45 protein-coding genes and 1 pseudogene (1 of these 46 cut by a window edge) are annotated in these 44,549 nt (G+C 68.8%); 29 read left to right on the top strand and 17 right to left on the bottom strand.

Annotated elements, in window-relative coordinates:
- Nucleotides 1-79: 79 nt before the first annotated feature.
- Nucleotides 80-829 carry an enoyl-CoA hydratase gene (locus tag AWC17_RS23120; protein WP_046186780.1) on the top strand — a complete coding sequence of 250 codons (750 nt, stop codon included), beginning with the start codon at nt 80-82 and terminating at the stop codon, nt 827-829.
- 47 nt (nt 830-876) lie between these two features.
- Nucleotides 877-1,458, top strand: coding sequence for a hypothetical protein (locus AWC17_RS23115; protein ID WP_047321773.1), 582 nt, complete (start codon nt 877-879; stop codon nt 1,456-1,458).
- 14 nt (nt 1,459-1,472) lie between these two features.
- Here AWC17_RS23115 and AWC17_RS23110 read toward each other — a convergent pair whose 3' ends face one another.
- The 6 genes from AWC17_RS23110 to rimP all read right to left on the bottom strand — a co-directional run bounded on the left by AWC17_RS23110 (nt 1,473) and on the right by rimP (nt 7,809).
- Nucleotides 1,473-2,483, bottom strand: a complete 1,011-nt coding sequence (locus AWC17_RS23110; RefSeq protein WP_046186796.1) for a DHH family phosphoesterase — start codon at nt 2,481-2,483, stop codon at nt 1,473-1,475.
- The gene (rbfA, locus tag AWC17_RS23105; protein ID WP_046186795.1) at nt 2,458-2,925 is read right to left on the bottom strand and encodes a 30S ribosome-binding factor RbfA; all 468 of its coding nucleotides are present in this window, start codon (nt 2,923-2,925) and stop codon (nt 2,458-2,460) included. The genes AWC17_RS23110 and rbfA overlap by 26 nt, the downstream gene beginning before the upstream one ends.
- Nucleotides 2,925-5,696, bottom strand: a complete 2,772-nt coding sequence (infB, locus tag AWC17_RS23100) for a translation initiation factor IF-2 (protein ID WP_047321737.1) — start codon at nt 5,694-5,696, stop codon at nt 2,925-2,927. Before infB ends, rbfA begins: the two co-directional genes overlap by 1 nt.
- 64 nt (nt 5,697-5,760) lie before the next feature.
- Complete coding sequence (locus AWC17_RS23095; protein ID WP_372517405.1) at nt 5,761-6,009, bottom strand: YlxR family protein; 249 nt, start codon at nt 6,007-6,009, stop codon at nt 5,761-5,763.
- 220 nt (nt 6,010-6,229) lie between these two features.
- Complete coding sequence (gene nusA, locus AWC17_RS23090) at nt 6,230-7,285, bottom strand: transcription termination factor NusA (protein WP_046187100.1); 1,056 nt, start codon at nt 7,283-7,285, stop codon at nt 6,230-6,232.
- Nucleotides 7,282-7,809 (bottom strand): ribosome maturation factor RimP, encoded by a 528-nt coding sequence (gene rimP, locus AWC17_RS23085; RefSeq protein WP_046187099.1) that lies wholly within the window; start codon nt 7,807-7,809, stop codon nt 7,282-7,284. The genes nusA and rimP overlap by 4 nt, the downstream gene beginning before the upstream one ends.
- A 204-nt stretch (nt 7,810-8,013) precedes the next feature.
- Between rimP and AWC17_RS23080 the strand changes: the two genes are divergently transcribed.
- Together AWC17_RS23080 and AWC17_RS23075 are read left to right on the top strand one after the other, a co-directional pair.
- Complete coding sequence (locus AWC17_RS23080; RefSeq protein WP_047321772.1) at nt 8,014-8,550, top strand: hypothetical protein; 537 nt, start codon at nt 8,014-8,016, stop codon at nt 8,548-8,550.
- Nucleotides 8,547-8,993, top strand: a complete 447-nt coding sequence (locus tag AWC17_RS23075) for a ferritin-like domain-containing protein (RefSeq protein ID WP_046186431.1) — start codon at nt 8,547-8,549, stop codon at nt 8,991-8,993. The genes AWC17_RS23080 and AWC17_RS23075 overlap by 4 nt, the downstream gene beginning before the upstream one ends.
- Before the next feature lie 20 nt (nt 8,994-9,013).
- Here AWC17_RS23075 and AWC17_RS23070 read toward each other — a convergent pair whose 3' ends face one another.
- From AWC17_RS23070 to mqo, 8 genes are all read right to left on the bottom strand, one after another.
- The gene (locus tag AWC17_RS23070; RefSeq protein WP_046186432.1) at nt 9,014-10,771 is read right to left on the bottom strand and encodes a proline--tRNA ligase; all 1,758 of its coding nucleotides are present in this window, start codon (nt 10,769-10,771) and stop codon (nt 9,014-9,016) included.
- Between the two features lie 141 nt (nt 10,772-10,912).
- On the bottom strand, nt 10,913-12,505 hold the full coding sequence (locus tag AWC17_RS23065) for an MFS transporter (protein ID WP_046186433.1): 1,593 nt from the start codon (nt 12,503-12,505) through the stop codon (nt 10,913-10,915).
- Nucleotides 12,506-12,538: 33 nt separating this feature from the next.
- Nucleotides 12,539-13,744 carry a uroporphyrinogen-III C-methyltransferase gene (cobA, locus tag AWC17_RS23060; protein WP_085165129.1) on the bottom strand — a complete coding sequence of 402 codons (1,206 nt, stop codon included), beginning with the start codon at nt 13,742-13,744 and terminating at the stop codon, nt 12,539-12,541.
- 9 nt (nt 13,745-13,753) lie between these two features.
- A complete protein-coding gene (locus AWC17_RS23055) occupies nt 13,754-15,151 on the bottom strand; it encodes a cobyrinic acid a,c-diamide synthase CobB (RefSeq protein WP_167385621.1) in 1,398 nt (465 codons plus the stop codon).
- Entirely contained in the window at nt 15,148-15,762 is a 615-nt protein-coding gene (cobO, locus tag AWC17_RS23050; protein ID WP_085165127.1) for a cob(I)yrinic acid a,c-diamide adenosyltransferase, read from the bottom strand. The genes AWC17_RS23055 and cobO overlap by 4 nt, the downstream gene beginning before the upstream one ends.
- Nucleotides 15,763-15,777: 15 nt before the next feature.
- A complete protein-coding gene (locus tag AWC17_RS23045) occupies nt 15,778-17,643 on the bottom strand; it encodes a magnesium chelatase subunit D family protein (protein WP_085165126.1) in 1,866 nt (621 codons plus the stop codon).
- Nucleotides 17,640-18,167: a GNAT family N-acetyltransferase gene (locus AWC17_RS23040; RefSeq protein WP_046184184.1), complete on the bottom strand. Its 528-nt coding sequence runs from the start codon at nt 18,165-18,167 to the stop codon at nt 17,640-17,642. The genes AWC17_RS23045 and AWC17_RS23040 overlap by 4 nt, the downstream gene beginning before the upstream one ends.
- Complete coding sequence (gene mqo, locus AWC17_RS23035) at nt 18,164-19,666, bottom strand: malate dehydrogenase (quinone) (protein WP_082123035.1); 1,503 nt, start codon at nt 19,664-19,666, stop codon at nt 18,164-18,166. Before mqo ends, AWC17_RS23040 begins: the two co-directional genes overlap by 4 nt.
- A gap of 109 nt (nt 19,667-19,775) precedes the next feature.
- On the opposite strand from mqo, the gene AWC17_RS23030 reads away from it, so the two are divergent.
- Together AWC17_RS23030 and mtr are read left to right on the top strand one after the other, a co-directional pair.
- Nucleotides 19,776-20,801 carry an alpha/beta hydrolase gene (locus tag AWC17_RS23030; RefSeq protein WP_046184185.1) on the top strand — a complete coding sequence of 342 codons (1,026 nt, stop codon included), beginning with the start codon at nt 19,776-19,778 and terminating at the stop codon, nt 20,799-20,801.
- 4 nt (nt 20,802-20,805) lie between these two features.
- The gene (mtr, locus tag AWC17_RS23025) at nt 20,806-22,185 is read left to right on the top strand and encodes a mycothione reductase (protein WP_085165124.1); all 1,380 of its coding nucleotides are present in this window, start codon (nt 20,806-20,808) and stop codon (nt 22,183-22,185) included.
- A gap of 2 nt (nt 22,186-22,187) precedes the next feature.
- Here mtr and AWC17_RS23020 read toward each other — a convergent pair whose 3' ends face one another.
- Nucleotides 22,188-22,658: a Fur family transcriptional regulator gene (locus tag AWC17_RS23020; RefSeq protein WP_141224734.1), complete on the bottom strand. Its 471-nt coding sequence runs from the start codon at nt 22,656-22,658 to the stop codon at nt 22,188-22,190.
- Between the two features lie 177 nt (nt 22,659-22,835).
- Here AWC17_RS23020 and nicT point away from each other — a divergent pair, with 177 nt between their 5' ends.
- The 23 genes and pseudogenes from nicT (at nt 22,836) to AWC17_RS22910 (ending at nt 43,107) form a co-directional block, all read left to right on the top strand.
- Nucleotides 22,836-23,951 carry a Nickel transporter NicT gene (gene nicT / locus AWC17_RS23015; RefSeq protein WP_085165122.1) on the top strand — a complete coding sequence of 372 codons (1,116 nt, stop codon included), beginning with the start codon at nt 22,836-22,838 and terminating at the stop codon, nt 23,949-23,951.
- Between the two features lie 93 nt (nt 23,952-24,044).
- Nucleotides 24,045-24,380: a hydrogenase maturation nickel metallochaperone HypA gene (locus AWC17_RS23010; protein ID WP_047321731.1), complete on the top strand. Its 336-nt coding sequence runs from the start codon at nt 24,045-24,047 to the stop codon at nt 24,378-24,380.
- A 28-nt stretch (nt 24,381-24,408) separates the two neighbouring features.
- Nucleotides 24,409-25,179: a hydrogenase nickel incorporation protein HypB gene (hypB, locus tag AWC17_RS23005; RefSeq protein WP_047321771.1), complete on the top strand. Its 771-nt coding sequence runs from the start codon at nt 24,409-24,411 to the stop codon at nt 25,177-25,179.
- Nucleotides 25,180-25,404: 225 nt separating this feature from the next.
- Nucleotides 25,405-26,460, top strand: a complete 1,056-nt coding sequence (locus tag AWC17_RS23000; protein ID WP_047321730.1) for an NADH-quinone oxidoreductase subunit B family protein — start codon at nt 25,405-25,407, stop codon at nt 26,458-26,460.
- Nucleotides 26,461-26,541: 81 nt separating this feature from the next.
- Nucleotides 26,542-28,341: a nickel-dependent hydrogenase large subunit gene (locus tag AWC17_RS22995; protein WP_047321729.1), complete on the top strand. Its 1,800-nt coding sequence runs from the start codon at nt 26,542-26,544 to the stop codon at nt 28,339-28,341.
- A 3-nt stretch (nt 28,342-28,344) separates the two neighbouring features.
- Nucleotides 28,345-29,262, top strand: a complete 918-nt coding sequence (locus tag AWC17_RS22990) for a NifU family protein (protein ID WP_046184193.1) — start codon at nt 28,345-28,347, stop codon at nt 29,260-29,262.
- Nucleotides 29,259-29,894: a DUF5947 family protein gene (locus tag AWC17_RS22985; RefSeq protein ID WP_046184194.1), complete on the top strand. Its 636-nt coding sequence runs from the start codon at nt 29,259-29,261 to the stop codon at nt 29,892-29,894. Before AWC17_RS22990 ends, AWC17_RS22985 begins: the two co-directional genes overlap by 4 nt.
- Nucleotides 29,891-30,541, top strand: a complete 651-nt coding sequence (locus tag AWC17_RS22980; RefSeq protein ID WP_085165121.1) for a DUF6084 family protein — start codon at nt 29,891-29,893, stop codon at nt 30,539-30,541. Before AWC17_RS22985 ends, AWC17_RS22980 begins: the two co-directional genes overlap by 4 nt.
- Nucleotides 30,538-31,885, top strand: a pseudogene (locus tag AWC17_RS22975) (hypothetical protein); the annotation flags it as partial. The gene AWC17_RS22980 and the pseudogene AWC17_RS22975, both read left to right, overlap by 4 nt.
- Nucleotides 31,876-31,995 (top strand): DUF6893 family small protein, encoded by a 120-nt coding sequence (locus AWC17_RS34240; RefSeq protein WP_372517404.1) that lies wholly within the window; start codon nt 31,876-31,878, stop codon nt 31,993-31,995. The pseudogene AWC17_RS22975 and the gene AWC17_RS34240, both read left to right, overlap by 10 nt.
- A gap of 18 nt (nt 31,996-32,013) precedes the next feature.
- On the top strand, nt 32,014-32,511 hold the full coding sequence (locus tag AWC17_RS22970) for a hydrogenase maturation protease (protein WP_046184197.1): 498 nt from the start codon (nt 32,014-32,016) through the stop codon (nt 32,509-32,511).
- Nucleotides 32,512-32,514: 3 nt separating this feature from the next.
- Entirely contained in the window at nt 32,515-32,781 is a 267-nt protein-coding gene (locus AWC17_RS22965) for a HypC/HybG/HupF family hydrogenase formation chaperone (protein ID WP_046184198.1), read from the top strand.
- Between the two features lies 1 nt (nt 32,782).
- Entirely contained in the window at nt 32,783-35,128 is a 2,346-nt protein-coding gene (hypF, locus tag AWC17_RS22960) for a carbamoyltransferase HypF (RefSeq protein ID WP_085165118.1), read from the top strand.
- 3 nt (nt 35,129-35,131) lie between these two features.
- Complete coding sequence (locus AWC17_RS22955) at nt 35,132-35,848, top strand: hydrogenase assembly protein HupF (protein ID WP_046183431.1); 717 nt, start codon at nt 35,132-35,134, stop codon at nt 35,846-35,848.
- On the top strand, nt 35,848-36,522 hold the full coding sequence (locus AWC17_RS22950) for a D-sedoheptulose-7-phosphate isomerase (protein WP_085165117.1): 675 nt from the start codon (nt 35,848-35,850) through the stop codon (nt 36,520-36,522). Before AWC17_RS22955 ends, AWC17_RS22950 begins: the two co-directional genes overlap by 1 nt.
- Entirely contained in the window at nt 36,519-37,631 is a 1,113-nt protein-coding gene (gene hypE, locus AWC17_RS22945) for a hydrogenase expression/formation protein HypE (RefSeq protein WP_082122964.1), read from the top strand. Before AWC17_RS22950 ends, hypE begins: the two co-directional genes overlap by 4 nt.
- 16 nt (nt 37,632-37,647) lie before the next feature.
- Nucleotides 37,648-37,920 carry a HypC/HybG/HupF family hydrogenase formation chaperone gene (locus AWC17_RS22940; RefSeq protein WP_046183433.1) on the top strand — a complete coding sequence of 91 codons (273 nt, stop codon included), beginning with the start codon at nt 37,648-37,650 and terminating at the stop codon, nt 37,918-37,920.
- A 69-nt stretch (nt 37,921-37,989) separates the two neighbouring features.
- Complete coding sequence (gene hypD / locus AWC17_RS22935) at nt 37,990-39,120, top strand: hydrogenase formation protein HypD (RefSeq protein ID WP_046183434.1); 1,131 nt, start codon at nt 37,990-37,992, stop codon at nt 39,118-39,120.
- Nucleotides 39,117-39,878, top strand: coding sequence for a DUF6390 family protein (locus AWC17_RS22930; protein WP_264056011.1), 762 nt, complete (start codon nt 39,117-39,119; stop codon nt 39,876-39,878). The genes hypD and AWC17_RS22930 overlap by 4 nt, the downstream gene beginning before the upstream one ends.
- A gap of 20 nt (nt 39,879-39,898) precedes the next feature.
- A complete protein-coding gene (locus AWC17_RS22925; protein WP_046183435.1) occupies nt 39,899-41,041 on the top strand; it encodes an alkaline phosphatase family protein in 1,143 nt (380 codons plus the stop codon).
- A gap of 6 nt (nt 41,042-41,047) precedes the next feature.
- A complete protein-coding gene (locus tag AWC17_RS32175; RefSeq protein ID WP_141224728.1) occupies nt 41,048-41,659 on the top strand; it encodes a hypothetical protein in 612 nt (203 codons plus the stop codon).
- 219 nt (nt 41,660-41,878) lie between these two features.
- A complete protein-coding gene (locus tag AWC17_RS22915; RefSeq protein ID WP_046183437.1) occupies nt 41,879-42,121 on the top strand; it encodes a hypothetical protein in 243 nt (80 codons plus the stop codon).
- A 74-nt stretch (nt 42,122-42,195) separates the two neighbouring features.
- Nucleotides 42,196-43,107, top strand: coding sequence for a PPE family protein (locus tag AWC17_RS22910; protein WP_046183438.1), 912 nt, complete (start codon nt 42,196-42,198; stop codon nt 43,105-43,107).
- Nucleotides 43,108-43,114: 7 nt separating this feature from the next.
- On the opposite strand, the gene AWC17_RS22905 is transcribed toward AWC17_RS22910, so the two are convergent.
- Together AWC17_RS22905 and AWC17_RS22900 are read right to left on the bottom strand one after the other, a co-directional pair.
- The gene (locus tag AWC17_RS22905) at nt 43,115-43,828 is read right to left on the bottom strand and encodes a gamma-glutamyl-gamma-aminobutyrate hydrolase family protein (protein ID WP_046183450.1); all 714 of its coding nucleotides are present in this window, start codon (nt 43,826-43,828) and stop codon (nt 43,115-43,117) included.
- Between the two features lie 223 nt (nt 43,829-44,051).
- Nucleotides 44,052-44,549 carry the 3' portion of an alpha/beta hydrolase gene (locus AWC17_RS22900; RefSeq protein WP_197083387.1) on the bottom strand. It continues 63 nt past the right edge of the window, so 498 of the gene's 561 nt are visible here — the last part of the coding sequence; its start codon lies off the right edge, out of view; it ends in the stop codon at nt 44,052-44,054.

The following is a 44,549-nucleotide window of genomic DNA, read 5'->3' as shown; positions in this document are numbered from 1 at the left end:
TCTTTCATCACCTGCGAACCGACGAACAAAACCGTCAACAGCCTTGCCACCCGGCAGCGGCTTGACATAGGAGAAACTCATGACCGACGACATCCTGCTGATCGAAACCGACGAGCGGGTGCGCACCCTGACCCTCAACCGGCCGCAGTCGCGCAACGCGCTGTCCTCGGCGCTGCGGGACCGGTTCTTCGGGGCGCTGGCCGACGCGGAAACCGATGACGGCGTCGACGTCGTCATCGTCACCGGCACCGACCCGGTGTTCTGCGCGGGGCTGGATCTCAAAGAGCTGGGCGGTCAGTCGGCGCTTCCGGACATCTCCCCGCGGTGGCCACCGCTGAGCAAGCCGGTCATCGGTGCGATCAACGGCGCCGCCGTGACCGGCGGGCTGGAGCTGGCCCTGTATTGCGACATCCTGATCGCCTCGGAGAACGCTCGCTTCGCCGACACCCACGCGCGCGTGGGCCTGCTGCCCACCTGGGGGCTGAGCGTGCGGCTACCGCAGAAGGTCGGCGTCGGCCTGGCCCGGCGCATGAGCATGACCGGGGATTACCTGTCCGCCACCGACGCGTTGCGCGCCGGGCTGGTGACCGAGGTGGTGGCGCACGACCAGCTGTTGGGCACCGCCCGCCAGGTGGCGGCGTCGATCGTCGGCAACAATCAGGACGCGGTGCGCGCGCTGCTGGCGTCCTATCACCGGATCGACGATTCGCAGACCAGCGCCGGGCTGTGGCTCGAAGCGATGGCGGCCCGCCAGTTCCGGACCAGCGGCGACGACATCGCCGCCAATCGCGAGGCGGTGCTGCAGCGCGGGCGGGCCCAGGTCCGTTGATTGGCGGTCGGCCCACCTCGGCCGCGGCCAGCCCATACGATCAGCTGATGCGTGCTGTCGTCGACGTCATCAGAGCGCTCGCGGGCGCGGTGACGCTCGCGGCGGCGGCCACGATCGCGGGTACGGCGCCGCTCGCCGCCGCGCTACCGCCGCCGGGGTTTCCCAACCTGGACGGTTTCGCGCCCGTCCCCGCGGACGGCTACGTCAGCAGCTCCGGCCCGGGCACCGCGCCCCGGATCAGTTTCTCCACTCCCTACACCTTGGTCTGCGACTTCTATGGCGGGCCGGCACCGGCACCGCAGCCGTCACAGGACATCAAGTGCAAGGGCGACATGCCCGGGATCGACGACGTTCCCGTTCTCGGCGGACGCCCGCACCCGGGCGACTGCCTGGTCGGTTCCGCCGAGTTCAAGGGACCCGGCTATCAGTTGAGCCGCATGTCGTACGGCGGGTGCGGCGGCAACCCGGCCGCCCTCCCGCCGGGCGGCAAGTTGCTGGGCGCGGGCCAGAAGTTGACCTATCTGAACGTCACGTGCGCCGTCGGCGCCGACAACCTCGTCGCCTGCCTGGACACCACCAGCGGGGACCACGGGTTCGTGCTGCAACGCTCGGGCAGCTGGGCGTTCTAGCCCGGCGATCGAATTCAGTCGAGGGCGGCGCGCAGCGACGCGACCGCGTCGTCGATCGGGCCGCTCGTCGAATAGCCGGCCGCCAACCGGTGGCCGCCCCCGCCGAACGCGGACGCGACGGCCGCCAGATCCACGTCGGCCTTGGCCCGCATCGACACCGACCACTGCTGCGGACCGACTTCCTTGAACACCGCGGCCACCTCGGCCTGCTGCGTGGTGCGCACGATGTCGACGATGCTTTCCACTTCCTCGGCGCGCGAACTGACCCAATCTTGGTGTCCGACAACGGCATACACCAGGCCGCGGCCGCCGACCGCGTCGGGCAGCAAGTGCGCCGAGCCCAGCACACGCGACAGCAGCGGCAGCCAGGTGAAGGGATGGCTGTCCATCAGCGTTCGGCTGATCGCGGCGTTGTCGACGCCCGTCTCGACCAGCCGGGCCGCCAGCCGTAGGGCGCGGGCGGTGGCCCAGCGGAAGGACCCGGTGTCGGTCGTCAGCCCGGCGTAGATGCAGTGCGCGACATCCGGGTCGATCGGCTTCTCCCACGCGTCGAGGATGTCGGCAACCATCATCGTGGTCGAATCCGCTGACACGTCAACGAAGTTGGCGGTCCCGAACAAATCGTTGGAGGCGTGGTGGTCGATCACCAGTAACTCCCGGCCGGGACCGGCCAGATCACTCAACGCGCCCAGCCGCTTGACGCTGGGAACATCGACGGTGACAACCAAATCGACGTCGCGCCGCATCTCATCCGGGCTGATCAGCAACCCACAACCGGGCAGCGACGCCAGCGACTCCGGCAGCGTCGCCGGCTCGGCGAAACCGACCTCGACGTCTTTACCGCACTTGTCCAGCACCAAAGCCAGCGCCAGGCCAGCGCCGATGGTGTCGGCGTCGGGGTGGACATGGGCGACCACGGCGATAGTCGCAGCGCCGGAAAGCAATTCGACCGCGCCGCGGGCGTCGACGCGCGCCGCGGCTCCCGCGGCGCGGGACAGCTCAGTCTTGGCGTCGGTCGTCGTCACCGGTGTCCTCGTCACTTGACCCCCGGTAGGGATCGGCCTCTCCGGCCGGTTTGGCCCCCGAGCGAACCCGCGCCAGGTCGGCGTCCGCGGCGCGGGCGCGCGCCAGCAACTCGTCCATCCGCTGCACGGTATCCAACGTGGTGTCGCGGGTGAAGGTCAGCGTGGGTGTGAAGCGCACGCCGGTGCCGGCCCCCACCATGGTGCGCAGCGCACCTTTGGCCCGTTCCAGTGCGGCCGCCGCGGCGGCGTAGTCCGGCTCGTCGTCCAGGGTGCGGCCCATCACGGTGTAGAACACCGTCGCATCGTGCAGGTCGGCGGTGACCTTCGTGTCGACGATGGTCACCCCGTCCAGCCCCGGATCCTTGATCTCGAATTCGATCGCCGAGGCGACGATCGTGTTGATGCGTTTGGCCAATCGGCGCGCCCGGGCCGGGTCGGCCATCAGGCGCGCTCCTTCTCGACGAGCTCGTAGGACTCGATGATGTCGCCTTCCTTGATGTCGGAGTAGCCAAGCGTCATACCGCACTCGAAGCCCTCGCGGACCTCGGTCACGTCGTCCTTCTCCCGGCGCAGCGAGGTGATCGAGAGGTTGTCGACGACCACGATGTTGTCCCGCAACAGCCGGGCCTTCGCGTTGCGGCGCACCACACCCGAGCTGATCATGCAGCCGGCGATGACGCCGACCTTGGAGGACCGGAAGATCGCGCGGATCTCGGCCCGGCCCAGCTGGCTCTCCTCGTAGATCGGCTTGAGCATGCCGCGCAAGGCCTTCTCGATGTCGTCGATCGCCTGGTAGATCACCGAGTAGTAGCGGATCTCGACGCCTTCGCGGTTGGCCAGCTCCGTCGCTTTCCCTTCGGCGCGCACGTTGAAGCCGATGATCACCGCGTCCGACGCCGACGCCAGGTTGACGTTGGTTTCGGTGATGCCACCGACGCCGCGGTCGATGACGCGCAGTTCCACCTCGTCGTCGACCTGAATCCCCATCAGGGCCTCTTCCAGCGCCTCGACGGTACCGGCGTTGTCGCCCTTGAGGATCAGGTTCAGTTGGCTGGTTTCCTTCAGCGCCGAGTCCAGGTCCTCGAGGCTGATCCGCTTGCGGGACCGCGCCGCCAGCGCGTTGCGCTTGCGGGCGCTGCGCCGGTCGGCGATCTGGCGGGCGATGCGGTCCTCGTCGACGACAAGGAAGTTGTCACCGGCGCCGGGCACCGACGTGAAGCCGATGACCTGCACCGGCCGCGACGGCAGCGCCTCCTCGACATCGTCGCCGTGCTCGTCGACCATGCGGCGGACACGACCGTAGGCGTCGCCGGCCACCACGGAATCACCGACGCGCAGGGTCCCGCGCTGCACCAGCACGGTGGCCACCGGCCCACGACCGCGGTCCAGGTGCGCCTCGATCGCCACGCCCTGGGCCTCCATGTCGGGGTTGGCCCGCAGATCCAGGGCGGCGTCGGCGGTCAGCAGCACCGCCTCCTCGAGCGCCTTGATGTTGGTGCCTTCCTTGGCGGAGATGTCGACGAACATCGTGTCGCCACCGAAATCCTCTGCCACCAAACCGTATTCGGTGAGCTGGCCGCGAATCTTGGCCGGGTCGGCGCCCTCCTTGTCAATCTTGTTGACCGCCACCACAATCGGCACGTCGGCCGCCTGCGCGTGGTTGATGGCCTCCACCGTCTGCGGCATCACGCCGTCGTCGGCGGCGACCACCAGGATCGCGATGTCGGTGGCCTTCGCGCCGCGGGCACGCATGGCGGTGAACGCCTCGTGACCCGGGGTGTCGATGAAGGTGATCGGCCGCTCGGTGCCGTCGAGGTCGACGGACACCTGGTACGCGCCGATGTGCTGGGTGATGCCACCGGCCTCGGCCTCACGCACGCTGGCGTTGCGGATGGTGTCCAGCAGTCGGGTCTTACCGTGGTCGACGTGACCCATCACGGTCACCACCGGCGGCCGGGTCTGCAGGTCTTCCTCGGTGCCCTCGTCCTCGCCATAGGTCAGGTCGAACGATTCCAGCAGCTCGCGGTCCTCGTCCTCCGGGCTGACCACCTGGACGACGTAGTTCATCTCGCTGCCCAGCAGCTCGAGCGTCTCGTCGCCGACCGACTGGGTGGCCGTCACCATCTCGCCGAGGTTGAACAGCGCCTGCACCAGCGAGGCCGGGTTCGCGTTGATCTTGTCCGCGAAGTCGCTCAGCGATGCGCCGCGGGCCAGCCGGATCGTCTCGCCGTTGCCGTGCGGCAACCGCACGCCGCCGACGACCGGCGCCTGCATGTTCTCGTACTCGGCGCGTTTTGCCCGCTTGGACTTGCGACCGCGCCGCGGCGCACCGCCGGGACGGCCGAACGCGCCGGCCGCGCCGCCGCGCTGACCGGGACGGCCGCCGCCGCCACCACCGCCGCCGGGACGGCCCCGAAAACCTCCCGGAGCGCCGCCACCACCGGGCGGGGCGCCGACTCCGCCGCCAGCGCCGCCGCGGTAGTTGCCGCCGCCGCCGTCACGGCCGCCAGGTCCGCCGGGTCGGCCACCGCCGGGGCGCGGGGCGCCGGGCCGGGCCGGGCGGCCCTGACCAGCGGCACCGCCGGGACGGGGCGGCATGTTGCCGGGCGAAGCGCCGGGACGCGGCCCGCCGGGCCGCGGCGCCCCGGGGCGGGGCACCGGACGCGGGATCGGCCGGTCGACCGGTTGCGCGGAAGAGAACGGGTTGTTGCCGACGCGCGGGGTGCGGACGCCGGGCTTCGGCGCCGGACCGGGGCGCGGACCCGGCGTCATGCCGGGTTGGGGTCCGGGCTGGCCGGTCGGCTGCCCGGGAGCGGGCGGCTGCGGCTGTCCAGGCGCCGGGCGGCTGGGCGCCGGGCCCGGGTGCGCCGGCGCTTCCGCGGGTGCGGCCGGGGACGCTTGCGCGGCGGCGGTCGTCGTTCCGCCGGCGGGCGCGCCAGTGGCTTCGCCATTGCCGATGGCCTTGTCGAGGGCCTGGTCGAGCGATTTGTCCGGCCCCTTGGCGGGGGCCTTGGCGGCCGCCTTGGCCGCGGCCTTTGCGGGAGCCGCCTTGCCGCCTCCGAAGGATTCGCGCAGTCGACGAGCGACCGGCGCCTCCACCGTTGACGATGCGGATTTTACGAATTCGCCCTGATCATTCAGACGGGCGAGAACTTCCTTGCTGGTGACACCGAGTTCCTTAGCCAACTCGTGTACGCGGGCCTTACCTGCCACTACATCTCCTGTCTAAGAGGCGACAGTCGTGGGGCCGCGCCTCGGGTTTAGCTATGACGCATGGTCATCGGGACTTCACGGTGTGCTCATGTTCTTTGCTACCTGTTCTGTTGCCGGGCAAGTCGAGCGCTTCCACGTGCTCGACCAGCGCGGATGTGTCCGGTGGACGTTCGATGCGCAGCGCTCTGGTGAAAGCCCGCCGCCGAATCGCCTGTTGTACGCACCGCGGCACGGGATGCAGCCATGCACCCCGCCCCGGCAGGCTACTCCTGGTGTCAACGATCACGGCATATTCGCCGTTCCCGTCCGACACAGCCACTACGCGAAGCAGTTCGACGGCCAACTCTCGCTTCCGGCACCCGACACACGTCCGGACTGGTCCGTCCACACGTTTGTGCGCCCTTCTGGTATCGGGGGCCGAAGGCTCACGCTGGATCACGGCTCAGTCTAGCGTCACTTACCCGATGGTCAGAACCGCCCGACGGTGCGGGCCGCTCTTCCCCGCGGCCGCGCCGTCCGGCCAGGTCGCCGCGCTAGCGGTCGTGCGCCACCGAATGGGTGGCGCCGTGTTCGGGGTGCCCCTCCGAATGCGCCTCGGATCCACCCGGCGTATCGCCGCGGATGTCGATGCGCCACCCGGTGAGCCGGGCGGCCAACCGCGCGTTCTGGCCCTCCTTGCCGATGGCCAGGGACAGCTGGAAATCGGGCACCACCACGCGGGCGGCCCGGGCGTTCGGGTCGATGATCGACACGGAGACCACCTTGGCCGGCGACAACGCGTTGGCGACGAAGCGGGACGGGTCTTCGTCGTAGTCGATGATGTCGATCTTCTCCCCGGAGAGCTCGCTCATCACGTTGCGGACCCGCTGGCCCATCGGTCCGATGCAGGCCCCTTTCGCGTTCAGGCCGGGGACGTTGGATTTCACCGCGATCTTGGAGCGATGGCCGGCCTCCCGGGCCACCGCCACGATTTCGACCGACCCGTCGGCGATCTCGGGGACTTCCAAGGAGAACAGCTTTCGGACCAGGTTGGGATGCGTACGGGACAGCGTGATCAGCGGCTCCCGGGATCCGCGGGTCACGCCGATCACATAGCACCGCACCCGGTTGCCGTGTTCGTAGCTTTCGCCGGGGACCTGTTCGGCCGCCGGGATCACGCCTTCGGAAGCTTTGGTCTCGGAGCCCATCCGGACCACGACCAGGCCGCGGGCGTTGGCGCGGCTGTCCCGCTGGATGACGCCCGCGACGATCTCGCCCTCGCGGGTGGAGAACTCGCCGTAGGTGCGCTCGTTCTCCGCGTCCCGGAACCGCTGCAGCATGACCTGACGCGCGGTGGTCGCGGCGATGCGGCCGAAACCCTCGGGAGTGTCGTCCCATTCACTGATGACATTGCCGTCGTCGTCGGTCTCGCGGGCGACGACGGCAACGACACCGGTCTTGCGGTCGATCTCGATGCGCGCGTCGTTCTGGTGGCCCTCGGTGTGCCGGTAGGCGGTGAGCAGCGCCGACTTGATGGTCTCGAGCAGCTCGTTGACCGAGATGCCCCGATCCACCTCGATGGCGTGCAGCGCGGCCATGTCGATGTTCATGCTCCGGCCTCCGTCCTGTCGGCCTGGCCAGCCAGGTCCAACTCCGCTTGGGCTGGGGGCGAAAACTCCACCTGGACAACGGCTTTGGCAATATCGGCGAGCGGGATCTCGCGCAGCCGGTAGTCACGGCCTTCGCGGACCACCAGCGCTACGCCGTGATAGTGCGTCTCGCCGACGCGACCGGTCAGCCGCGAACCATCCGCGAGGACGACGTCGACCTTGCGGCCGCGGGCGCGACGGAAATGCTTTTCACTGGTCAGCGGGCGGTCCACACCCGGCGAACTCACCTCGAGCACGTAGCGATCCTGGACGTCGTCGAGGCCGTCCAGCAAAGCCGACGCCGAGCGCGACAGCGTCGCTATGGTGTCCAGGTCGAGGGCCTTGTCACCGTCGGCGATCACCATGATCCGCGGCGGGCGCGTCCGGGAGTCGATGACCACGTCTTCGATTTCATATCCCGCGCGCGCGAACTCACCGCCGAGTAGCTCGATCACCTGCGTCTGCGAAGGTAGCCCGGTGGTCACGGCGAGCTCCTCATCTTGAGTTGTCCGGTCAGCTGGAGGGCGTCGCCGCCCCGTTGGCTTGCGGGCGGCTCCAGTGTCCCGGCGGAACGCGAACGCTTGCCGTTCCGCGAGAGCAGCTATCAACGATACGCCAGGAATCGCGTCTGACGGCGGGATCGAGTCCTGGCTTCCTGTCCACCTTCGAAGCGATGGCAGGATGTGTTTGTGTCTAGCGCAGATCCCGTCGTCAACCGGCGGGGTGTGCTCGCCGGCGGTGCGGCTCTGGCTGCGCTCGGGGTGGTCGCCTCCGCCTGCGGCGAGTCCCCGCCCAAGCCCCCGGCCGTCGAAGAACTGCTGGGTCCGTTGGACCAGGCGCGCAAGGACAGCGCGCTGGCCGGTGCCGCCGCGGCGGCCGTCGGCAATCCCCCGCAGATCGCCGCCGCGCTGACGGTGGTCGCGAGTCAACGCGCCGCGCACGCCCGGGCCCTGTCCACCGAGATCTCGCGGGCCGCCGGCAAGATCACCACTTCGTCGACAAGCGAGACGACAAGCGCTGCCCCAAGCCCGGCCGAACCAGCGGGGCCGCCGCCGCCCCCACCGCCGGTGTCCGATGTCATCAACGCGCTACGCGCTTCGGCGGACAGCGCCAGCCGCCTGGTAGCGGGCGAATCGGGCTACCGGGCGGGGTTGCTCGCCTCGATCATCGCGTCCTGCACGGCCTCCTACACGGTCGCCCTGGTACCCGGGGGGCCGTCGATATGAGCTCCGGCAAGGACGCCGACAACGCGGCGCTGTGCGACGCGCTGGCCATCGAACACTCGACGATCTACGGCTACGGCATGGTCTCGGCGCTGTCGCCGCCCAGCGTGAACGGCCTGGTGGTGGAAGCTTTGGCGCAGCACCGCCAACGCCGCGACGACGTGATCGCAATGCTGACCGCCCGCAAGGTCAACGCGCCGGTCGCGGCCGCCGGCTACCAGTTGCCGATGCTGGTGGGCAGCGCGGCGGATGCGGCGCGCCTGGCGGCGCGGATGGAGAACGACGGCGCCTCGGCCTGGCGCGTGGTGATCGAGCACGCCGAGACGGCCGACGACCGTGCGTTCGCTTCGACGGCCCTGACGCAGAGCGCCGTGATGGCCGCCCGATGGAACCGGGTGCTGGGCGCCTGGCCCATCACGACGAGCTTTCCGGGCGGAAACGACTAACGCCGCAACGCCTTTCGCCGCTACCCGGCCAGGGCGGCCGCGACGTCGGTGGCGAGTGACGCGCCGATGGCCAGCTCGCGCGTCTGTCCGCTGAAGCGGTCGCGCAGCTCGACCACTCCGTTGCCCCAGCCGCGCCCCACCACCAGAATCCATGGCACGCCCAGCAATTCGGCGTCCTTGAACTTGACTCCCGGGGATGCCTGGCGGTCGTCGAGCAGCACCTCGACGCCCAGCCGGTCCAGGTCGGCGGCTAGCGTGGTGGCTCCGGTGCGGGCGTCGGCGTCCTTGTTGGCGATCACCAGGTGGACGTCGAACGGCGCGACCGACGCCGGCCAGCGCAGGCCCAGCTCGTCATGGTGCTGCTCGGCGATCACCGCCACCATCCGCGACACCCCGAGGCCGTAGGACCCCATGGTCAGCCGCACCGGCTTGCCGTCTTCACCGAGCACGTCGGCCGTGAAGGCGTCGGTGTATTTGCGGCCGAGCTGGAAGATGTGCGCGACCTCGATCCCCCGCGCCGCTACCAGCGGGCCGGCGCCGTCGGGGGACGGATCGCCGTCTCGCACCTCGGCGGCCTCGATGGTGCCGTCGGCGGTGAAATCCCGGCCGGCCACCAGGCCGACGACGTGCCGGCCGGGCTGGTCCGCCCCGGTGATCCAGCTGGTCCCGTCCACCACCCGCGGGTCGACGAGGTAGCGAACGCCGTTGTCCTGCAGCGCTTTCGGACCGATATAACCCTTCACCAAGAACGGGTATCTGGCGAAGTCGGCGTCGTCGAGCAGCGCGTAGTCGGCCGGATCCAGCGCCGCGCCGAGCCTCTTGTCGTCGACCTCGCGGTCGCCCGGTAGCCCGACGGCCAGCAGTTCCCACTCCCCACCGGGCTGGCGCACCTTGAGCAACACGTTCTTCAGCGTGTCGGCCGCGGTGACGGTGCGGCCGAGGTCCGCCGTGTTGGCCCAGTCCACCAGGGTGGCGATGGTCGGGGTGTCACCGGTGTCGTGGACCACCGCCTCGGGCAGCCCGGCCACGACCTCCGCGGGCGGCGCCTCCGGACGGGCGGTGACGACGGCCTCGACGTTGGCCGCATACCCGGACTCCAGGCAGCGCACGAAGGTATCTTCGCCGACCGGGCTTTCGGCCAGGAACTCCTCGGAGGCGCTGCCGCCCATCGCTCCCGATACCGCGGACACGATCACGTAGCGCACCTGCAGCCGATTGAAGATGCGCTGGTAGGCCTCCCGATGCGCGTGGTAGGCGGCCTTGAGCCCGGCGTCGTCGATGTCGAAGGAGTAGGAGTCCTTCATCAGGAACTCACGCACCCGTAGGATCCCCGCGCGCGGCCGGGCCTCGTCGCGGTATTTGTTCTGGATCTGGTAGAGCAACACCGGAAAGTCTTTGTAGGAGTTGTATTCACCCTTGACAGTCAGCGTGAACAGCTCTTCGTGCGTTGGCCCCAGTAGGTAGTCGTTGCCGCGGCGGTCCTTGAGCCGGAACACGCCGTCGCCGTATTCGGTCCACCGGTTCGTCGTCTCGTACGGCGCGCGCGGCAGCAGGGCGGGAAACAGAATCTCCTGCCCGCCGATCGCGTTCATCTCCTCGCGGACGATGCGTTCGATCCTGCGCAGCACCCGCAAGCCGAGCGGCAGCCAGCTGTACAGCCCGGGCGCGACGGGCCGGATGTAGCCCGCACGGATCAGAAGTTTGTGGCTGGGCACTTCGGCGTCAGCGGGATCATCACGCAACGTGCGCAAGAACAGCTCGGACATCCGGGTGATCACAGCGGGCCAGCCTAACTGTCGGGGGTGGGCGCGGAGCAGCCGAGGACCCATGCAAGGCTCCGCGGATCTGATATCACCGGCGCTATCGAATCCGGCGCAAAGAGATTGGAACCGGCCGTCAGTCGACGACCCGGCGGCGAGCTACAACTCGCCGGCGTCGATCGCTTCCTTGACCTCTTGCGCATGGGCCACCTGCGCCGGCGTGTAGCCGATCAGCAGCGCCGCGGCGCCGACAAAGACGGCCACTCCGGCCACCCACAGCAGGCCGTAGGTATAGCCCTGGTCGAGCGCGTGCAACTGGAGGTCGTTCATGATCTTCACCGGGCCGGTGATGCCGCCCATGTACAGCGTGCGTGAGGTGATCACGGCCTGGATGACGGCCAGCACCAGCGGGCCGCCGAGGCTCTGCAGCATCAGCGCGATCGCCGACACCGGACCGATCTGATCGAAACCGACACCGGCGATGGCTGCCAGCGTCAGCGGGACGACGCAGATTCCGATGCCGATTCCGCCAACGATGATGGGCAGCATCAGGTTGGGGAAGTAGGGCACGCCGCGGTGCATGAACGCCCAGCCGTAGAGCATCGCCCAGAACAGCAGAATGCCGCCGCCGATCGTCAGCACCCGGGGCGAAAACCGTGACACCAGTTGTGAGGAGACGCCCAGGCCGATGCCCATCGCGATGACGAACGGGATGAAGCCGACGCCCGCGCGCAGCGCGCTGTAGCCGAGGATGTCCTGCACATACAGGCCGATGCACACCGTCAGGCTGAACATGAGTCCGCCGGCGAGGAAGATCGCGGCGAAGGTGACCAGCCGGTTGCGGTCGCGGAACAGATCGAATGGGACGACGGGGTTTTCGGCGCTGCGCTCCACGATGATGAAGGCGAGAGCGGCGCCCATCGCGACCACGCCCGAGCCGATGGTGGTGAGCGAAACCCAGCCCTTTTCCGGCCCCATCGAAAAGGCAAAAACGGCGGCGGTGCACGCCAGCGTGGCCAGCATGGCCCCGGTGGCGTCGAGCTTCATCCGCTCCCGGTTGGTCTCGCGCAGCGCGGTGCGGGCCAGGTAGATCATCACCAGCCCGATCGGCACGTTCACCAGGAAGGCCAGCCGCCACGACACCTCGGTCAGCGCGCCGCCGACCACCAGGCCCATCACCGAACCGATGGCGGTCATCGCGGCGAACACCGCTGTCGCGAAGTTACGCGCGGGCCCCTTCGGGAAGGTGGTCGCGACCAGCGCCAGGCCCGTCGGCGAGGCGATGGCGGACCCCACCCCCTGCGACAGCCGCGCGATGACCATGGTCACCTCGTCCCAGGCCACCGCGCACAGCACCGAGGAGATGGTGAACAGGGCGACGCCGACGATGAAGGTGCGTTTGCGCCCGATGGTGTCGCCGAGCCGGCCGCCCAGCAGCATCAGCCCGCCGAAGGTGAGCACGTATGCGGTGATCACCCAGCTGCGCCCGGCGTCGGACAGGCTCAGCTCGTTCTGGATCCTGGGAAGCGCGACGATGGCGACGGTGCTGTCCATCGTCGCCAGCAACTGCATACCGCCGATGGCGATCACGGCCGCGATGAAGCGACGGGAAGGCAGCCAGGCCGGGTAGTACTTGCTGGTGCGAGTGGAGGCGGTCTCCGCCGGGCGCGTGGAGCGCACCGGGGCCGGACGATCGGGGCGCGCGGACGTGAAATTCCGCACCGCGCGCTCACTGTCGTTGAGAGCCGTCATAAAGGGTTACCTTACAGTAATCTTAAGAACCGTTTAAAGCCCGAAAGCCGCCACCGGTCCGATCACGATGATCGCGGGAGGTCGGATGCCCTCGGCGCGGATTCTTTCGGGCGTGTCGGCAAGTGTGGCCCGCAAAGTTTGCTGAGCCGCCGTTGTCCCATGTTGAACCACCAGCACCGGCGTATCCGCAGGTCGGCCACCGTTTATGAGTGCATTGACGAAAAGCTCGATGCGTTCGACGGCCATCAGCAAAACGATGGTCCCTGACAATGCGGCCAGCGCATTCCAATTCACTAACGATTCGGGGTGTCCGGGCGCCAGATGGCCGCTGACCACCACGAATTCGTGGTTTATGGCGCGATGCGTGACCGGAACGCCGGCCAGGGCAGGCACTCCTATGGCGCTTGTCACACCCGGCACCACGGTGACCGGAATCCCGGCGTCGACGCACGCTTGCACTTCCTCGTAGCCGCGGGCGAAGACGAACGGGTCCCCGCCCTTGAGGCGGACGACGAACTTTCCGGACCGGGCGCGTTCGATCATGACGTCGTTGATCGCGTCCTGTGCCATCGCCCGGCCGTAGGGGATCTTCGCGGCGTCGATGACCTCCACGTGCGGCGGCAGCTCGGCCAGCAGCTCCGGCGGCGCGAGCCGGTCGGCGACCACGACGTCCGCATGGGCCAGCAGCCTGCGACCGCGCACCGTGATCAGTTCGGGGTCGCCGGGTCCGCCGCCGACGAGTGCCACCCCGCCGCGCACGACGTCGGAGCTCACCGCGCTGTCCAGGTTGATGACCCCGGTTTGCAGCGCCTCCCGGATGGCCGAGCGGATCGCCGCGGATCGGCGGTGCTCGCCACCGGCCAGCACCCCGACCGACAACCCCTCGTAGCCGAAGGACGCGGGTGTCACCGCGGTCCCTTCCACGGCGATGTCGGCGCGGACGCAGAAGAGGTGCCGGCGGTCGGCCTCGGCGACCACCGCGGCGTTCACCTCGGGGTCGTCGGTGGCGGCGATCGCGTACCAGGCTCCGTCGAGGTCGCCGTCGCGGTATTCGCGCAGGGACAAGGTGATTCCGCTCATCGCCTCGACCGACCGGGTGGCGCTGCGGGAGATGACGTGGACGTCCGCGCCGCTGGCGATGAGCAAGGGCAGCCGGCGCTGGGCGACCGTGCCGCCGCCGACCACGACGACCTTCTTGCCGGCCAGCCGCAGCCCAGCGAGGTAGGCGTTCTCGGTCACCCGGCAAGCCTAGTGGCTGTGGATGTTGGGGCCGCCGGTGCGCCGGGCGGCGGCGTGCGTGACGAACCGCGCGACCGCGGCCGGCGCCGCGGCCGGATGGGTATGCAGGTACGAGGCATGCACGCCGGCGTGCACGACGCCGTCCCGCACGGTGTCCCCCGCACCGTCGGAGGCACCCCGATACATCCACGCGGGCTGGTATCTGTCGGTGAAAGTGACTGCGGTCCGGTGGAATTCATGCCCCACCGCCCGTTGCCCGGCGGAATACAGCGGTGAATCGGCCACGGCGACGGCGTCGCGGTAGGCCAACGTCAAGTGCGGGGTGAACCGCGCCGACCCGGCCAGCACGCCGCACATCGGGTGACCGTCGAGTTCGGTGGCCAGATAGATGAGACCGGCGCACTCGGCGTGTATCGGCGCGCCCGCGGCGGCCAGCTCGTAGATCTGCCGGCGCACCGCGTCGTTGGCCGAGAGCTCCGCGGTGAACTGTTCGGGAAAGCCGCCGGGCAGCAGCACCGCGTCCGTGCCGTTCGGCAATGGGTCGGCCAGCGGGTCGAATTCGACCACATCGGCGCCGGCGGCCCGAAGCAGCTCGGCATGCTCGGCGTAGGCGAAGCTGAACGCCTTACCCGCCGCCATCGCCACGGTGGCCCGCCCGCCGGGCGTCTCCCCCACCGCCGTCACCGGGTCCCACGCCGGGCCGGTCCGGCTCGCGGCGACCGCCGCGACGGCATCCAGGTCGACGTGACGAGCGACCAGTTCGGTCATCGCCTCGACCGCGAGCCGCGCCCGTCGCCCGTACTCCACCGCGGTGACGAGACCCAAATACCTTGTCGGGAGCTCCAATTCGGCGGTGCGCGGAATGGCGCCCAGCACCGCGACGCCCGCCTGCTCGCAGGCCTGGCGCAGCACGTGTTCGTGCCGGGCCGAACCGACCCGGTTGAGGATCACGCCGCACACCCGCGTCGCGGCATCGAATGTCGAAAAGCCGTGCAGCAGTGCGGCGATGCTGTGGCTCTGGCCGCGCGCGTCGACCACCAGGATCACCGGCGCACTCAACAGGCCGGCCACGTGGGCGGTGGAGCCTTCCGCGGGGCCGGCCGCGGCGGGCCCGATCCGCCCGTCGAAGAGCCCCATCACCCCTTCGATCACCGCGATGTCCGCGCCGGCGGCGCCGTGGGCGTACAGCGGGCCGACGAGGCTCTCGCCGACCAGCACCGGGTCGAGATTGCGACCGGGACGTCCGGCGGCCAGGCCGTGGTAACCGGGGTCGATGAAGTCCGGGCCGACCTTGAACGGCGCCACGGCGTGACGCGCGCGCCGCAGGGCGCCGATCAAACCCGTTGCGACGGTAGTTTTTCCGCTGCCCGACGCCGGCGCGGCGACGACGACCGCGGGGACACTCACCACTCGATGCCCTTCTGCCCCTTGCGACCCGCGTCCATCGGGTGCTTGACCTTGGTCATCTCGGTAACCAGGTCGGCGGCGTCGATCAACCGCTGCGGGGCATCGCGTCCGGTGATGACCACGTGCTGGTGCCCGGGCCGCGCCAGCAGAACGTCCACCACCTCGTCGACGTCCACCCATCCCCATTTCAGCGGGTAGGTGAACTCGTCCAGCACGTAGAAGTCGTGGCGCTGCTCGGCCAGCCGGCGTGAGATCTCCGCCCATCCGTCGGCCGCGGCCGCCGCGTGATCGATTTCGCTGCCCGCCTTGCGCGTCCAGGACCAGCCCGCGCCCATCTTGTGCCACTCGACGGGCCCACCGATGTCGTGTTGTTGGTGCACTTGGCCGAGTTGAGCGAAGGCGGTCTCCTCGCCCACCTTCCATTTGGCGCTCTTGACGAACTGGAACACCGCGACGGAGAGCCCGACATTCCAGGCCCGCAACGCCATTCCGAATGCGGCTGTCGACTTCCCCTTGCCGGGGCCGGTGTGCACCGCGAGCACCGGCGTGTTGCGCCTGGCTTTGGTGCTCAGTCCGTCATCGGGCAGCTGAAGTGGTCGGCCTTGTGGCATGAGCGGTTACCTTTCTCAGGCCGCGTTGCGCACGGCGCGCGTCAGAGAGTCCGCGTGCAACTGCTCCAGGCGCACGGCCGGTGCGCCGAGGTGGCGGGCCAGCTGCTCGGCCAACCCCAGCCGTATGTAAGACGTTTCGCAGTCCACGACCACCGCGGCGGCGCCCTCGGCCACCAATCGGGCGGCCGCGGCCCGGCTGCGGCCCAGCGGGTCCGGTCCGGCGGTGGCCCGCCCGTCGGTGAGCACCACCACCAGGGAACGTCGGGCCCGATCGCGCGCCTTCTCCCGAACGATCAGTTCACGCGCGGCGAGCAGGCCTTCGGCCAGTGGAGTCTTGCCGCCGGTGTCGAAGCGAGCCAGTCGCCGGCCGGCGATGTGCGCCGACGACGTCGGCGGCAGCAACAGCCGCGCCCCCTGCTGGCGGAACGTGATGACGGCGACCTTGTCGCGGCGCTGGTAGGCGTCGCGCAGCAGCGAGAACGTAGCGCCGCTCACCGCGGCCATGCGGTCGCGCGCCGCCATCGAGCCCGACGCATCCACGACGAAGATGACGAGGTTGCCTTCGCGTCCCTCGCGGATCGCCCGTCGCACATCGTCCGGTCCCGGCCGCAACGGACCGGCCCCGGCGCGCTCGGCGGCGGACAGCAGGGTGGCGAACAGGTGCAGCCCGTGCGCGCCGGAATTCGTGTCGTTGCCGTCCGCGGCCGCGATCACGCTGCCGGTGGCGTTGCGGGCCCGCGACCGTCGTCCGGGCGCGCCCGCGCCGACCCCGGGCACCGTCAGCGCCCGGGCGCGGAAGGTCTTCGACGGCGGCGCGCTGGGTTTCGGCGGGTTGTCGCCCATCGAGTTCGGCGGGTGTGGCTTCGAAGGAACCGATGAGTTCGATTGCCCCGCAGGTTCTTCCGTGGGCTGACCACCACCCGGAGGCTCGGGCTCGGGCTCGGGCTCGTGGTCGTCGCCGCCGGCTTGCGCCAGCGCCGCGTCGAGCTGGTCGCGGTCGATGCCCGGGTCGTCGAACGGGTCGCGGCGGCGCCGATGCGGCAACGCCAGCTCGGCGGCCACCCGGACGTCTTGCTCTTCGACGGACTTGACCCCACGCCAAGCGGCATGCGCGGCGGCGGTGCGGGCCACCACCAGATCGGCCCGCATCCCGTCGACGTCGAACGCCGCGCACACCGCCGCGATGCGCCGTAACTCGTTGTCCGGCAACATCACCTCGCCGACGAGCGCCCGCGCGTCGGCGATCCGCCGGGCCAGTTCGGCCTCGGCGTCGGCGTAGCGCTCGGCAAACGCGTCCGGGTCGGCCTCGTAGGCCATCCGCTGCCGGACGACCTCCACCCGCACGTCGACATCACGCGAGGCGTGCACGTCGACGGTGAGCCCGAACCGGTCCAGCAGTTGCGGACGCAGTTCGCCCTCCTCCGGATTCATGGTGCCGATCAGCACGAACCGGGCCTCATGCGAATGCGAGATGCCGTCGCGTTCGATGTGCACCCGGCCCATCGCCGCGGCGTCGAGCAGCACGTCCACCAGATGGTCGTGCAGCAGGTTGACCTCGTCGACGTACAGCACGCCGCCGTGCGCGCGGGCCAGCAGCCCCGGCGAGAACGCGTGCTCCCCGTCGCGCAGCACCCGCTGCAGGTCCAGCGAGCCGATGACCCGGTCTTCGGTTGCGCCGAGCGGCATTTCGACGAGGCCGGCACTCTCGCCGCCGGTAGCCGAGGACAGCAACGCCGCCAGACCACGCACGGCCGTCGACTTGGCCGTGCCCTTCTCCCCCCGGATGAGCGCGCCGCCGATCTCCGGGCGCACGGCGCACAACAGCAGCGCGAGGCGCAGCTGGTCGTGTCCGACGATCGCGCTGAACGGGTACGGCTTCACGGGAGCTCCATCAGGCCGGAACCCGGCCCGCCCGCCGACGATGCAGGCCGGGTATCGGCCTGAGGAGGAGGCGGGCGTGAGGGCTTGAGCATCGGCACGTGCGGAATGCCGTCATCGACGAAATCCTCACCGGCGCGAACGAACCCGTGCTGCGCGTACATGTCGGCCAGATAGGTCTGCGCGTCGATCCGGCACGGGTAGTCGCCCACCTCGGCCAGGGCGGCGCGCAGCAGCCGGGTGGTGTGGCCCTGCCCCCGCGCGCCGCGTTTGGTGCACAACCGGCCGATCCGGAACGTCTTCCGGCCACCGGCGTGCTCCTCCATCAACCGCAACGTGCAGATCACCTCGCCCACGGGCGTCTCCAGCCAGAAGTGCCGGGTTTCGGCGAGCAGGTCGCGCCCGTCCAGCTCCGGGTACGGGCAGGCCTGCTCCACCACGAACACCTCCACCCGCAACTTGAGCAGCTCGTAAAGGGTCCGGGCGCCAAGGTCTTTGGCCCAGGACCGACGCAATGCTTCACTCATGACCGAACCCCCGAATCGGACTTCAACCGCAGCACCTCGGTACCCCAGGACCACACCTCGTCGTACAACGCCGGCTCACGGGACAGCTCCACCCCCAGTGACGGCACCATCTCTTTGAGCGCGGGCAGCCAGGAGCGATAGCGGCCGGCAAAGCACCGCTCCAACACCTCGAGCATGGCCGCCACGGCCGTGGATGCTCCCGGGGAGCCTCCCAGCAACCCAGCGATGCTGCCGTCGGCGGCGGCCAGGATGGTGGTGCCGAAGTCCAACACCCCTCCCTTGCGTTTGTCCCGCCGGATCACCTGCACGCGCTGGCCTGCCACCGTCAGCTCCCAGTCGGAACCCACTGCGCCGGGGGCGAATTCGCGCAGCGCGTGGATGCGGTCCGGTTCGGACAGCCGCAGTTGGGCGATCAAATAGTTGACCAGCGTGAGCTGGGTGAGGCCGACCCCGAGCATGGACAGGGCGTTGTCCGGTTTCACCGAGCGGGGCAGGTCGCTGAGGCGGCCGTGTTTCAGGAACTTCGGTGACCAGCCGGCGTACGGCCCGAACACCAGCCACGACTTGCCGTGGACGAACCGGAGGTCCAAGTGCAGCGCGCCGAGCGGCGGGGCTCCCGGCGCCGGAACGCCGTACACCTTGGCCCGGTGTGCGGCGGTGAGTGCGGGGTTGTCGGTGCGCAGGAACCGGCCGCCGATGGGGAATCCGGCGAAGCCCCTGACCTCGTTGATGCCGGACTTCTGCAGCAACGGCAGCGCGTCACCGCCGGCCCCGACGAAAACGAATTTTGCGTTCAGCCGGTGCTTTTCACCGGTGCGCCGATTACGGAGCAGCAGCGTCCAGCTGCCGTCCGATTGCCGGGTCAGATTGCGGACCTCGTGGCCGAACAGCGCCGTCGCGCCGCCCTGCACGCAGAAGCCGATGAGTTGCCGGGCCAGTGCACCGAAGTCGACGTCGGTGCCGTGGGGCGCCCAGTTGAGCGCGGTCGGTTCGGAGAAGTCGCGTTTGGCGGCCATGAACGGCAGCCGGCGGGTGAACTCTTGCGGGTCGTCGATGAATTCCGTGCCGGCGAACAGCGGGTTGGCAGCCAATGCCTGCTGCCGGCGCCGCAGAAAGTCGACGCGCTGCGCGCCGCGCACGAAGCTGACATGCGGGAGCGGGTTGAGGAAGCCGGTGTCGGTCAGGATCCCGTTCTCGGCGGCGTGGGCCCAGAATTGCCGGCTCACCTGGAACTGCTCGTTGATGCGTACCGCTTTGGTGATGTCGATCGAGCCGTCGGGGTGCTGCGGGGTGTAGTTGAGCTCGCACAGCGCGGAGTGCCCGGTACCGGCGTTGTTCCACGGACTGCTGCTTTCCGCGGCGACGGCGTCCAGCCGCTCGACAACGGTCATCGACCAGTCGGGCTGCAGCCGCCGCAGCAACGCACCCAGCGTGGCGCTCATGATGCCCGCGCCCACCAGCACGACGTCCGTCCGTGCCGTTCGGGCTGGTGATGACACCTGCTCCTGGTCCTTCCCTCGACTGTGCCGATCCCAGGCTATCCCGAGGCAAAGCGGGCACGAACGGCATGCGCCTCCCCATGACCAGCAAAACCTCTAAGCTGGCCTCGTGACTGGCTGGGTGCCCGATGTCCTGCCCGGTTATTGGCAGCGCACCATCCCGCTCGGGTCCGACCCGGTCGGCGAGGGCGAGATCGTCGCGACGCTGATCCGGCGCGGCGAACCCGCCGGACCGTCCGAGCCCGCGGGGGCGGGCCACGCGGTGCTGGCCGTGCACGGCTACACCGACTACTTCTTCAACACGGCGCTGGCCGATCACTTCGCCGATCGGGGCTTTGCCTTCTACGCGCTGGACCTACAGAAATGCGGCCGGTCGCGCCGCGACGGTCAGACGCCGCACTTCATCACCAACCTCGACGACTACGACGCCGAACTCGAACACGCCCTGGCGGCGATCCGCGAGCACGACCGCCCCGCCAAGGTTTTGGTGTACGGCCATTCCTCCGGTGGGCTCATCGTGTCGCTGTGGCTGGATCGGCTTCGCCGGCGCGATGCCGCGGCCCACGCCGGCATCGGGGGTTTGGTGCTCAACAGCCCCTTCCTGGACCTGCACGGCCCGGCGGTCCTGCGCCTGTCGGTGACCTCGGCGCTGATCGCGGGCCTGTCCCGGGTGCGGTCCAAGGGGGTGGTCCGGACACCCACCGAGGGCGGTTACGGAACCACCCTGCACCGCGACTACCACGGCGAGTTCGACTACGACCTGCAGTGGAAACCGTTGGGTGGCTTCCCCATCACGCTCGGCTGGCTGCACGCCATCCGCCGCGGCCACGCCCGGTTGCACCGCGGGCTCGACGTCGGGGTGCCGAACCTGATCCTGCGCTCGGATCACACCGTCCGGGAGACCAGCGACCCGGCGTCGATGCAGTGCGGAGACGCGGTGCTCGACGTGACCCAGATCGCCAGGCGGGCCGGCTGCATCGGGAATCGCAGCACCATCGTTCCGATCGGCGACGCCAAACACGACGTCTTCCTGTCGCTGCCGCAGCCGCGGCAGGCGGCCTATCGCCAGCTCGACCTCTGGCTGAATGACTACCTCGACACCCATCGCACCCAGCCCTCTTCGAGAAGGGGGTGACCAGGTGGAGACGTACGACATCGCGATCATCGGAACCGGTTCGGGCAACAGCATTCTCGATGATCGCTTCGTTGACAAGCGGATGGCGCTGTGCGAGCACGGCACGTTCGGCGGCACCTGCCTGAACGTCGGGTGCATCCCGACCAAGATGTTCGTCTACGCCGCCGAGGTCGCCGCGACTATCCGGGAGGCGGCGCGCTACGGGGTCGACGCGCACGTCGACAGGGTGCGCTGGGACGACATCGTCTCGCGCATCTTCGGGCGGATCGACCCGATCTCGATGAGCGGCGAAGACTACCGCCGCGCGGCACCCAACGTCGACTTGTACAGCCAGCACACCCGGTTCGGGCCCGTTCAGCCCGACGGGCGCTACCTGTTGCGCACCGACGCCGGTGACGAATTCACCGCCGATCAGGTGGTGATCGCGGCGGGGTCGCGTCCGGTGATCCCCCCCGCGATTCTCGACTGCGGCGTCGCCTATCACACCAGCGACACGATCATGCGGATCCCGGAGTTGCCCGAGCACCTGGTCATCGTCGGAAGTGGCTTCGTGGCAGCCGAATTCGCCCATGTCTTCTCCGCGCTCGGCGTGCGGGTGACGCTGGTGATCCGGGGCGGCACGCTGCTGCGGCACTGCGACGACACCATCTGCAAACGCTTCACCCGCATCGCCGCGGCCAAATGGGAACTGCGTACGCATCGCAACGTCGTGGGCGGCACCAACAACGGCTCCGGTGTCGCCCTGCGGCTCGACGACGGGTCCACGCTGAACGCCGACCTGCTGCTGGTCGCGACCGGGCGGGTGTCCAACGCCGACCTGCTGGACGCCGAACAGGCCGGTGTCGATGTCGAGAATGGCCGGGTGGTGGTCGACGAATACCAAAGGACCTCGGCCCGTGGCGTTTTCGCCCTCGGCGATGTCTCCTCGCCGTACCAGCTCAAGCACGTCGCCAACCACGAGGCCCGAGTCGTGCGGCACAATGTGCTCTGCGAGTGGGACGACACCGAGTCGATGGTCACCACCGATCACCGCTTCGTGCCGTCGGCGGTGTTCACCGACCCTCAGCTGGCGGCCGTCGGCCTGACCGAAAACCAGGCCATTGCAAGGGGGTTCGACATCTCGGTCGCGATACACAACTACGGCGACGTCGCCTACGGTTGGGCGATGGAGGACACCTCCGGGATAGTCAAATTGATTGCCGAGCGGAAGACCGGCTGCCTACTGGGCGCGCACATCATGGGCCCCCAGGCGTCGTCGATCATCCAGCCGCTGATCCAGGCGATGAGCTTCGGGCTGACCGCCCCGGAGATGGCCCGTGGCCAATACTGGATTCACCCGGCGCTGCCCGAAGTGGTCGAGAACGCGCTACTGGATCTGTACTGAGGTCAGCGCCCTGAACGTTTATGCGGCCGTTTGTCCGCTTGGCACTGCGGGCACAGTCCGTGCAGCGTCAGGCCCGCGGCCTCGGACAGTGTGAACGAGCTGCCCGCCATCGCGTGTTCGAGCGCCGAACTGAGCTGCCGGGCGGGCACCTCGATGATCGAGGCGCATTCGGTACACACGGCGTGGTGGTGCGGCGCGGTGGCCATCCCGTAAGTGGTGACACCGCCGTCGAGGGTCAACGCGTGCAGCACGCCCTGCCCGACCAGGGTGGTCACCGTGCGATAGATGGTTGCCACATCGGGAGCGTGGGCGCCGTGCGGCAGACACGCCTGCACCCGTCTGTGGATCTCCGCCACCGGCAGGTGCCCGTCGATCGGCTCGAGGACCGCCAGCACCTGGATCCGCGACGACATCCGCCGCAGCCCCCTGGCGCGCAGCAGATCGCCGATCCGGGCGGTTTCGGACGGGTCCATCGCCGACGGCTTGGGCGTCACCCGTTCAGTGTCGCGCCGCCCAGCTGGGCGCGCCAGCTTTCCGCCGAACTGGCCCCGCGTCGTTCACCGTCATTCCTGCAACCCACTTGCACCTAGTCGACGACGGCACTTACAGTCGTGCCGGTAGTTCCCTTGCCCGATGCCGGGAGGACTCCAGTGGCCAGTACCGAGCTCGACTGGCGCCCGTCATGGACCACCAAGCTTCGCAGCGCCTTGACGCCGGCGGAGTGGTGGCGCCTGGCCGCGATGCTGGCGATCATCGTCGCGCTCCACGTGGTCGGCTGGCTCACCCTGGTGGTTTTGGTGAGCCCCGCCCAACTCAGCTTCGGCGGCAAGGCATTTGGCGTCGGCATCGGGCTGACGGCCTACACCCTGGGCATGCGGCATGCGTTCGACGCCGACCACATCGCCGCCATCGACAACACCACCCGCAACCTGATGAACGACGGGCAGCGCCCCCTGGCCGTCGGGTTCTTCTTCTCGCTGGGCCATTCCACGGTGGTCTTCGGACTGGCGGTCCTGCTGGCGTCCGGCGTCAAGACGATCGTCGGACCGATCCGAGACGACTCCTCGGCGCTGCATCACCTCACGGGCCTGATCGGTACCGGCGTCTCCGGTGTGTTCCTCTATGCGATCGCCCTTCTCAACGTCGTCGTGCTGGTGGGCATCGCGCGGGTGTTCGCGCGGCTGCGCCGCGGCGACTACGACCCCGAAACCGACGGGGCCGAACTGGAACGGCAGTTGGACAACCGGGGCCTGATGAACCGATTCCTCGGCCGCTTCACCAAGTCGATCACCAAGTCGTGGCACGCCTACCCCGTCGGGTTGCTGTTCGGGCTCGGCTTCGATACGGCCACCGAGATCGCGCTGTTGGTTCTGGCGGGCACCAGCGCGGCCGCCGGGTTACCCTGGTACGCCATCCTGTGTCTGCCCGTGCTGTTCACCGCCGGCATGTGCCTGCTGGACACCATCGACGGCTCGTTCATGAACTTCGCCTACGGCTGGGCCTTTTCCAACCCGCTGCGCAAGATCTTCTACAACATCACCACCACCGCTCTGTCGGTGGTCGTCGCGCTGCTGATCGGCAGCGTGGAACTACTCACCCTGTTCGCCGAGCAGTTCGGCTGGCGGGGCGCGTTCTGGAGCTGGATCGGCGGGCTGGACCTCAACGCCGTCGGCTGTTTCGTCGTGGGCACGTTCGTCATCACCTGGGCGGTGGCCCTGCTCGTCTGGCGCTACGGCCGCCTCGAACAGAAGTGGACTCCGTCCTGAGAGGGTCACCCGGAGGATTGCTGCGCATCCGGTGCGTTGGGGTGTAGAACAGTGCTCATGAGCCTCGCTGCGGGCGGACGGCGGTGATCGGCGGTGCATGAGCTGTCACTGTGCGAAGCGATCGCCGGTGTGGTCAAGACGCATGCCGACGGTCGGCGCGTCGACGTGGTGCGCGTGCGGATCGGGGCGCTTCGCCAGGTGGTGCCCGAATCGCTGTCGTTCTGCTGGACGCTCGTGCGGGACGCCGAGAACATGCCCGAGGCCGAGCTGGAACTCGAGTGCGTCCGCGCCGAGGTGCGCTGCCGCGCGTGCGGCCGGCGATCGGAGATCACGTCGGCCTGGTCGATCTGGTGCCCGCAGTGCGACAGCTCCGACGTCGAGGTGTTGCGCGGCAACGAATTCTTGGTGACGTCGCTGGATGTCTCATGAAACACGCTTGTTCCGAACGGACTTGACCATGGGTAGATTTCATCGGCATGACGACGGAACCGTGCACACCCACGAGCACGACGATCCGGATCACCGGCACGGCGACCACGGCCAGTACCAGACCGGAAAGCAGCGTGTCGACGTGCTGGAGGCGATCTTCGCGGAGAACGACCTGCTCGCCGATGCCAACCGGGCGGCATTCGAGAGCAACGGGGTGCGCACCCTCAACCTGATGAGCTCGCCGGGATCGGGCAAGACGACCATCCTGCAGGCCACGCTCGACGAGCTCGCCCGTGAGCTCGCCATCGGGGTGATCGAAGGCGACATCGCCACCGATCTGGACGCGGCCAAGCTCAGCGGTCGCGGCGCCCAGGTGTCACTGCTCAACACCAGCAACGGTTTTGGCGGCGAGTGCCATCTGGATGCGCCGATGGTGAACCGCGCACTGCCGGGGCTGGACCTGCCCGCGCTGGACCTGGTGATCATCGAGAACGTCGGCAATTTGGTCTGCCCGGCGGAGTTCGACGTCGGCGAGCACGCCAAGGCCATGGTCTACTCGGTGACCGAGGGCGAGGACAAGCCGCTGAAGTATCCGGTGATGTTCCGCTCGGTGGATGTGGTGTTACTCAACAAGATTGACTTGGTTCCGTACCTCGATGTCGACGTCGACACGTACATCGCCCACGTGCGCAAGGTCAATGCGGCGGCGACCATCCTGCCGCTCAGTGCGCGCACCGGGGCCGGGATGGGCGCCTGGTTCGGCTGGCTGCGAAGGTTCGCCGGCGAACCGCCGGATTAACGGCCGTCTTGCAAGCGCTTCGCATGACGGCGGGCTATCTACCCGCCACCGATTGCTCATGCAGCGCACGAAAGGCTATGCAACGGTTGTCTAACTAGTTGATGCTGCAGAAACGTTGACACACCCGGCGGTGAGGAGTAGACCCAAAAATTAGCGCTGTGCAAGTGGGCCGACGGTCGACTCCGGCAGCGCAGGGGCCTCAGCCCGGCTCCGGAAAGCTGCAGCATGCCAACAGAAGCAGCAGTCAAAGCAGAAGAAACATTGATCCATGTCCTATGGATTAACGCGGGGCTCAGTTGTGACGGCGATTCGGTGGCGTTGACTGCCGCCACCCAACCCACGGTCGAGGAGATTGCCCTGGGCGCTCTGCCCGGGCTGCCGAAGGTCGCCGTGCACTGGCCGCTAATCGATTTCGAGTGCGGGCCCAGCGGGGGGGCGGACGATTTCCTCTCGTGGTTCTTCAAAGCCGACCGCGGCGAACTGGAACCCTTCGTGCTCGTCGTCGAGGGATCCATCCCCAACGAAAAGATCAAGGACGAGGGCTACTGGTGCGGGTTCGGCAACGACCCGGCCACCGGCCAGCCGATGACCACCAGCGAGTGGCTCGACCGGCTGACGCCCAAGGCCACCGCGGTCGTCGCGGTCGGGACGTGCGCCACCTACGGCGGCATCCACGCCATGGCCGGCAACCCGACGGGGGCGATGGGGGTGCCCGACTACCTGGGGTGGGACTGGAAGAGCAAGGCCGGCATCCCGATCGTGTGCGTGCCCGGTTGCCCGATCCAACCCGACAACCTGTCGGAGACGCTCACCTATCTGCTCTACATGGCGACCGGTCAGGCGCCGATGATTCCGCTCGACGACGCGTTGCGTCCCACGTGGTTGTTCGGCAGCACCGTCCACGAAGGTTGTGACCGGGCCGGATACTACGAGCAGGGCGACTTCGCCACCGAATACGGATCGCCGAAATGCATTGTCAAGCTTGGCTGTTGGGGTCCCGTGGTGAAATGCAACGTGCCCAAGCGGGGCTGGATCAACGGCGTCGGCGGCTGCCCCAACGTGGGTGGGATCTGCATCGGATGCACGATGCCCGGCTTCCCCGACAAGTTCATGCCTTTCATGGACGAACCGCCAGGCGGCAAGTTCTCCAGTGCCGCGTCGGGTCTGTACGGCACCGTGATTCGTAGCTTGAGGGGTATCACGGCGCGCACCGTCGACAAAGAACCGCGGTGGCGCCACAGCGGTAACCAACTCACCACTGGGGCGCGCCGCACCTGGTAGGTCACCTACCGGGTCGGCGCGCTTCGTTCTCAGCATCTGAGCCCTCGGGCTTAAGAGCCCACGGCGGGAAGAAGAATTGCGATGACAACCATCATTCCCGAGCCCACCCACGCCAAGCGGGAACCCGGCCAACTGGTCGACATGGCCTGGGACCCCATCACCAGGATCGTGGGCAGCCTGGGCATCTATACGAAAATCGACTTCGAGAACCGCGAAGTCGTGGAGTGCCACAGCACCTCGTCGATCTTCCGCGGCTACTCGATCTTCATGAAGGGCAAGGATCCTCGCGACGCCCACTTCATCACCAGCCGCATCTGCGGTATCTGCGGCGACAACCATGCCACCTGCTCGTGCTACGCGCAGAACATGGCGTACGGGGTCAAGCCGCCGCACCTCGGCGAGTGGATCGTCAACCTGGGCGAGGCCGCGGAATACATGTTCGACCACAACATCTTCCAGGAGAACCTGGTCGGCGTGGACTTCTGCGAGAAGATGGTCTCCGAGACCAATCCGAGCGTGCTGTCCCTGGCGGAGAAGACGCCCGCGCCGCAGGCCGGCGCGCACGGGTACCGGACTATCGCCGACATCATGCGGTCGCTTAACCCGTTCACCGGCGAGTTCTACCGCGAAGCGCTGGCGGTCAGCCGCTGGACGCGAGAGATGTTCTGCCTCATGGAGGGTCGCCACGTGCACCCGTCCACGCTGTACCCAGGCGGGGTCGGCACCGTCGCGACCATTCAGTTGATGACCGACTACATGACCCGGCTGATGCGCTATGTGGAGTTCATGAAGAAGGTCGTGCCGATGCACGACGACCTGTTCGACTTCTTCTATGAGGCGCTGCCCGGTTACGAGAACGTCGGGCTGCGTCGCACCCTGCTCGGCTGCTGGGGCTCCTTCCAGGACCCCGAGGTGTGCAACTTCGCGTACAAGGACATGGAGCGCTGGGGCAACGCCATGTTCGTGACCCCGGGCGTGGTGGTCGACGGCAAACTCCTCACCCACTCGCTGGTGGACATCAACCTTGGCATCCGGATCCTTTTGGGCAGTTCGTATTACGACGACTGGACCGATCAGGAGATGTTCGTCAAGACCGATCCGCTGGGCAACGCGGTGGATCGACGACACCCGTGGAACCAGCACACCAACCCGCACCCGCAGAAGCGGGACATGGACGGCGGCAAGTACAGCTGGGTGATGTCGCCGCGCTGGTTCGACGGCAAGGACCACCTTGCGCTGGACACCGGGGGCGGCCCGCTGGCCCGGTTGTGGGCGACCGCGCTGGCCGGCCTGGTCGACATCGGCTACGTCAAGGCGACCGGCAACAGCGTCAAGATCAACCTGCCCAAGACCGCGCTCAAGGGTCCGGTCGAGTTCGAGTGGAAGGTCCCCAAACACGGCAGCAACACGATCGAACGGGACCGGGCGCGCACCTACTTCCAGGCCTACGCGGCGGCGTGCGCGCTGCACTTCGCCGAGAAGGCGCTCGAGGAGATCCGTGCCGGCCGCACCAAGACGTGGGAAAAGTTCGAGGTGCCCGACGAAGCCATCGGGTGCGGTTTCACCGAGGCGGTGCGCGGCGTGCTCAGCCACCACTTGGTGATCCGGGACGGCAAGATCGCCAACTATCACCCGTACCCGCCCACGCCGTGGAACGCCAATCCGCGTGACAGCTACGGCACGCCGGGGCCGTACGAGGACGCCGTGCAGGGTCAGCCGATCTTCGAGGAGAACAGCCGGGAGAACTTCAAGGGCATCGACGTCATGCGCACGGTGCGCAGCTTCGATCCGTGCCTGCCCTGCGGCGTGCACATGTACCTGGGCAAGGGCAAGACCCTGGAGAGACTGCACACGCCAACACAGTCGCCCGTCGGGGAGTGACGCATGGCGGATCGCCCGGAGGAAGCCCTGATGACCTCAGACGAAGAAGCGCAATGGCGCACGGCGGGCGATCGGATCCAGACCCTCCTGGATTCCTGCGCGGCGAGTGGCGCGGCCGCGCAGGAACGCGCCCAGCAGTTGGTCCGCGAGGTGGTGGGGCTCTACGGGGCCGCGCTGGAACGGATCATGCTGTTGGCTCAGGGCGGCCAAGGCCCTGACCTGGCCGAGCGGCTGGCCACCGACGACCTGGTGGCCAGCCTGCTCCTTGTCCACGGCCTGCACCCGCACGGCGTGCACCGCCGGGTGTCCGACGCGCTCGACCGGGTGCGGCCGTACCTGGGCTCGCACGGTGGCGACGTCGACCTGATCGGAGTTGACGGCGATACCGTGCGGTTGGCGTTTGCCGGCAGCTGCAAGAGCTGTCCGTCGTCGGCGGTGACGCTGGAGCTCGCCGTTGAGGACGCGGTTCGGGCTGCGGCACCGGAGATTTCGGCGATCGAGGTGGTGGCCGCCCAGCCTGCGCACGAGCCGGCTGTGATTCCCGCCGATTCACTTCTGGCGCCCCTCCGTTCGAATGGCCACAGCCATTCGAACGGCTCGACCTGGTATCCGGTGCCCGAATTGGCCGAGCTGGAGCCCGGCGACGTTGCGGGGTTCCTGGTTTCGGGCACCGCGCTGCTGGTGTGCAGAGTCGGCGACCTGCCACTGGTCTACCGCGACCACTGTCCGGTGTGTGATGAATCGCTAGCGGGTGCACAACTGCGCGAGACACTGCTGGGCTGCCCGCGCTGCGGCACCCAGTTCGACATCGTGCACGCGGGTGCCGGCCCCAACGGAACTCACCTCGAGCCGCTCCCCCTGTTGCTTCGCGACGGGGTGCCATCGGTGGCACTGGCCGAACCGATGGGAGCCGGCGCATGACGACCCCGTACGAGGTCCTCACCCGCATCCGCAGCAACCGCCCGGCCCCCGAACCGGCCGGCGAGCGGTGCGAGATGTGCTCGGAATTGATCGCCGACGAACACCAGCACGTCGTGAATGTCGTTGACCGGCAACTCATGTGCGTATGCCGCGCCTGCTATCTGCTGTTCACCGACTCCCGGGCCGAACTCCGCTACCGCGCGGTGCCCGACCGGTATCTGTCCTTCCCCGGCTTCGCGCTGGACCGCCGCGGCTGGGAGGCGCTGCAGATCCCGGTGGGCGTCGCCTTCTTCTTCACCAACTCCGCCCTCGGGCGCACCGTCGCCTTCTACCCCGGCCCCGCCGGGGCATGCGAATCCGAGCTGCCGCTCGACGTTTGGGACGCCCTCAGCGACGCCGACGCACGGGTGGGCCTGCTGGCCGACGACGTGGAGGCGCTGTTGGTCCGGGTCCCCGAATCCGGTCCGCCGCAGAGCTATCTGGTCCCCATCGACGCCTGCTACGAATTCGTCGGGCGGCTGCGCATGCTGTGGCGTGGGTTCGACGGAGGGCAGGAGGCGCGCGAGTTCATCGACGGCTTCTTTTCCCACCTCGAAGCCCGCGCCGTAAAAGAACCTGAAACACCGCCATGATGGACGTCGACTTCGCGGTCCTTGACGTAGCACCCGAACCGTACACCGTCAGTCCGGTGCTGACCGCGCGCGTCGCCGTGGCCACCGCCGGCCCTGATGGAGGGGACCCGGTGCACGCGATCGCCCTGCGCTGCCAGGTCCGCATCGAGCCGCTGCGACGGTCCTACTCCGACGACGAAGCCGCCGGGTTGACGGACCTGTTCGGCCCGCGCGAACGCTGGGCGAGCACCCAGCGCACCTTCCTCTGGCAGCACTGCACCGCGATGGTGCAGGGATTCACCGGCAACACGACGGCGGCGCTGCCGCTGGATTGCACCTACGACTTCGAGGTCGCGGCCGCCAAATACCTGCACGCGTTGCGCGACGGCACGCTGCCCCTCCAATTCCTCTTCAGCGGAACGATTTTCGTCAAGTCCGAACGCGGGTTTTCCGTCCAGCAAATCCCGTGGGACTGTGAATACCGCTACGATATGCCGGTCGCGGTCTGGCGGCAGCTGATCGCCCAGCACTACCCGAACGCCGGCTGGCTGCGGCTGAGTCACGAAACCATCGCCGCGCTGGCCGCCTACAAGTCGGCGCACGGCCTGCTGGACCTCGACCACGCGATCACCTCACTGCTGGACGCGGACCGGGAGACGGCGCGGTGACCGAGGATCGGGACCGGGCCCGCGCCGTCGCCGACGCGGTACTTTACGAGGGCTACTTGCTCTACCCGTACCGCGGAACGTCTAGCAAGAACCAATCTCGCTGGCAATTCGGCGTTTTGGGGCCGCCCGGGGCCGCGGACGCGGGCCTGGGTGAGGATGACGCGCTGGCGGCGCAGTTCCTGGTCGATGGGGCCCGGGAGCTGAGTCTGATGGTGCGGTTCCTGCAATTGCAGCACCGCCGGGCCGAGCGCGAAGTCGCCCACGGCCAATACCAACCCGTCGACGAGCTGACGACCGCGGACGGGGCGTGGCTCACCTGGGACGAGGCGGTCGAATGCGAGAGGTCCTTCGGCCCTGTCGCCTTGGACGGCCGGCCGTGGACACTGTCGGTGACGGCGGACGCGGGCACCGACATCGAATTCCTCGATGGCGGGCGCCTCGTGCGCCAACGACGGGAGGTGCGTGGCTTGCTGACGGTCGCCGGCGAGGCGGACGGCGACCTGTGCCGGGTGTCGGTGCGGGTCAGCAACGGCGGCGACAGCGCCGTAGACAAGAACGACTCGATCGCGCGGTCCATGATCGGGACGCACCTCATCGCGGAACTCGACGGCGGGCAGTTCGTCTCGCTGCTCGAGCCGCCGCCGGCGGCGGCCGATGCGGTGTCCCGGTGCAGCCAGCACCGCTGCTTCCCGGTGTTGGCCGGCCCACCCGGCACCCACGAACTGCTGCTGATCTCGCCGATCATCCTCTACGACCACCCCGAGGTCGCCGAGCAGAGCGACACCGCCCTCTATGACTGCACGGAGATCGACGAGATCCTCACGCTGCGCGTGATGACCATGACGGACGAGGAGAAGGCGCAGGCCCGGGCCACGGACCCGCGAGCGGCGCGGATCATCGACCAGTGTGACGCGATGTCGCCCGAGGCGATGGCGCGCCTGCACGGTGTGCTGCGCGATCCCCACGCGATCCGGGGTCTGGTCCCGGAGATACCCGAGGGGGTCGATTGGTGGGATCCGCTGGCCGACAACGCGGTCCGTCCGGAAATCGATGCGGTGCTGGTGAACGGGGTCCGGGTTGCGCGCGGCAGCCAGGTCCGGTTGCGACCGAGGCGCAACGCCGACGCGCAGGACATCTTCGTCGCCGGCAAGACCGCCCGCGTCACCTCGGTGCACGAGGACGTCGAGGGCAACAAGCACGTCGGGGTCGTCGTCGACGATGACCCGGCCGCCGACCTGCACGACTGGTACGGCCGTTACCTGTACTTCTCCCCGGACGAAATCGAGCCCCTGGAAGCTCAACGCAGCCCGGCAAACTCGTGAAAGGAGTTCGAGATGGAGGTCTTGGGTTGGATATTCGTCGCGATCATCGCGTTGGTGCTCGTGGTCGGATTGGTGCTGGGGGTGGTATCCCTGCCCGATGCGCGCCGCTACCTGAAGCTGAGGCGGATGTAACTTGCTCGGGCAGCGGAGATGACAGCGCGCATCCTGGTAGCCGGCATCGGTAACATCTTCCTGGGCGACGACGGCTTCGGATCCGAAGTGATCCGCAACGCCGAGATCCCGCAGGACGATTCGAGTGTCCGCGTCACCGACTACGGCATCAGCGGCATGCACCTGGCCTACGACCTGCTCGAGGAATGGGACACGCTCGTCCTCGTCGACGCCGTCCCCAGCCGTGGCAGCCCCGGCACGTTGCATGTCTTCCAGGCCGACCATGAATCGGATTCGGCCGCGGCGGGTTTCGACGGCCACAGCATGGATCCGGCCGCGGTGTTCGCCAGCCTGCGGGCGCTGGGCGGCAACCCGCCCTACACGGTCGTCGTCGGGTGCGAGGCGGGCAGCGTCGAGGAGGGCATCGGCCTCACCGAGCCCGTGGCCAAAGCCGTGCCGCGCGCCGCACGGGCCGTCGAGGAGATCGTCGCGGCGCTGCAGGCGCACTCGGTCGCAACCAGCCGAGAGGGCCGCTGAGTCATGTGTTTAGGGATCCCCGGCCAAGTGATCCGGATGCTGGACGGCTACGAAGGGCAGCTCGCCTTGGTCGACGTCACCGGCGAACAGCGCAAGGTCAACGTCGGCATGCTGCCGGAAGAGACGTTCGCCCCCGGCGACTGGATCATCATCCATATGGGCTTCGCCGTCGAGAAGACGGACCGGGCGGGCGCCGAGCAGGCGCTGGCCGGCCTGGAGCTGATGGGCAGGGGCCGCACGGATCCTTTCGACTTCCCGGAGGGCGGCTGAGATGACCCCGTCCCCCCTGCTGCTTGGGCATGACGACGTTCGGCAGCGCTTCACCGTGACCGGTGTTGTGCAGGGGGTTGGCTTCCGGCCCTTCGTCCACCGCATCGCGACCGAGCTCGGGCTGTCCGGGTTCGTCGGCAACGATTCGGGCGCGGTCTTCCTCGAGGTGCAGGGCGAACGCGCGCGCATCGCCGAATTCGGCCGGCGCTTGCGGGCCGAGACGCCGCCGCTGGCCCGAATCAGCGACGTCACGGTCAGCGACCTCGTCGCCGCCGCCGGCTGCGGACGGGAGTTCCGGATAGTGGCCAGCCGGGCGGTCCCCGGCGGTACGACGCCGATTCCGCCCGACATCGCGGTGTGCGACGACTGTGTCGCCGAGCTCTTCGACCCGGGCGACCGGCGCTACCGCCACCCCTTCGTCACCTGCACCAACTGCGGGCCGCGATTCACCATCATCCGCGGGCTGCCCTACGACCGCCCGGCCACCACCATGTCGGGCTTCGCCATGTGTCAGCGCTGCTCCGCCGAATACCACGACCCGGCGGATCGCCGGTTCCACGCCCAGCCGATCGCCTGCCCCGATTGCGGGCCGTCCCTGTGGTTCCGGTCGGCGACCGGGCGCGTCGACGGTTCGGACGCCGCGCTGGCGGCCACCCAACGCGCGCTGGCCGCGGGGGCGGTGGTCGCCATCAAGGGCGTCGGCGGCTACCACCTGGCCTGCACGGTCAGCGACGGCGAGGCGCTCGCCGCGCTGCGAGCGCGAAAGGCCCGCGGCGCCAAGCCGTTTGCCATGCTGGTCCGTGACCTCGACGTCGCGCGCCGCTATGCCTACGTCGACGACAGCGAGGCCGCGGTCCTGTCGAGTCCGGCCCGCCCGATCGTCTTGCTGCGCCGCCGGCCCGAAGCGCCGGTCGCCGACGCCGTCGCGCCCGGGAGCCCATTGCTCGGGCTGATGCTGCCGTACTCCCCCGTCCATCACCTGCTGCTGGCGCCCGTGCCCGCCGCCGCCACGCCCGTGCCCGACGCGCTGGTGCTCACCAGCGCCAACCGATCCGACGAGCCCATCTGCTTCACCGATGACGATGCAGCACAGCGACTTCCGGCGTTGTGCGATGCGGTCCTCGACCACGACCGCCCGATCCACGTCCCGTGCGACGACTCGGTGGTGCGCATCGTCAGAGACCGGGAAAGCGGCACCGAACTGCCGATCCGCCGGTCCCGTGGCTACGCACCGCTGCCGGTCGACTTGAATCTCGCGGGGCCGGCGGTGCTGGCCGTCGGCGGGGAATTGAAGAACACCTTCTGCCTCACCGACGGCTCGCGGGCCTACCTGTCCGGGCACATCGGCGACATGGGCACCTGGGAGACGCTGCGCGCGTTCGAGCGGGCGGTGAGCCAGCTCAGCGAAATACGCGGCGCTCCGTCGCGTTTGGCCGCCGACCTGCATCCGGGGTATCACACCCGAAGCTGGGCGGAGCGCCGCGCGGACGGCCGGCCGCTTGACCTCATTCAGCACCACCACGCGCACGTGGTGTCGCTGCTGGCCGAGCACGGGCGCATCGGCGAACCCGTCGTCGGAGTCTCCTTCGACGGCACGGGTTACGGATGCGACCAGACCATCTGGGGCGGCGAAATTCTCCGGCTCGGGAGCGACAGCCACCGATTTGTCCGGGCCGGCCACCTGTTGCCGGTGCCACTGCCAGGCGGTGATGCGGCGGTCCGCAACCCGTGGCGGATGGCCCTGTCGCAGTTGTGGTCGGCCGGCATCGACTGGACCCCCGACCTGGCGCCCGTCGCGGCGGCAACCCCGGACGAATTACGCGTCACCCATGCGCAATTGGAGACGGGAACCGGATGCGTTCCCTGTTCGAGCATGGGTCGCCTCTTTGACGCGGTCGCCTCGTTGCTGGGCGTGCGGCACCGCATCGACTATGAAGGCCAGGCCGCCATCGAGCTGGAGGCGCTGGCGGAGTCGGCGGGTGCGGTGGCCGGGCCGTCGCTGCCGCTCATGGTGGGTGCCGACGGGGTGATCGATCCCGCCCCCATGGTGCAGACATTGGTGTCGGCGCTATACGCGGGCACGCGGCCCGCGCTGCTGGCCGCGGCTTTCCACCACGCTGTCGCGGACGCCGTCGCCAAGGCGGTCGGTCAAGTGGCCGGCGCCATCCGGCTGGTGGGCCTCACCGGCGGCGTTTTCCAGAACGTGTTGTTGCTGAACGCGTGTCGTCAGCGGTTGCGGCTGGCAGGATTCGAGGTACTGACCCACCGCGCCGTTCCGGCGAACGACGGCGGGCTCGCACTGGGTCAGGCCGCGATCTCGATGCTGACCGCGCAGGAGGAGGGCTGAGCCATGACCACCACGGCCATCGATCGCGGGCTTGGTGCCGAATTGGCCGAAGACCTCGCCGCCACCGCATTCACACTCGCCAAGCGCTTCGCCGCGGGCGCCACCATGTGGTCCATCGCGCCGTCGTGGGAACCGCATGCGCTGCACATCGCGGTCGAGTTCGTCCACCCGGTGATCATGGGCAAACGGGCCCTGCCCGCGGTGGCGCTGACCGGGCCCGACCTGGTGGATCTGGTGCGAGTGTCCGTGCAGCCGGGCGACATCGTGGTCGCGGTCTCCGAAGCGGACGACGCGCAGGTCCGCTCGGTGATGCGGCGCGCCCCCGCATGGGGCGCCACCACGATCTGGATCGGCAGCGGCGAACGACCCAGGGCGGGCATGGCCGATCACGTGCTGTGGCTCGACGACCCCGATCCGCGCGTGCCGGCGACGGGCGGCTTCGTGCTGTTCTATCACCTGCTGTGGGAGCTGACCCACGTGTGTTTCGAGCATCCCGGCCTGCTCAAACCCGAGTGCTCGGAGTCGGTTTGTGTCACCTGCGGCGATGAGGGACGCCCGGGTGAGGCGGTGACGGCGTCGGCCGACGGGCACGCCGCGGTGCGCACCGCGCGGGGCATCGAGAACGTGGTGACCACACTGATCGACCCCGTCGCCGCCGGGGACTTGATGCTGGTGCACGCCGGCATGGCGATCGGCAGACTGAACGAGAAGGACGGCTGATGAGCCCCCCCGACGAGCCCACCAACTTCCTGTACCCCTTCATCGACGCCCAGGAGGACGACCCCGGGTCGCTGCTGGCCGACCTGGCCGCGTCTGCGCAGGCGAAGGCGGCCGAGAGTCTGGCGCTGCGGCGCTCGACACTGGAAGCCAACTCCGCGTTGCTCGGTCAGGCCGCGGCCGAGCTGGCCCGCCGTTTCGCGGCAGGCGGCCGCATGTTCACCTTCGGAAACGGTGGCAGCTGCACCGATTCCACCACTCTGGCCAGGCTGTTCGCCCGGCCGCCGATCGGCAAGCCGTTACCCGCGTGGCCGTTGACCACCGATCAGGCGATCCTCACCGCCTTGGGCAACGACGTAGGTTTCGAGTTGGTGTTCGCCCGGCAGTTGATCGCCCGCGCCAAGGCCGGTGACATCGCGATCGCCATGTCGACCAGTGGCGGTTCGCCCAACCTGCTCGCCGCGCTGGCCGAGGCGCGTCAACGTGGCCTGTACACCATCGGATTCGCCGGCTACGACGGCGGCGCGTTCGCGAACAATCCGAACGTGGACGCCTGCTTCGTCGTTCGTTCGCAAAGCGTGCACCGCATTCAGGAATCACAAGCGCTGCTGGGCTATCAGCTGTGGTTGAGCGTGCATCAACTTCTCGGTGGTGAGCGAGGTTTGGGGGCCGCATGAACAAATCAGCGGGCGACTACCTGTCGTCAGGACCGAGGTTCGCCGAGGGCGAGGTGATCGAACGCATCGAATCGTTCCGCAGGCGTCGCCCCCGCTTGCTCGACGACCATGTGACGCTGGCGCACGGCGCGGGCGGCAAGGCCTCGGCGGCGCTGGTGGACGCGGTGTTCGTGGAGGCGTTCCGCAATCCGCTGCTGGAGTCCCTGGGCGACAGCGCGGTCCTGACGCTACCCGGCGGCGAACGCCTGGCGATGTCCACGGATTCATTCGTGGTGCAGCCCAGGCGCTTTCCCGGCGGCTCCATCGGCGCGCTCGCCGTGCACGGCACCTGCAACGACCTCGCGATGGCCGGTGCCGTGCCGTCGTGGATCTCTGCGGCGTTCGTGATCGAAGAGGGGTTTCCCATCACCGAATTGAAAGAGATCGTCGCCGACATGGCGGCGGCGGCCGCCAATGCGGGCGTGCAGATCGTCACCGGCGACACCAAGGTGGTGCCCAAGGGCGCCGCCGACGGCGTGTTCGTCACCACCGCCGGGGCGGGTGTCATCCCCGCGGGACGCGCGCTGTCCGCGGCGTCGGTGCGGCCCGGTGACAAGCTGCTGTTGTCGGGGTCGATGGGCGATCACGGCATGGCGGTCATGCTGGCGCGGGGCGACCTGGCCATCGAGGCCGATATCCACTCCGACACCGCGTGCCTCAGCCCGCTGGTGGAGCTGTTGATGACGGCCGCGCCGTCCACCCGCTGGTTGCGTGACGCGACGAGGGGCGGGGTGGGCACCGTCTGCAACGAACTGGCCCAGGCCTGTGGTCTTGGGGTGCTGCTCGAAGAGGAGCGACTTCCCGTGGCGCCCATGGTGAACGGTGCCTGCGAGCTGCTTGGCATCGACCCGCTGTACGTCGCCAACGAGGGCAAGTTCGTCGCCGTGGTCGCGCCGGAGGAGGCGGCGGCCGGGCTGGCCGCGCTGCGGTCCCATCCGCTGGGCGCCGATGCGGCCGAGGTCGGCGAAATCGTCACCGAACCAGCCGAAAGCGTGGTGCTGCGAACCGGATTCGGTGGAACACGGATCGTCGACATGCTCGTCGGCGACCCGCTGCCGCGAATCTGCTAGGGAAGGAAGGCCGCACATGTGTCTTGGAATTCCGGGTCGGATCGTTGAGATCACCGATCCCGAAAACTATTTGGCGAAGGTCGACGTCAGCGGCGTGCAGCGCACCATCAGTGTCCGGCTGCTCGAGGACGACATGCCGGAACCCGACGAGTGGGTCCTGGTTCACGTCGGGTTCGCCATGGCCAAGATCGACGAGACCGAGGCGCTGCTCACGCTGGCCGCAGTCAAGAAACTCGGCGACGCCTATGCCACCGAGATGGAAGCCTTCGACTCGTCGGCCATTATCTAGCCCGGCGACGATGCGGTCCGGTCGCGGACCGAGGAGGAGTCGGGCAATCAGACCACGAAGGGGACGCACATGAGATTCGTTGACGAGTTCCGTGATCCGGCCGCGGCCCGCAAGCTGCTGGGCGCCATCGGGCGCTTGGCCGGGACCGGCGGCGAACAGTTCAAGTTCATGGAGGTGTGCGGCGGGCACACGCACACGATCTACCGGCACGGCATCGAACACCTGCTGCCCGACAACGTCGAGCTGGTGCACGGCCCCGGGTGTCCGGTCTGCGTGATCCCGATGGGCCGCATCGACGACGCGATGTGGCTGGCCGGCCAACCCGACGTGATCTTCACCTGCTTCGGCGACATGATGCGGGTGCCCGGATCGAACGGCAGCCTGCTGGACGCCAAGGCGCGCGGCGCCGACGTGCGATTCGTCTACTCCCCGCTGGACGCGCTGAAGATCGCGCTCGACAATCCCGACAAGCACGTGGTGTTCTTCGCCATCGGTTTCGAGACCACCGCACCGTCGACGGCGGTGACCCTGGTTCGCGCCCGCGACCTGGGGCTGACCAATTTCAGCGTGTTCTGCAACCACGTGATGATCGTGCCGCCGATCAAGGCGATCCTGGAGTCGCCAGACTTGCGGCTCTCGGGGTTCATCGGGCCCGGGCACGTGTCGACGGTGGTGGGCAACCGACCCTACCGGTTCGTGCCGGAGGTGTACCGAAAGCCCTTGGTAGTGGCCGGCTTTGAGCCGCTGGACATCCTGGCGGCGGTCGCGATGCTGCTGACGCAAATCCGCGAAGGCCGCTGCGAGGTGGAGAACCAGTACACGCGCGTGGTGCCCGAGCGCGGCAATCCGGCAGCTTTGGCGTTGATGGGCAAGGTATTTGCGCTGCGCCCCCACTTCGAGTGGCGCGGGCTGGGCTTCATCTCCCAAAGCGCGCTGCGGCTGCACGACGACTTCGCGGAATTCGACGCGGAGCTGCGGTTCGCGATGCCGGGCGTGCGGGTCGCCGACCCCAAGGCGTGCCAGTGCGGCGAGGTGCTCAAGGGTGTGCTCAAGCCTTGGGAATGCAAGGTTTTCGGCACCGCGTGCACCCCGGAGACCCCGATCGGAACGTGCATGGTGTCCCCGGAGGGCGCGTGCGCGGCCTACTACAACTTCGGTCGCATGCACCGTGACGCGGTGAAGCTGGTGGGTCGCACTTGAAAGCCGACACCGGCGGATCGCAAAAGGGCGCGGAGATGTTCGCGCGCTACGCCTATGCGCCCAACGCGCTGGGCTATTGCGGTCCCCCACTGGGAGCCACCTTGCGCGACGGTTCGGTCGACGAGGTGCACAGGGCCGCGACGAAGTTTTCCGGGGCGTGGCCGTACCTGCGGGTGCTGTCGACGCTGACCGGGATCGCCGACCCGCTGGATTATCGGCTCGTCGAGTCGTACTGGCTGGGGGGCGGCGTCGGAGCCGACCTGGACCCGCAGGACTTCTTCGAGGCGTTGCTGACGATCATCGGCCCGCAGGCGGGCCGCTACTGGTCACACCTGACGCCGGACCTGGCCCGCGAGGCCGCCGCCAATCACTGCTTCCACGTGTTCGGCGTGTACCCGTGGACGCGGTTCCTGGGTGGCGCCGGGCGCCAGAACCTTGTCAAACATCCGCTGAATGTGCTCGATAATTGCCGCATCACCTGGGGCACCGTGGTCTCCCGCGACCACAACCGGATCGAGGTGCTGCACCGAAGGCTGGTGCTCGACGGTGAGGCGCTCGCACTGTCCGAACCGTCGTCCGGCGTGTTCGACGTATGGACCGACGGGTACAGCGCGGTGCCGGATGCGGCCCCAGGCGACGAGGTCGCGCTGCACTGGAGGCGGCTGTGTGGGCGGCTGTCGCCGCGGCAGGTTGGCGCGCTCGCCGACGGAACCGATCGTCAGCTGCGAGTGACGACCCGCCGACTGGCGCGCGTCTAATTGCGTGCCAGACTGGCCCGGTGCCCGGTTCCATCTGCGACGTGCTGCCCGCCGCCGCCGCTCTGCTGGGCGCGCCGGGCGCCGTCGACAAGCTGGGCTTGGCCGACTGGATCGGCGGAACCGATCAGATCGATCGCGTCGCGGTGGTGCTGGTGGACGGACTGGGCTGGCACCTGCTTGCGGAGCTGGCCGGCAGCGCGCCGCTGCTCGCCTCGGTGCTGGCCGGGCAGGCCGGGCGCCTCACGGAGCTCACTTGCACCTTCCCGTCGACCACCCCGACCAGCCTGGTTTCGCTGGGCACGGGGGCGCAGCCGGGTGAACACGGGATCCTGGGCTTCACGCTCAACGTTCCCGGCACCGATCGGGTGATCAATCACATCTTGTGGCGTGACGATCCCCCGCACGCCGAGTGGCAGCCGTTACCAACCTGGTTCGGGCGGCTCAACAAAGCCGGCGTCAGCGCGCGCGCCGTGTTGCCGGCCGCGTTCATGGGTAGTGGGTTGACCGACTCGGCGTATCGCGGTGCCGAATTCCGCCCGACCCAACCGACGGACGACAACGCGCAGAAGGTGGCCGACGAGCTGCATGCGGCGCCGGGCCTGGTCTACGGCTACACCCCCGCCCTGGACACCGCGGCCCACGCATTCGGCGTCGGATCGTCCCGGTGGCACGAAGCGGCGGCCCAGGTCGACACGCTGCTGACCCGGCTGGTCGCGGCGCTGCCCCCGACCGCGGCGCTACTGGTGACCGCCGACCACGGCGGTTTCAATGTTCCACCGGACGCGCGGGTCGACCTCGACACCGACCCGCGGCTGGCCGCGGGAGTCCGCGTGGTCGCCGGGGAGCCGCGGGTGCGCTACCTGCACACCGAGCCCGGCGCCGCGGCAGATGTGCAGGCGGCCTGGAGTGAGGTGCTGGGCGGTAGGGCGCACATCTACAGCCGCGAGCAGGCCGTGGCGACCGGGATGTTCGGACCGGTCAACCCGGCGCACCTGGCGCGAATCGGCGATGTCGTCGCGGTCTGCACCGGCGACACCGCCGTGCTGGCAACCGGGCACGAGCCGCCGGAATCCGCTCGCCTCATAGGCTTTCACGGCGCGGCGACACCCGCCGAAATGGCCATCCCGCTCATCGCGTTCAAATCCCCTGCCGCGGCTCACTAACCGTCGTTGCGCCGCCTGCCGTCTCCCCCTGACGAGACGATCGCAGCCGAAATTGCGCTACCTTTAAGCATTTTCAAAGGAACCTCGCAGGGCCACTACGACCAGCTGTGGGCGCAGAACGCCGCCGCCATGTACGCCTATGCCAATGCCTCGGTGGCAGCCTCGACCATGACACCATTCACGTCGCCGCCCGCCGCCGACGCGGACGAGGTGATATCGGCTGGCGCTGAACTGGTTTCGATGCTGCCCGCAGCGCTCTGCGGGCTCTCCTCGGCATCTTCTTGTCGGTTCCGTACGGCGGTGCTGTCGATGTCGTCGCCGCTGTCCAAGCTGAGTTCCCTGCGCACCGGGTTCGCCAGGGAGGCCAGCATCCCCATCGCCGTGGCCATCGGCGGTGCGGCGGCAAAGGCGGGCAGAGGTCACCGCGCCGCGGTGACGGCGGGTTTCGCACGCGGCATCTCGATCGGCGGGTTGTCGGCGCCTCCGGCCTGGCTGGCCGATGGGCAAGCGGCCTGCGAACGCACACCGGACTTTGATCGTTCTCACAGCTCGCTGGGCTTGTCGGCCAAGCCTCGTGTTGTAAGTTCGGGCCACTGTGAGAGTCGGAGACACCCGTAGCGTTCGACGATGGCGGTCAGCCATCGCGATCGTTGCGGCGCTCGGTTTGTTCTGCGCGGTCACCGCGGGCTGGGCGTCGCGCGGGACCGCGGTCGCCGGGCTCGGAATGCCGCAGCCCGCGGCCTCGTCGCAGGCAGCCGTGCATACGGGCGTGAATGCTGCGGCGGTGCAAGCGCATAACCCGAACCTGCCGACACATCACAAGACCACGAAGAATGCGTGGATGACGCGGGATCGGCCGCCGACATGGACCCGTTCGTCGCCGCCGTCGATCGGGTCACCGCTACCGACTTCGTTTGCGGCCGCGACATTTCGGCTGGCCCGCGCACCGTCCCGTGCGTCCTCGGCGGTTCCACCCGACCGAGATCTGTTGACGCAACTTTGCGTCGCGCGCTGCTGACGGCTCAATCGCTCGCGGCAGCCGCCGTGGTTGCACCGCCGCAGTTGCAGGTAGGCCTGTAACCCCCGGGCCTACGTCCCAACAGAAGAGTTCCGTTCTCACACGGCCGATACCGTGGCGTTAGGCAGAGATAGCAATGAATTTCACGACGCTCCCGCCGGAAATCATTTCCGGACAAATGCATGACGGCCCCGGCTCGGGGTCGATGGCCGAAGCCGCGGCGGCCTGGGCCCGCCTGGCCACATGGCTGCACACCGCCGTCGCGGACTACCGTGCGGTGACCTCAAAGCTGCTGGCCGGATGGGAGGGCCCCGCACCCGCCCTGGACGGCGCGGTGCCCTACATCGATTGGCTCAATGCGACAGCAATACGGGCCGAGCACGCGGCCACCGGGGCGGCCGCTGCGGCGAGTGCCCACGAAACGGCGTTGGCGGCGACGGTGCCGCCCTCGACGATCGGCGCCAACCGCACGCAGCGCAGATCGCTGATCCTGGCGAACCGCCTGGGGCTGGCCGGCCCGGCGATCGCCGACACCGAGGCCCACTACGAACAGATGTGGGCCCAGGACGCCGCGGCCATGTGCGCCTACGCCGCGGCCTCGGCCGATGCCGCGGCCCTTACGCCGTTCACCTTGCCGCCCGACGCCGGCCAGGACGCGGCCGTCAGGCCGGCCCCGCGCACGTGGGCGCTGAAGTCGGCGCCGGAGGTCATATCGGCTGGACACCAGCTGATCTCAGTCGCCCCCACCGCGCTGCGGGCGCTGTCCCTGTCACCGCTGGCCACGTTCGACGTCTCCCTCGCACCCGCGACCTGCCCGCTGTCGAAACTGAGCTCACTCACGGCGCCGTCGGGCGCCGCGATCGCCTACCTGAATTCGCTCAACAAGGCGGCGGCGCTGCGATGCCTGCTGCCCGACCAGCGTGGTGTTCGCGGCGCGGCAATCAGTGCGGGGGTCGGCCGCGCAACGTCGGTCGGGGCGTTGTCGGTGCCACGGACCTGGACGGCGGCTGCGACGCCGATGGCCGTCTGCCGCGGAACGGTCGCGTAGCGCCGGCTCAGCCGGCGCGCGAGGCATACGACCGCGCGGCGTCCACGATCGCGGCGAAAAGGCGCAAGTCGTCCGGGGTCTGTTCCGGATGCCATTGCACCGCAAGCACAAACCGGTCCCCGGGCAACTCCAGCGCCTCAACCACGCCGTCGGGGTCCCAGGCGCTGACCACGAGGCCCTCACCGACTTTGTCGATCGCCTGGTGGTGGTAGCACGGCGCATCGGTGGACTCCCCCACCAGCGCGGCCAGCCGGCTGCCCGCAAGGGTGCGCACCGGCAACCTGGTGAACACCCCATTGCCCGCGCGATGCCCGTCGTGCCCGAGAACGTCGGGCAGGTGCTGGTGCAGGGTGCCGCCGAGCGCCACGTTGAGCACCTGCGCACCGCGGCAGATGCCCAGCACCGGCAGGCCCCGGTCCAGCGCGCCGCGCAACAGCGCGAACTCCCAGGCATCGCGGGCGGCGCGGGGCTGATCGGTGGTCGGATGCGGTTGCTGGCCGTACGCGGCGGGGTCCAGGTCGTAGCCGCCCGTGATCACCAGCGCGTGCAAGCTGTCGAGGATCGAGCCGACGGTCTCGGGTTCCGCCGGTTGCGGTGGTAGCAACACCGCGGCCCCGCCGGTCAGGACGACACCCTCGAAATAATCGGCCGGCAGATAACCGGCGGGCATGTCCCAAATTCCGGTCTGCACCCGCTCCAGGTAACAGGTCAGCCCCACCATCGGGCGTCCAGAGGCGTTCACCACAGCGCATCCTTTCCCGATCGATGACCGCCACCAACTCCCGCGGATCCGCCAGCGTGCTGAGCGACCGCTCGACCCGGAATCTTCGGCCTCCGTCGACACGGTACAGCCCTGGGCCGATCAGCGCCGCCCGCGGCCGACGACGCGCGGACCATCCAGCAAACCGCTTGTGCGAGTTGAGGTTCGGTGCACCAACCGAGAACTACCAGGTACTGGTGCGCAACACGATCTCGGCGGCCAACTGCGCCGTCGACTCCTGCACCGTGCGCCTGCCCAGGTGCACCACGCGGTAATCGGCGTAGACATACTGCTGGCCGGCGCGGGCCACCGCCCGCGCGGCCGGGGAGCTGACCAGGACCGTGGTGCCGATTTCCACCGGCGGGCAGTGTTCGTCGCGGACCACGCCGTCGCGATCGGCCGCCCGCGGATGGCCGCGGTCGATCACCACTAGGCCGACGAACCGGCCCAGCTTCGTCGCCGCCAGTTCCCAGGCCAGTTCGCCGCCGGCGCGATCGCCCACCACCACGGCCCACCCGATTCCCAGCGCGTCGAGGATGCCGACCACCGACTTGGGGGTCAATCGCGGGTCGAGACCGATGACGACCGTCCGAAGCGATGCGGTGTGCAGACGCTCGCAGACTGCGTCGTACGCGGCGGGGACGCGCTCCTCGTCACCCAGGATGACGACCACGACGCCCTG

This window comes from Mycobacterium nebraskense (assembly GCF_002102255.1).
Taxonomy (GTDB): domain Bacteria; phylum Actinomycetota; class Actinomycetes; order Mycobacteriales; family Mycobacteriaceae; genus Mycobacterium; species Mycobacterium nebraskense.
The sequence above is the reverse complement of the archived record's forward strand: the minus strand, read 5'-3'. Positions and strand labels throughout refer to the sequence as shown.

What these genes read in the sequence shown, in the direction of transcription:
- AWC17_RS23120 (WP_046186780.1), top strand. Translation starts at nt 80, where the DNA reads ATGACCGACGACATCCTGCTGATCGAAACCGACGAGCGGGTGCGCACC.
- AWC17_RS23115 (WP_047321773.1), top strand. Translation starts at nt 877, where the DNA reads ATGCGTGCTGTCGTCGACGTCATCAGAGCGCTCGCGGGCGCGGTGACG.
- rbfA (WP_046186795.1), bottom strand. Translation starts at nt 2,925, where the DNA reads ATGGCCGACCCGGCCCGGGCGCGCCGATTGGCCAAACGCATCAACACG.
- nusA (WP_046187100.1), bottom strand. Translation starts at nt 7,285, where the DNA reads ATGAACATCGACATGGCCGCGCTGCACGCCATCGAGGTGGATCGGGGC.
- AWC17_RS23075 (WP_046186431.1), top strand. Translation starts at nt 8,547, where the DNA reads ATGAGCTCCGGCAAGGACGCCGACAACGCGGCGCTGTGCGACGCGCTG.
- AWC17_RS23065 (WP_046186433.1), bottom strand. Translation starts at nt 12,505, where the DNA reads ATGACGGCTCTCAACGACAGTGAGCGCGCGGTGCGGAATTTCACGTCC.
- cobO (WP_085165127.1), bottom strand. Translation starts at nt 15,762, where the DNA reads ATGCCACAAGGCCGACCACTTCAGCTGCCCGATGACGGACTGAGCACC.
- AWC17_RS23040 (WP_046184184.1), bottom strand. Translation starts at nt 18,167, where the DNA reads ATGAGTGAAGCATTGCGTCGGTCCTGGGCCAAAGACCTTGGCGCCCGG.
- AWC17_RS23020 (WP_141224734.1), bottom strand. Translation starts at nt 22,658, where the DNA reads ATGGACCCGTCCGAAACCGCCCGGATCGGCGATCTGCTGCGCGCCAGG.
- hypB (WP_047321771.1), top strand. Translation starts at nt 24,409, where the DNA reads ATGGGTAGATTTCATCGGCATGACGACGGAACCGTGCACACCCACGAG.
- AWC17_RS23000 (WP_047321730.1), top strand. Translation starts at nt 25,405, where the DNA reads ATGCCAACAGAAGCAGCAGTCAAAGCAGAAGAAACATTGATCCATGTC.
- AWC17_RS22995 (WP_047321729.1), top strand. Translation starts at nt 26,542, where the DNA reads ATGACAACCATCATTCCCGAGCCCACCCACGCCAAGCGGGAACCCGGC.
- AWC17_RS22990 (WP_046184193.1), top strand. Translation starts at nt 28,345, where the DNA reads ATGGCGGATCGCCCGGAGGAAGCCCTGATGACCTCAGACGAAGAAGCG.
- AWC17_RS22985 (WP_046184194.1), top strand. Translation starts at nt 29,259, where the DNA reads ATGACGACCCCGTACGAGGTCCTCACCCGCATCCGCAGCAACCGCCCG.
- AWC17_RS22980 (WP_085165121.1), top strand. Translation starts at nt 29,891, where the DNA reads ATGATGGACGTCGACTTCGCGGTCCTTGACGTAGCACCCGAACCGTAC.
- AWC17_RS34240 (WP_372517404.1), top strand. Translation starts at nt 31,876, where the DNA reads ATGGAGGTCTTGGGTTGGATATTCGTCGCGATCATCGCGTTGGTGCTC.
- AWC17_RS22970 (WP_046184197.1), top strand. Translation starts at nt 32,014, where the DNA reads ATGACAGCGCGCATCCTGGTAGCCGGCATCGGTAACATCTTCCTGGGC.
- AWC17_RS22965 (WP_046184198.1), top strand. Translation starts at nt 32,515, where the DNA reads ATGTGTTTAGGGATCCCCGGCCAAGTGATCCGGATGCTGGACGGCTAC.
- hypF (WP_085165118.1), top strand. Translation starts at nt 32,783, where the DNA reads ATGACCCCGTCCCCCCTGCTGCTTGGGCATGACGACGTTCGGCAGCGC.
- AWC17_RS22955 (WP_046183431.1), top strand. Translation starts at nt 35,132, where the DNA reads ATGACCACCACGGCCATCGATCGCGGGCTTGGTGCCGAATTGGCCGAA.
- AWC17_RS22950 (WP_085165117.1), top strand. Translation starts at nt 35,848, where the DNA reads ATGAGCCCCCCCGACGAGCCCACCAACTTCCTGTACCCCTTCATCGAC.
- hypE (WP_082122964.1), top strand. Translation starts at nt 36,519, where the DNA reads ATGAACAAATCAGCGGGCGACTACCTGTCGTCAGGACCGAGGTTCGCC.
- AWC17_RS22940 (WP_046183433.1), top strand. Translation starts at nt 37,648, where the DNA reads ATGTGTCTTGGAATTCCGGGTCGGATCGTTGAGATCACCGATCCCGAA.
- hypD (WP_046183434.1), top strand. Translation starts at nt 37,990, where the DNA reads ATGAGATTCGTTGACGAGTTCCGTGATCCGGCCGCGGCCCGCAAGCTG.
- AWC17_RS22910 (WP_046183438.1), top strand. Translation starts at nt 42,196, where the DNA reads ATGAATTTCACGACGCTCCCGCCGGAAATCATTTCCGGACAAATGCAT.
- AWC17_RS22905 (WP_046183450.1), bottom strand. Translation starts at nt 43,828, where the DNA reads ATGGTGGGGCTGACCTGTTACCTGGAGCGGGTGCAGACCGGAATTTGG.